This is a genomic window from Pseudomonas sp. B3G-3, assembly GCF_028640915.1.
Taxonomy (GTDB): Bacteria; Pseudomonadota; Gammaproteobacteria; order Pseudomonadales; family Pseudomonadaceae; genus Aquipseudomonas; species Aquipseudomonas chlororaphis_I.
Genome location: NZ_JAQZAB010000073.1, coordinates 1 through 43,376, shown reverse-complemented (window position 1 = coordinate 43,376; position 43,376 = coordinate 1). Strand labels below are relative to the sequence as shown.

Annotated in this window: 36 protein-coding genes and 1 pseudogene; 15 read left to right on the top strand and 22 right to left on the bottom strand. The window is 64.8% G+C overall.

What is annotated here, in order from left to right:
- Positions 1-6,612, bottom strand: a 6,612-nt coding sequence (locus PVZ80_RS08080; protein ID WP_273863643.1) for a non-ribosomal peptide synthetase, incomplete at its 3' end; no start/stop codon positions are given.
- A gap of 211 nt (positions 6,613-6,823) precedes the next feature.
- On the opposite strand from PVZ80_RS08080, the gene PVZ80_RS08075 reads away from it, so the two are divergent.
- Positions 6,824-7,792: a siderophore-interacting protein gene (locus PVZ80_RS08075; protein WP_016702404.1), complete on the top strand. Its 969-nt coding sequence runs from the start codon at positions 6,824-6,826 to the stop codon at positions 7,790-7,792.
- Positions 7,793-7,986: 194 nt separating this feature from the next.
- On the opposite strand, the gene PVZ80_RS08070 is transcribed toward PVZ80_RS08075, so the two are convergent.
- Both PVZ80_RS08070 and PVZ80_RS08065 read right to left on the bottom strand, forming a co-directional pair.
- Positions 7,987-8,730, bottom strand: coding sequence for a thioesterase II family protein (locus PVZ80_RS08070; RefSeq protein WP_041989695.1), 744 nt, complete (start codon positions 8,728-8,730; stop codon positions 7,987-7,989).
- A 389-nt stretch (positions 8,731-9,119) separates the two neighbouring features.
- Positions 9,120-10,313: an MFS transporter gene (locus PVZ80_RS08065; RefSeq protein WP_053269575.1), complete on the bottom strand. Its 1,194-nt coding sequence runs from the start codon at positions 10,311-10,313 to the stop codon at positions 9,120-9,122.
- A 132-nt stretch (positions 10,314-10,445) separates the two neighbouring features.
- Between PVZ80_RS08065 and PVZ80_RS08060 the strand changes: the two genes are divergently transcribed.
- The 3 genes from PVZ80_RS08060 (at position 10,446) to PVZ80_RS08050 (ending at position 12,951) form a co-directional block, all read left to right on the top strand.
- Positions 10,446-11,033, top strand: a complete 588-nt coding sequence (locus tag PVZ80_RS08060; protein WP_273863642.1) for a TetR/AcrR family transcriptional regulator — start codon at positions 10,446-10,448, stop codon at positions 11,031-11,033.
- A 408-nt stretch (positions 11,034-11,441) separates the two neighbouring features.
- Positions 11,442-11,912, top strand: coding sequence for a cysteine hydrolase family protein (locus tag PVZ80_RS08055; RefSeq protein WP_273863641.1), 471 nt, complete (start codon positions 11,442-11,444; stop codon positions 11,910-11,912).
- Between the two features lie 136 nt (positions 11,913-12,048).
- The gene (locus PVZ80_RS08050; RefSeq protein WP_009050004.1) at positions 12,049-12,951 is read left to right on the top strand and encodes an alpha/beta fold hydrolase; all 903 of its coding nucleotides are present in this window, start codon (positions 12,049-12,051) and stop codon (positions 12,949-12,951) included.
- On the opposite strand, the gene PVZ80_RS08045 is transcribed toward PVZ80_RS08050, so the two are convergent.
- A complete protein-coding gene (locus PVZ80_RS08045; RefSeq protein ID WP_016702410.1) occupies positions 12,937-13,929 on the bottom strand; it encodes a GlxA family transcriptional regulator in 993 nt (330 codons plus the stop codon). The genes PVZ80_RS08050 and PVZ80_RS08045 overlap by 15 nt on opposite strands.
- A gap of 114 nt (positions 13,930-14,043) precedes the next feature.
- On the opposite strand from PVZ80_RS08045, the gene inhA reads away from it, so the two are divergent.
- On the top strand, positions 14,044-14,730 hold the full coding sequence (gene inhA / locus PVZ80_RS08040) for an isonitrile hydratase (RefSeq protein WP_101282963.1): 687 nt from the start codon (positions 14,044-14,046) through the stop codon (positions 14,728-14,730).
- An 89-nt stretch (positions 14,731-14,819) separates the two neighbouring features.
- Here inhA and darC read toward each other — a convergent pair whose 3' ends face one another.
- The 3 genes from darC to darA form a co-directional block, all read right to left on the bottom strand.
- Entirely contained in the window at positions 14,820-15,077 is a 258-nt protein-coding gene (darC, locus tag PVZ80_RS08035) for a 2-hexyl-5-propylresorcinol biosynthesis acyl carrier protein DarC (protein ID WP_273863640.1), read from the bottom strand.
- Between the two features lie 80 nt (positions 15,078-15,157).
- Complete coding sequence (gene darB, locus PVZ80_RS08030; protein ID WP_038577434.1) at positions 15,158-16,309, bottom strand: beta-ketoacyl synthase DarB; 1,152 nt, start codon at positions 16,307-16,309, stop codon at positions 15,158-15,160.
- A gap of 7 nt (positions 16,310-16,316) precedes the next feature.
- Positions 16,317-17,258 carry a 2-hexyl, 5-propylresorcinol biosynthesis aromatase DarA gene (darA, locus tag PVZ80_RS08025; protein ID WP_009050009.1) on the bottom strand — a complete coding sequence of 314 codons (942 nt, stop codon included), beginning with the start codon at positions 17,256-17,258 and terminating at the stop codon, positions 16,317-16,319.
- 504 nt (positions 17,259-17,762) lie between these two features.
- Here darA and PVZ80_RS08020 point away from each other — a divergent pair.
- Positions 17,763-18,167, top strand: a complete 405-nt coding sequence (locus PVZ80_RS08020) for a GFA family protein (protein ID WP_038633952.1) — start codon at positions 17,763-17,765, stop codon at positions 18,165-18,167.
- Between the two features lie 221 nt (positions 18,168-18,388).
- On the opposite strand, the gene PVZ80_RS08015 is transcribed toward PVZ80_RS08020, so the two are convergent.
- The 3 genes from PVZ80_RS08015 to PVZ80_RS08005 are packed head-to-tail and all read right to left on the bottom strand — an operon-like array spanning position 18,389 to position 20,015.
- The gene (locus PVZ80_RS08015; protein WP_053269581.1) at positions 18,389-19,195 is read right to left on the bottom strand and encodes an aminoglycoside phosphotransferase family protein; all 807 of its coding nucleotides are present in this window, start codon (positions 19,193-19,195) and stop codon (positions 18,389-18,391) included.
- Positions 19,196-19,210: 15 nt separating this feature from the next.
- Positions 19,211-19,570 (bottom strand): ArsR/SmtB family transcription factor, encoded by a 360-nt coding sequence (locus PVZ80_RS08010; protein ID WP_081001266.1) that lies wholly within the window; start codon positions 19,568-19,570, stop codon positions 19,211-19,213.
- Complete coding sequence (locus tag PVZ80_RS08005) at positions 19,560-20,015, bottom strand: SRPBCC family protein (protein ID WP_273863639.1); 456 nt, start codon at positions 20,013-20,015, stop codon at positions 19,560-19,562. Before PVZ80_RS08005 ends, PVZ80_RS08010 begins: the two co-directional genes overlap by 11 nt.
- 209 nt (positions 20,016-20,224) lie before the next feature.
- On the opposite strand from PVZ80_RS08005, the gene PVZ80_RS08000 reads away from it, so the two are divergent.
- Positions 20,225-20,881, top strand: a complete 657-nt coding sequence (locus PVZ80_RS08000; RefSeq protein ID WP_273863638.1) for a hypothetical protein — start codon at positions 20,225-20,227, stop codon at positions 20,879-20,881.
- Positions 20,882-20,959: 78 nt separating this feature from the next.
- Positions 20,960-21,361: a lysozyme inhibitor LprI family protein gene (locus PVZ80_RS07995; protein ID WP_103331680.1), complete on the top strand. Its 402-nt coding sequence runs from the start codon at positions 20,960-20,962 to the stop codon at positions 21,359-21,361.
- Between the two features lie 132 nt (positions 21,362-21,493).
- Here PVZ80_RS07995 and peaD read toward each other — a convergent pair whose 3' ends face one another.
- The 4 genes from peaD to peaA form a co-directional block, all read right to left on the bottom strand.
- Positions 21,494-22,621, bottom strand: coding sequence for a quinohemoprotein amine dehydrogenase subunit beta (gene peaD, locus PVZ80_RS07990; protein WP_028683004.1), 1,128 nt, complete (start codon positions 22,619-22,621; stop codon positions 21,494-21,496).
- A gap of 23 nt (positions 22,622-22,644) precedes the next feature.
- Positions 22,645-22,968 (bottom strand): quinohemoprotein amine dehydrogenase subunit gamma, encoded by a 324-nt coding sequence (qhpC, locus tag PVZ80_RS07985; RefSeq protein WP_007921889.1) that lies wholly within the window; start codon positions 22,966-22,968, stop codon positions 22,645-22,647.
- A gap of 1 nt (position 22,969) precedes the next feature.
- Positions 22,970-24,403, bottom strand: a complete 1,434-nt coding sequence (peaB, locus tag PVZ80_RS07980; RefSeq protein ID WP_273863637.1) for a quinohemoprotein amine dehydrogenase maturation protein — start codon at positions 24,401-24,403, stop codon at positions 22,970-22,972.
- A 79-nt stretch (positions 24,404-24,482) separates the two neighbouring features.
- The gene (gene peaA, locus PVZ80_RS07975; protein ID WP_273863644.1) at positions 24,483-26,063 is read right to left on the bottom strand and encodes a quinohemoprotein amine dehydrogenase subunit alpha; all 1,581 of its coding nucleotides are present in this window, start codon (positions 26,061-26,063) and stop codon (positions 24,483-24,485) included.
- Positions 26,064-26,496: 433 nt separating this feature from the next.
- On the opposite strand from peaA, the gene PVZ80_RS07970 reads away from it, so the two are divergent.
- From PVZ80_RS07970 to PVZ80_RS33930, 4 genes and pseudogenes are all read left to right on the top strand, one after another.
- Entirely contained in the window at positions 26,497-27,162 is a 666-nt protein-coding gene (locus tag PVZ80_RS07970) for an HAD family hydrolase (RefSeq protein ID WP_009050019.1), read from the top strand.
- Between the two features lie 128 nt (positions 27,163-27,290).
- Positions 27,291-27,695 carry a DUF1090 family protein gene (locus PVZ80_RS07965; RefSeq protein ID WP_009050020.1) on the top strand — a complete coding sequence of 135 codons (405 nt, stop codon included), beginning with the start codon at positions 27,291-27,293 and terminating at the stop codon, positions 27,693-27,695.
- A 236-nt stretch (positions 27,696-27,931) separates the two neighbouring features.
- Positions 27,932-28,246, top strand: a pseudogene (locus tag PVZ80_RS33935) (PAS domain-containing protein); the annotation flags it as partial.
- Between the two features lie 255 nt (positions 28,247-28,501).
- Positions 28,502-29,497: a methyl-accepting chemotaxis protein gene (locus PVZ80_RS33930; RefSeq protein WP_414860578.1), complete on the top strand. Its 996-nt coding sequence runs from the start codon at positions 28,502-28,504 to the stop codon at positions 29,495-29,497.
- A 157-nt stretch (positions 29,498-29,654) separates the two neighbouring features.
- On the opposite strand, the gene PVZ80_RS07955 is transcribed toward PVZ80_RS33930, so the two are convergent.
- The gene (locus PVZ80_RS07955) at positions 29,655-30,044 is read right to left on the bottom strand and encodes an MliC family protein (protein WP_273863636.1); all 390 of its coding nucleotides are present in this window, start codon (positions 30,042-30,044) and stop codon (positions 29,655-29,657) included.
- Positions 30,045-30,277: 233 nt separating this feature from the next.
- Here PVZ80_RS07955 and PVZ80_RS07950 point away from each other — a divergent pair, with 233 nt between their 5' ends.
- Together PVZ80_RS07950 and PVZ80_RS07945 are read left to right on the top strand one after the other, a co-directional pair.
- Complete coding sequence (locus tag PVZ80_RS07950; protein ID WP_016702420.1) at positions 30,278-31,768, top strand: aldehyde dehydrogenase family protein; 1,491 nt, start codon at positions 30,278-30,280, stop codon at positions 31,766-31,768.
- A gap of 228 nt (positions 31,769-31,996) precedes the next feature.
- Positions 31,997-33,898: an amidohydrolase gene (locus tag PVZ80_RS07945; protein ID WP_273863635.1), complete on the top strand. Its 1,902-nt coding sequence runs from the start codon at positions 31,997-31,999 to the stop codon at positions 33,896-33,898.
- A 225-nt stretch (positions 33,899-34,123) separates the two neighbouring features.
- Here PVZ80_RS07945 and qhpG read toward each other — a convergent pair whose 3' ends face one another.
- From qhpG to PVZ80_RS07910, 7 genes are all read right to left on the bottom strand, one after another.
- Positions 34,124-35,431 carry a flavin-dependent monooxygenase QhpG gene (qhpG, locus tag PVZ80_RS07940; RefSeq protein ID WP_273863634.1) on the bottom strand — a complete coding sequence of 436 codons (1,308 nt, stop codon included), beginning with the start codon at positions 35,429-35,431 and terminating at the stop codon, positions 34,124-34,126.
- Positions 35,428-36,105 carry a subtilisin-like serine protease QhpE gene (qhpE, locus tag PVZ80_RS07935; protein ID WP_124301926.1) on the bottom strand — a complete coding sequence of 226 codons (678 nt, stop codon included), beginning with the start codon at positions 36,103-36,105 and terminating at the stop codon, positions 35,428-35,430. Before qhpE ends, qhpG begins: the two co-directional genes overlap by 4 nt.
- Complete coding sequence (locus PVZ80_RS07930) at positions 36,095-37,813, bottom strand: ABC transporter ATP-binding protein (protein ID WP_016702424.1); 1,719 nt, start codon at positions 37,811-37,813, stop codon at positions 36,095-36,097. Before PVZ80_RS07930 ends, qhpE begins: the two co-directional genes overlap by 11 nt.
- Positions 37,813-39,729, bottom strand: a complete 1,917-nt coding sequence (locus PVZ80_RS07925; protein ID WP_273863633.1) for a sigma-54-dependent Fis family transcriptional regulator — start codon at positions 39,727-39,729, stop codon at positions 37,813-37,815. The genes PVZ80_RS07930 and PVZ80_RS07925 overlap by 1 nt, the downstream gene beginning before the upstream one ends.
- Positions 39,730-40,177: 448 nt before the next feature.
- Positions 40,178-40,564 carry a hypothetical protein gene (locus PVZ80_RS07920; RefSeq protein ID WP_124311756.1) on the bottom strand — a complete coding sequence of 129 codons (387 nt, stop codon included), beginning with the start codon at positions 40,562-40,564 and terminating at the stop codon, positions 40,178-40,180.
- A 21-nt stretch (positions 40,565-40,585) separates the two neighbouring features.
- Entirely contained in the window at positions 40,586-40,972 is a 387-nt protein-coding gene (locus PVZ80_RS07915) for a hypothetical protein (protein ID WP_038577387.1), read from the bottom strand.
- On the bottom strand, positions 40,969-42,354 hold the full coding sequence (locus PVZ80_RS07910) for a hypothetical protein (RefSeq protein WP_273863632.1): 1,386 nt from the start codon (positions 42,352-42,354) through the stop codon (positions 40,969-40,971). Before PVZ80_RS07910 ends, PVZ80_RS07915 begins: the two co-directional genes overlap by 4 nt.
- A gap of 514 nt (positions 42,355-42,868) precedes the next feature.
- Here PVZ80_RS07910 and PVZ80_RS07905 point away from each other — a divergent pair.
- On the top strand, positions 42,869-43,147 hold the full coding sequence (locus PVZ80_RS07905) for a hypothetical protein (RefSeq protein ID WP_038633999.1): 279 nt from the start codon (positions 42,869-42,871) through the stop codon (positions 43,145-43,147).
- The last annotated feature ends 229 nt before the right edge of the window (positions 43,148-43,376 follow it).

Sequence of the window (43,376 nt, the reverse complement as noted above, 5' to 3'; positions counted from 1 at the left end):
CGGCTTGAGCAGCACCGACTGGTTCCAGTGCTGACGTTCCGGCACCGGGGTGTCGAAGAACCATTGCTGGATCGGCAGCAGCGCCATCTCGCCGCGCACCGGGCCCTGGTCGATCTGCAATCCGCCCTCGCCCTGCTCCGCCACCGTGGCCAGTCCCTGCACCGTCTGGTGCTGGAACAGGTCTTTCGGGGTAAAGCGGATACCGGCCTGACGGGCACGGCTGACCACCTGGATCGAGATGATCGAGTCGCCACCCAGTTCGAAGAAGTTGTCGGTCACGCCGACCTGTTCCAGCTTCAGCACATCGGCCCAGATGGCGGCGATCTGCTGTTCCAGTGGGTTCTGCGGCGCGACATAGGTCTGCTGCATCAGTTGCGCATCGACCTTGGGCAGCGACTTGCGGTCCAGCTTGCCGTTCGGCGTCAGCGGCAAAGCCTCCAGGAACAACAAATAGGTCGGCACCATGTAGTCCGGCAGGTTTTCCCGCAGGCGGGCCTTGATGCTTTCCCGCAGCTGCGCCTGGCGTTCGTTGCTCGAAGTAACGTCGGCATCCACCGGCACGATGTAGCCCACCAGTTGCTGGCCGCTCGGGCCTGGCTGGGCGATCACCGCCACTTCCAGCACCGAGTCTTGCTCCAGCAACCGCGCCTCGATTTCACCCAGCTCGATACGGAAGCCCCGCACCTTCACTTGATGGTCGACACGACCGACGTACTCCACCAGGCCGTCAGTGCGATAACGAGTCAGGTCGCCGCTGCGGTACAGCCGTGCACCGCTGGTGCTGTAAGGGTCGGGAATAAAACGCTCGGCCGTCAGCCCCGGCCGATCCAGGTAACACCGGGCCACGCCCAGGCCGCCCAGGTACAGCTCGCCCGCCACGCCCACCGGCAGCAGGTTGAGGTTGGCATCGGCGACGTAGGCGCTGCGATTGCCGACGATATTGCCGATCGGCGCATAAGCCGCGTCGCACGGATCGCCGGCCTTGGCCTTCCAGATCAGCGGGGTGACCACGGTTTCGGTCGGGCCGTAGCCGTTGAAAATGTACTTCGGCCGCAGCACCCGCCAGGCCAAGTCATAACTGGCCTGCGGCACCGCGTCACCGCCGAAGCAATAGACCCGCACCGCCGGCGGATTGCCGTCGCGTTCGGCGTGCACCGCCAGCTGTTGCAGGTACACCGGCGGGAACACACCGACGGTGACGCCGTAGCGGTGCATCTGCTCGTAGGTGTATTCCGGCGACCACAGGCTGTCATCGCGGATCAGCACGCTGGCACCGTAGATCAGCGGGTGCATCCAGCCTTCATGGGAGCCGTCGAAAGCGAAGGACATGAAATGCAGTTCGCAGTCCGCCGGGCTCATTTCATAACGCTCGCCGGTGGCCAGGCTGTGCATCGCCAGCGGGCCATGGGACACCGCCACACCCTTGGGCAGGCCGGTGGAGCCGGAGGTGTAGATCACGTAGGCGAGGTTTTCCTCGGCCAGGGTCACCTCCGGGCTGGTCATAGGGTAAGCCGCAAAGTCAGCCGCGCCTTCGACGCTGAGGGTCGGCAAACCATCGGGAATCGGCAGGCGATCCAGCAGATGGCTCTGGGTCAGCAGCAACCAGGCACCACTGTCCTGCATCATGTAGCGCAGGCGATCCTGGGGGTATTCAATGTCCAGCGGCACATAAACCCCGCCGGCCTTGAGCACGGCCAGGAAGGCCACCATGATCTCCGCGCAACGCGGCATGGCGATGGCCACCCGGACTTCCGGGCCGACCCCCAGCTCGATCAGCTTGTGCGCCAGCTGGTTGGCCTGGATGTCCAGCTCGCGATAGCTCAGGCGCTGCTCGGCGAAGAACACCGCCGGGGCCTCCGGCGCCCTGGCCGCCTGGTCGGCGAACAGTTGGTGGACAAAGCGGTTGGTGGGGTAAACCACCTGGGTGTGATCCCAGTCCTGGCGAATCCGCCCCTGCTCCTCCCGGCCCAGCATCGCCAGCTCGCCAATCGCCTGTTGCGGTTCGAGCATGCCTTGCAGCAGGTTGCGCCAGTGATCGGCGAAACCTTCGACGGTCGACACCTCGAACAACTCACCGGCATAGATGAACGATGCGTTGATCCCAGCGTCGGTTTCCAGGGTTTCCAGGGTCAGGTCGAATTGCGCGGTACCGCCCTGCAGGACCATTTCCTCGGCGTGCAGGCCCGGCAGGCTGGCGCCGTCAGCGCTTTCCCCGGCAATGCTCAGGTGGTTGTACATCACCTGGAACAGCGGGTTCTGGTCCAGCGCGCGCTGGGGCTTGAGCGCATCCACCAGGCGGTCGAACGGCAGGTCCTGATGGGCCTGGGCGGCCAGGGCCGTGGCCTTGACCTGACGCAGCAACTGCCCCACCGCCAGGCTCGGCGCCAGCTCGACGCGCATCACCAGGGTGTTGACGAAGAAGCCCATCACGCCTTCCATTTCCTGGTGGCGACGGTTGCTGACCGGCACGCCGATACGGATATCGGGCTGGTCGCAATAGCGGTGCAGCAACAGGGCGAACGAGCCGAGGAACAGCTGGAACAGGGTCATGTCGTGCTCGCGCGCCAGGCGCCGCAAGCCCTGCTCCAGGTCCACCGGCAGACGCAAACCCAGGCGCTCCTGGCGATGGCTCACCAGGGCCTGGCGCGGATGGTCCACCGGCAGTTCCAGCACCGGGTGCTCCAGCCCCAGTTGCTCGCGCCAGTAATCCAGTTGCCGCTGCTGCTCGCCCTGCTCGAGCCAGGCCCGGTGCCAGCTGGCGTAGTCGGCGTACTGCACGCTCAATTCATCGAACTGCGGGGCCTGCCCCTGGATGAACCCCCGGTAGAGGGCGACGAATTCCCGGGCCAGCACACTCATGGAGGCGCCATCGGAAATGATGTGGTGCAAGGTCACCACCAGCAGGCACTCCTGCTCGGCGATCTGCAGCACCCGGGCCCGGCACAGGGGGCCGTGCTCCAGGTCGAACAGCACCTGGGTTTCTTCCAGGGCCCTGGCCTCGACCGCCTCGCGGGACAGGCCCGGGGCCAGGCGCTCCCAGGCCAGGGGAATTTCACCCTGGGGGTGCACCACCTGGCACAGGCTGTCCTGGTGCTGGGTAAAGGTGGTGCGGAAAGCTTCATGGCGCAGCGCCAGGGCGTCGAAGCTGTGCTGCAACGCCTGCCGGTCCGGCACACCCTGGAGCCGGACCACGATCGGCGTGTGGTAGGCGGTGCTCTGCGGGTGCATCTGCCAGAACAGCCATTGCCGCTGCTGGGCATGGGAAGCCGGCAATGGCTCATCACGCCCTAGCGCCTCGATCAGCGACAGCGAACCGGCGCCGGCGCAGGCCTGCACCTGCTCGACGAACTCATCCAGGCGCGCGGTCTCGAACAGCACCCGCAGCGGCACCTCCGCCGCCAGCAACCGGCGGACCCGGGAAATGATCTGAGTGGCCAGCAGCGAATGCCCGCCCAGGGCGAAGAAGTTATCGCTCAGGCCCACCCGCTCGACCTTGAGCACGTCCTGCCAGATCGCCGCGATCTGCTGTTGCAACTCGCTGACCGGCGCGACGTATGCGGCCACCGGTGCCTGCGGTTGCACCGGCGGCAAGGCGCGCAGGTCGAGCTTGCCGTTGGCGGTCAACGGCATGCCTTCCAGGGCCACGAAATGCATCGGCAGCATGTAGTCGGGCAGCGCCACCGCCAGCTGCCGGCGAATCTCCTGCCAGGCCGCTTCCGGCTCCTGAGCGCAGGCCTTGGCCAGCACCCCATAAGCCGCCACTTGCGGCTCGTCGGCCACGCTGACCACCTGCGCCACGGCGTCCTCGACCTGCGGCAACTGCTTGAGCGCCGCGGTGATTTCCCCCAGTTCGATGCGGTAGCCGCGAATCTTCACCTGATGGTCGATGCGCCCCAGGTAATCGATGACCCCGCCCTCGAGGTAGCGCGCCAAGTCACCGGTGCGGTACAGCCGCTGCCCGTCGGCACTGAAAGGGTCGGGAACAAAACGCTCGGCGGTCAATGCCGGCCGGCGATGGTAACCCCGCGCCAGGCCGGCACCGCCCAGGTACAGCTCGGCCGGGGTGCCGGGCGCCACGGGTTGCAGCGAAGCATCCAGCACCCGAGCGCGGACGTTGGCCAGCGGCTGGCCCAGGGGCACCACCGCCAGGGCCTGGTCCACGTCAGCGGCAGCCATGGTCAGGGCGCCGACCGTGGTTTCCGTCGGGCCGTAGTGGTTGAACACCGCGCACTGCGGCGCCAGGGCCCGAACCTTGCTGACCAGCGTCGCCGGGCAGACTTCGCCGCCTAGCACCAGGCACTGCCTTGGCAGGGCGCGGGCCGGCTCCGCGCCGCTCATCAGCGCCTGCAAATGCGAAGGGACGATCTTCAGTACATCGATCTGCCGGGCGTCCAGGTAGGCCGAAAAGGCCTCGGCATCCAGGCCGGTATCCAGGTCGATCACATGCAGGCAACTGCCGGAGCACAGGGCGCCAAACAGCGTGGTATGCCCCAGGTCGGCGGCGATGGTCGAGACCACCGCCATGTTGCGCGCGGCCCCCAGCGGCAGGCGCGCCAGGATCGCCTGCACGTAGTTGGCCAGGGCCGCGTGGGTGATGGTGACGCCCTTGGCGGCCCCGGTGGAACCGGAGGTGTAGATCGAATAGGCCAGGTGCCCGGCCTCGACCCGTGGCAGCGACGCCTGCGAATCGCTGGCCGGCGCCCAGCTGTCCGGCTGGTCGAGCAACAGCACGCTGACCCCGGCCGCCAGCGGCAGCCGCGCCTGCACCGCGGTCTCGCTCAGCAGCAGGGCAACGCCGCTGTCGTGCAGCATGTAGCTCAAGCGCTGCTCGGGGTACTGGGCATCCAGGGGCACGTAGGCGCCGCCGGCCTTGAGCACCGCCAGCAGGCCCACCACCATCTCCAGCGAGCGCTCCACGACGATGCCCACCAGCACCTCGGGGCCCACGCCACGCTGTACCAGGGCTGCTGCCAGGCGCGCGGCGCGCTGATCCAGCTGGCGATAACTCAGGCACTGCTCGCCGAACACCAGGGCCGGCGCCTCGGGCCGCACGCGCACCTGCTCGGCGAACAGCTCGAGCACCGAAACGGCGGCGAATGCCTCAGGCGCACCAATCCCCTGGGCCAGGGTGGCCTGGCGTTGCTCGGCGTCGAGCAGTGGCAGTTCGGCGATCGCCGACTGTGGTTCACGCACCATCGCCCACAGCAGGTTCTGCCAATGGCCGGCCATGCGCTCGACGGTCTGTTCCTCGAACAGCTGGCAGTCATAGGTGAAGGCGGCCTGCAGCAGGCCGCCGCGTTCGAAGGTGTCCAGGGTCAGGTCGAACTGCACCGTGCGCTCGTTGCGCGCCAGGGCCTGCACTTCAAGCCCGGAACGGCTGCGCAGGGTGGTCAGCTCGGTGACCTGCGGCTGGTGGTTGTAGAGCACCTGGAACAGCGGGCTGTGGCTCAGGCTGCGCTCGAGTTGCAGGGCCTCCACCAAGCGTTCGAAAGGCAGCTCCTGATGGGCCTGCGCCCCCAGGGTGGTCTCGCGGATATCGGCCAGCAGTTGCTCCACCGTCAAATGCGGGCTCAACTCGCTGCGCAGCACCTGGGTGTTGACGAAGAAGCCGATCAGCCCTTCGGCTTCCTGGCGCGTGCGGTTGGCGATCGGCACGCCGACGCGGATATCCTGCTGGCCGCTGTAGCGTGCCAGCAGCAGCTTGAAACCTGCCAGCAGCACGGCGAACAGGGTCACCCCCTGCTGTCGCGCCAGGGCACCCAGTTGCTGGGCCAACGGTGGCGCCAGCTCGAAGTCCAGGCGCCGCCCCTGGCGGCTGGAACGGGCCTGGCGCGGATGATCGGTGGGCAGCCTGAGCACCGGGTGTTCGTCCCCGAGCTTGGCCCGCCAGTACGCCAGCTGCCGCTCCTGCTCCCCGGCTTCCAGCCAGCTGCGCTGCCACAGCGCGTAGTCGCGGTACTGGATCGGCAGGGCCGGCGCGCTCGGCGCCTCGCCCTCGAGCAGGGCGTCGTAGGCTTGCAGGAACTCCTCGATCAGCACGCCCATGGACCAGCCGTCGGCGACGATGTGGTGCAGGGTCAGTAGCATCACATGCTCCTGCTCCCCCAGCCCCAGCACGCAGACCCGCAACAGCGGCCCCTGCTGCAGATCGAAGGGCCGGCGCGCCTCGGCGTCGGCCCGCTGCCGTACGCTGGCTTCGCGCTGCGCGGGGTCGAGGTCGCTCAGGTCCTGGTAATCGATGCTCACCTGGGTCGCCAGGACGACCTGCCGCGGTTCGTCCTGCTCCAGGCAAAACACCGTGCGCAGGCTTTCATGGCGCTCCAGCAGCCAGTCGAAGGCCCGGGCCAGCACCGCCCGATCCAGCGGCCCGCTCAGGCGTACCGCGTTGGGCAGGTTGTAGGCCGCGCTCTGCGGGTCCAGCTGCCAGAGAAACCACATGCGCTGCTGCGCGTAGGACAGCGCCTGGCGCTCAGGCACAGCGACCCCCGCGGGAATCGGCAGCAGAGAGAAGTCGACGCCTTCCTTGTCCAGAGCCTTCAAGAACAGCCGGCGCTTTTCCAGCGGCAGTTCAATGAATCTACGGGCGAGCTTCAAGGAGTCTTCGGCATTCATCGGGGGGCATCCGTACTTGCTTGTGGGGTATCGAGCATTGGCTCGGTCATCCCTACGGAACGGATGAAGGCCCGGGAAAATTAACCCCGCGCGCCACGCCAGCCACCCTCCCCCGGCGCCGCCCAGGAGCCGCCGACCAGCGGCGCCGACGCTAAATCGGACCCGCCGCCTTTCGTTCCTTGCTTATCCCCCCTTGCACAGGTATCCGCCCATGTCCTCCGCTCAATCGCTGACCGACATCCTCACCCAAGGCTTGCGCAAACTGACGGGCATCGACCGGCCCAGACCCAAGGGCTACCGGGTGATCAACGTCGAGCTCAAGCAACGCATCGTCCTCAGCCCGTCCCTGGTGCGCCTGGTGTTCGCCGGCGAGGAGATCGCCCAGGCCCGCGCCCTGGCCCCGGACCAGCGCATCAAGCTGTTGTTCCCCGGGGCCGACGGCAGCGTCCCGCAACTGCCGGTGGAAGGCGACTGGCACGCCGCCCGGCGCAAGCTGCCGGCCGAGCAGCAGCCACCGATGCGCACCTACACCATCCGCGCCCTGCGCCTGCAACCGGCGGAACTGGATGTGGACTTCGTGCTGCACGGAATCAACGGCCCCGCGTCCAGCTGGGCCACCCACGCCCGGCCCGGCGACCGCCTGCAGATGGTGGTGCCGAACAAGGCCTACAGCGGCGACCCCGGCGGTTATGAATGGATGCCGCCGGCGGGGATCCGCAAAGTGCTGCTGATGGGCGATGAAACCGCCCTGCCGGCCATTGCCGGGATTCTCGAGGAGCTGCAGGCCTATCCGGATTACCCGGACGTGCAGGCGTTTATCGAAGTGCCCCACGAAAGCGACTGCATCGACCTGCGCTGCAACCCCCAGACCCGGCTCAACTGGCTGCCGCGGGACCTGTTGGGCGCCCAGCATGGCGAAACCCTGATCCATGCCGCCCGGGAGCTGGCCGAGCTGCCGCCGCCCAACACGGCACAGCGGCCGATCAAGCTGCGCGAGGGCGACGAGGAACAGCGTCCCTGGGAGACCGCCACGCCGGCCGACAACAGCTTCTATGCCTGGGTGGCCGGCGAGTCCGCCACGGTGATGAGCATTCGCCGCCACCTGATCAACGAGCGTGGCCAGGAACGCCGCAATCTGACCCTGATGGGTTACTGGCGCCTGGGCACGTCGTTGGGCTGATAGATCTGCCTGGGCCTTGAGAACGCCACGGCCGTGCCGGCCGATCGCAGCCTGCGGCAGCGGCTACACCCACTCCTGTAGCCGCGTCCGAGACCGCGAGGCTGCGATAAGGCCCGCAGGGCCTTGCTTGACGATCTTGTGATGGGCCACCGAGCGCCGCGGCCGTGCCGGCTATTCGCAGCCTGCGGCAGCGGCTACAGGGCGGTCGCGGCTTCGGGTTGCAGGTGACGCCGACGATGCACCTCAAGGTGGCCCTTGATCAGGCTCAGGACCTTGGTTTCGTGCTCGTGAATGAAGAAGTGCCCGCCCGCCAGCATGTCCACCGAGAAGCTGCCCTGGGTCTCCTTGCTCCAGCCGATCAACTGTTCGGTAGTGGCCCGGTCGGCCTTGCCCCCCAGGACATGCACCGGGCAGTTCAGCAACGGGCGCTGCAGCGGGCGAAAACGGCCACACAGGAGAAAGTCGGCGCGCAGGATCGGCAGGGTCAGGCTCATCAATTCCTGGTTGGCCAGCACCTCTTCACTGGTGCCGTTGAGGGTGCGCAACTGTTCGATCAGCTGTTCGTCGGTCTTCGGGTCGGCAAAACCCCGGTCGTAGTCGGTGCGCAGGGTCGGCGCCGCAGTCCCCGAAGCGAACAGCGCCACCGGCTCCGGACAACCCAGGGCCCGCAGGGCGTGGGCCAGCTCGCAGGCCAGCAGCGCCCCCAGGCTATGGCCGAACAAGGCATAGGGCATGCGCAGATTGGCGCGGATTTCCACCGCCAGTTGCCGCGCCAGCTCGCGCATGTCGGTGTGCAGCGGCTCGGCATAACGGGCGCCACGCCCGGGCAGCTCCACCGGCGCAAGGTGCAACCATTGCGGCAGCTTGCGCCGCCAGCGGCTGTAGACCATGGCGCTGGCTCCGGAATACGGCAGGCATAGCAGCGTCAGCTGGGTCACGGTGTTCCCCTTGAAAAAAATGATGGTAAAGACTGGACGTGCCACCTGAGCGGCAAATTAGTAGCCGCCACCGGCCTGACGCTGATCTGCAGGAGCAGCCGGTCGACGCTCGATTGCTCGCGATGAACCTGAGAGCGCCACGTTTATCCAGCCAATACATCGGTATCGTTAACGACCATCGCGAGCAAGCTTCGCTCCTACAGTAGATCCCCTTCGCTTGACCGATCGGCATTGGGTCATCCGCCCCCATAAATTTCCCGGCACAGCCTTCGTTCCAGTCGCAGATCAAACCAACCAACAAGAGAGACCGCCGTGGACGTGCAGAGCATTCTGTGTCCACCTCGCTGTCGGTGAATTTCTGGGTCAACTCCGGGCGCGGCGGGTAAGGCTCAGGCGACCGCCGGCTGGCCGCGGGTCAGTCGGCGGCAGCTCTGCACCGCCGCCCCCAGCACCACCACTGCCGCCGCCTGCGCCACCCAGAAGCCGCTGCGCGCGCCAAAGGCATCCACCAGCCAGCCGGAACTGGCGGCGCCGATGGCCACGCCGATGCTCACCCCGGTGACCAGCCAGGTCAGGCCCTCGGTGAGCTTGGCCGGTGGCACGATGTTCTCGACCAGGGCCATGGCGACGATCAGGGTCGGGGCGAAGAACAGGCCAGAGACGAACACCGCCAGGGACAGGCCGAGGATATTGCTCGCCAGCAGCAATGGCAGGGTGGTCACGGCGGTGGCGATGCCGCCGTACATGAACAGGCGCGGCAGCGGGGTATTCAGTTTCAGCGCGCCGAAGGCGATACCCGCCAGGCAGGAGCCGATGGCGTACACCGACAGCACGATGCTCGCCGCCGCGGGTTGCCCCTGCTGCTGGGCGAACGCCACGCTGACCACGTCCACCACGCCGACGATCATGCCCATGGCGATCATCAGCAACACCAGCAACTGCAACTCCAGCGACCGGATGATCGACGCGTCGTGCCCGGCCTCATGGGGATGCACCGGTGGCTCGGTCGCCCGTTGCGCCACCAGCGCGGTGACGCCGATCGCCAGCAGCAACAGCGCCGCCAGCGGCCCGGCCTCGGGGAAGGCCGCCACGCACAGCCCCACCGACAACGGCGGGCCGACGATAAAGCACACCTCATCGAGCACCGATTCCAGGGCATAGGCGGTCTGCAACTGTGGCTGGCCGCGGTACAGCTCGGTCCAGCGGGCGCGGATCATCGCCGGTATGCTCGGCATGCAGCCGGCCAGGGCGGCGAACAGGAACAGCGTCCAGTGCGGCGCCTGCAACCGGGTGCACAGCAGCAACGCCAACAGCGCCCCGCCGCCCAGGCCGGCGGCGATCGGCAGCACCCGGCCCTGGCCGAAACGGTCGACCAGGCGCGACACCTGGGGCGCGCAGAAGGCCGTGGCCAGGGCGAAGGTCGCCGCCACCGCACCGGCCAGCGCGTAACCGCCCTTGAGCTGGGCCAGCATGGTGATCAGGCCGATGCCGGTCATCGACATCGGCATCCGCGCAATCATCCCCGCCACCACGAAAGCGCGACTGCCGGGGGCCTTGAACAGTTCGCGGTAAGGGTTTGCCATCGTCATTACACCTTGTCTGAGGCTTGCCAGAAATGCACCGCAAGACAAAAATACATACGGCGCGTATGTGAGAAAGCATGAGAACATACGCGGCGTATGTCAATCCACCTGTCAGCTGTGTGAGTGCCCGCCATGAGCCCGCGTCAACGCGCCGAGATGATCGAAGAAACCCGCAGCAAACTCATCGCCAGTGCCCGCCAGGCCTTTGGCAGCCTGGGGTATGCCAACACCTCGATGGACGACCTGACGGCCGAGGCGGGCCTGACCCGGGGGGCCTTGTATCACCATTTTGGCGACAAGAAAGGCCTGCTGGCGGCGGTGGTGGAACAGCTCGATGCGGAGATGGACCAGCGCCTGGAGGCGATCTCGCGCGACACCGACGACCTCTGGGAAGCCTTCGTCCAGCGCTGCCGCACCTACCTGGAAATGGCCCAGGAAGCGGAGATCCAGCGCATCGTCCTGCAGGATGCGCGCGCGGTACTCGGGGACCTGGCCGAGGCCAGCGAAGAACAGTGCGTGGCGTCCTTGAGCACGCTGCTGGATGAGCTGATGCAGGCCGGCCTGGTGGTCAACGCCCCCAGCGAAGCCCTGGCGCGCCTGATCAACGGCAGCCTGCTCGACGCCTCGCTGTGGATCGCCCGCGACGAGCATCCGGGGCAACGCTTGCAGCAAGCGCTGGTCGGCCTGCAGGCACTGTTGCAGGGCTTGCGGGTGCGCTGAGCCCTGGCTCGGAAGATCTTCTGGCAGCCGTGACCGGCCTCCTCGCTCTCGTAGGAGCGAGGCTTGCCCGCGATAGAGGCAACGCGGAATGTCGGATACACCGTGTCATCCTTCATCGCGCGCAAGCTGCGCTCCTACGAAAGACGACCAGGGTGCCTGCCGCAATGCGCGGCCGCTGTAGCCGCTGCCGAGCGCAGCGAGGCTGCGATCGAGGCCGAAGGACTCGCCAGGTAGGCACCGCGTTTCCCCAGATCCTACGAGGTGTCAGGCTTAGCGGCCCTGCGGGCCGATCGCAGCCTCGCGGGCTCGGCAGCGGCTACAGAGGTGGCGTGTTTTACCCGCGCGAGCGGTTCGCGGCAATGGCGGTTTGCGGGCAGAATAGAGCGCCCGACCTTATCAAGGATTTCCATGCGCCAGGTGCTGCTGATCATCGATGTGCAACCCACGTTCAACCCGCCGGACTGGCTGGTGAACGGCATCAACGCCCTGCTCGGCCAGTTGCCCTCGGTGGCCACCGTCGAACGCCATGACGAAAGCCGCACGCCCTTCGTCCGCCAGCTCGGCTGGCAACCCGCCGCCGATGACCACAGCCTGGTCGCCGCCGACCGCGTCTTCATCAAGCACGGCTACGCCCCCACGCCAGAGACCATTGCCTACCTGCGCAGCCTGGGCCCCGAACGCGTGCTGGTCTGCGGCATCCAGACCGACACCTGCGTGCTCGCCGCCGGCTTCGCCCTGTTCGACGCCGGCCTGCAACCGACCCTGATCACCGACCTGACCCTGGGCTCGTCACTGGACCGCAGCGGGCAGTTGGGAGTGCGGTTGTGGCAGCACCATTTCAAGCACCTCACGACCAGCGCCGAGCTCACTTTCCTGTAGCCCCTGACTGAGGTGTGACGCCTTCGTCAGCGCTTTATGCCGTCAGGGCAAAACCCACGCACGGAGTCTCCACACGACACTGGCCAGACATGCAGATTGAGCTAAGGTTGCTGCTTTCCCTGTCGCCGGATCCGTCATGAACAGCTCGCCCTCTGTCCAGTACCTCCAGACACCTCGCCTGCACATCGCCTACGAACACCACGGCCCCGCCGACGGCGCGCCGGTGATTCTGCTGCATGGCTTTCCCTACGACCCGCGCGGCTACGACGAGATCGCCCCCGAGCTGGCGGCGCGTGGCTATCGGGTGCTGGTGCCGTACCTGCGCGGTTACGGGCCGACCCGCTTCGCCGGCCCGGACATCCTGCGTTCCGGGCAGCAGGCGGCGCTGGCCCAGGACCTGCTGGACCTGATGGATGCCCTGGAGATCCCCCAGGCCGCCCTCGCCGGTTTCGACTGGGGCGGTCGCGCCGCCTGCATCGTCGCGGCCCTGTGGCCGGAGCGGGTGCGCTGCCTGGTGAGCGCCGACGGCTACAACATCCAGGACATTGCCCGCTCGACCCAACCGCGGCCGCCCGAGACCGAGCACCGGCTCTGGTATCAGTACTATTTCCACACCCAACGCGGCGTGGACGGCCTGACCGCCAACCGCCGCGAACTGTGCGCACTGCTGTGGCAACTGTGGTCGCCGACCTGGGACCGTGGCCGCGAACTCTACGACCTGAGCGCGCCGTCGTTCGACAACCCGGACTTCGTCGAGGTGGTGATCCACTCCTACCGGCATCGCTTCATGTACGCCCCGGGTGACCCGAGCCTGGAACACATCGAGCAGGCCCTGGCGCAGCAACCGCCGATCCGCGTACCGACCATCTCGCTGTGCGGCGGCGCCGACGGGGTCGGCCCGGCCAGCGAAGAGGATGAAGACATCGGCCTGTTCACCGGCCCTTACCAACGCCGGATCTTGCCCGGGGTCGGCCACAACGTACCCCAGGAAGCGCCGCAGGCCACCTTGCAGGCGCTGCTGGAACTACTGGAAGCCTGACTCCCCCTCCGGCGAAAAGCGTTCCCGATAGGCCTGCGGTGTCACGCCGACGAGCCGCAGGAAACTGCGGCGCAGGGTTTCTTCGCTGCCGAAGCCGCACTGCACGGCAATGCGCTTGATCGGTACGCCGCTGTCGCCGAGCAGGCGCCGGGCGCTTTCCACGCGGATCTGTTCGATGGCCCGGGCCGGGGTCTGGCCGGTGTCGGCGCGGTAGTGGCGGACAAAGCTGCGCTCGCTCATGCCGGCCTGTTCGGCCAGGGTCGGGAGGTTCAGCTCGCGACCGAGGTTTTCGGCGATCCAGGCGTGCAGGTCGTCGAAGCGGCTGCCCTGCTTTTGCAGGGCCAGGGTCGCGCTGAACTGCGACTGGCCGCCCGGGCGCTTGAGGAACACCACCAGTTGCCGGGCCACGTCCAGCGCCAGGGCGTGCCCCAGGTCCGCCTCGACCAGCGCCAGGGCCAGGTCGATGCCGGCGGTGACGCCGGCCGAGGTCCAGACGGGCCCCTCGTTGATGAAGATCGGGTTGGCCTCCACCCGCAAGCGCGGGTATTGCCGCGCCAGTTGCTCGCAGCGGGTCCAGTGGGTGACCACCCGGCGCCCGTCGAGCCAGCCGCTGGCGGCCAGCAGGAAGGCCCCGGTGCACACCGACGCCACCCGCCGCGCCAGCGCCGCCTGCTGGCGGACCCAGGCCACCAGCGCCGGGTCTTCGGCCGCGGCGTACACGCCCCAGCCGCCGGCGATGATCAGGGTGTCGCAAGGCGTGCCCGGCGCCGGCAAGGGCTCGGCCAGCAGCGCCAGCCCGGCCGAGGTGGTCACCGGCCCGTCGCCCGCGGCGATCACGTTCACCGCGTAGGGCAGCGGCAAGCCTTTATGCCGCGCCAGGTCGTTGGCCGAAGCAAACACCTGCAGCGGGCCCGTGACGTCGAGCACCTGGGCGTTGGCGAAAGTCAGTACATGAACGGTTCTGGCGGTCTGGGGCATGGTTGGCGTAAATCGTGGGCAGGTTGGCGTATTCGCCAAAGCCTAGGGCGCTAGAGTCGAACCGTCCAGCCACATAAGGGTGGGCACCTTCGAACTTTTCCAGGGAGATACCCCATGACGCTGCAGATCGGTTTCCTGTTGTTCCCCAACGTCCAGCAACTCGACCTGACCGGCCCCTACGATGTGCTCGCGTCGCTGCCGGACGTGCAGGTGCATCTGGTCTGGAAGGCGCGCGGGCCGGTCACCGCCAGCACTGGTTTGGTGTTGCAGGCGACCACCGGCTTCGCCGACTGCCCGCCGCTGGACGTGATCTGCATCCCCGGTGGCGCCGGTGTCGGGCCGTTGATGGAAGACCCGCAGACCCTCGATTTCATCCGCCAGCAGGCGGCGCAGGCACGTTACGTCACCTCGGTGTGCACCGGCTCCCTGGTGCTCGGCGCGGCCGGGCTGTTGCGTGGCAAGCGCGCCACCACCCATTGGGCCTACCACCATTTGCTGGAGGCGCTGGGGGCGATCGCGGTGCAGGAACGCGTGGTGCGCGACGGCAACCTGTTGAGCGGTGGCGGGATTACCGCCGGGATCGATTTTGCCCTGACCCTGGCCGGCGAGCTGTTCGGCGAGGCAACGGCGCAGCGGGTGCAGTTGCAACTGGAGTACGCCCCGGCTCCGCCTTTCGCCGCCGGTAGCCCACGGACAGCGCCCAAAGCGGTGGTGGAAGAAGCCCGGCGGCTCGCGGCGAACTCCATCCAACAACGCGGCGAGATAGTCGACAGGGTCGTGGCGCAGTGGCAGCAGGCCTGAGACCTGCGCACACCGGGGGGAAGAAAGATGCGGACCAGGGCAACCTTATCGGCCAGCTGAGCCCTGGCCGCATCTTCGCTTGACCGACGTCAGGCCGGGACTGCTTGCTCACTGGCCTGTCGGAGGTAGTCGATCACCTGCTGCACGGTCTGCAGACTATCGGCTTGGTCGTCCGGGATGGTGAGTTCGAACTCGGTCTCCAGGGCCGTCACCAGTTCCACCCGGGCCAGCGAGTCCGCTCCCAGGTTCCCGACGAACGAATCCTGGTTGCCGATCTGCGCCAGATCGACGGCCAGTTCGCTCGCCACCACTCTTTTCACACGTTGCTCGAGGGTTTCCATAGTCATTCCCTTGCAGTTGGATGCGTACCACGAAACAGTGACCGGCCCGCGCCGGCCACCGGGTTGTTGCGCCATGGCGAGGCGCGTCAGACCACCGTCAGGTGCATGAAGCCACCGGAGAAGCGCCCGCTTTCCGGGACGAAACACAGCAGGCGCTGCCCCTTGTGCAGGCGCCCGGACTCCAGCAGCTCGTGGATCATGATGTAGATCGACGCCGAGCCGGTGTTGCCACGCTCGGACAGGTTGGTGAACCAGCGCTCCTGGGGAATCGCCAGTTCGGTGTTTTCCAGGCACTCGGCAATCGGCTGGCGAAAGTATTCCGACGACATGTGCGGCAGGAACCAGTCGATGGCCTCGGGCGACAGGTTGCGCTTGATCATCACCTCCTTGAGCGGCTTGCCGAGGGTGTACTTCACCACGTTCTCATTCAGCAGCCGCACGTCCTGCTTGATCGCGAAGATCGAGCGCGAGGCCCACTCCTCCGGGGTCAGCAGCTTCCAGCCGACCAGGCTGTCGTCCTCGGCCTTTTCCGCGCCGGCGTACATGCAGGTCGGCAATTCGTTGGCGTAGGAGAAGATGTCGATCCAGTCGATGCGCAGCGACAGGCCGCCGGCCCGTGGCTGGTTCTCGAGCAGAAAGGCCCCGGCGCCGTCGGACAGCATCCAGCGCAGGAAGTCTTTATCGAAGGCGATTTCCGGGCGGGCCGCCATCTGCGCCACCAGTGCCTCGTTTTCCGCATCGAAGTTGCGCGCATGCAGCACCGGCGAAGGCACCTCCGAGGCGGTGGCCACGGCATTGCGGCTGGCCCCCGACAGCACCGACAGGTAGGCGTATTTCAATGCGGTCAGGCCCGCCAGGCAGATGCCGGCGGTGGACACCACTTCGCAAGGTTTGTTGCCCAACTCGCCATGCACCATCACGCCATGGTTGGGCATCAGCTGGTCCGGCATGGTGGTGCCGGTGGACAGGCATTCCATGGAGTCCAGGGCAAAACCGTCGCCCACCAGGCCCTTGATCGCCTCGGCGGTTATTTGCGCGTTAGTGAAACGGGGAATACCGGTCTGCGGGTCCAGCACATAATAGCGCTGCTTGATACCGTTATTGCGCAGCACTACTTGTCGAGACCGTGAAGGTCGCCCGCCCACATACCCGAGAATGCTTTCCATCGTATCGTTATCCACTGCCTCTCCCGGCATATAAGTGGATGTTTTCGTAATATAGACAAACGATTCACTCATGATGATTTCACTCTTCAGTTTCAAGATTTAGTTGCGAGCCGGACGGTTGTTCGTAATAACGCTGCAACTCGTCCAGTCGCGTCCGGATAAAGGGATGAAGCAAACGGCGTAACACCAGTGAAATAGGCAGGACAGTCAAGATGACCAGCAATAGATAAACGATGAACACGCCCAGCAAGAGTCGCCGTAGCCATTGCCCATACTTGCCGAAACGGCAAATTATTCCCGACCAGAACTTGAAGCCTTTATAGGCCGCACGCTCGCTGAGTATCAGCCCGGGGTTGACGGGCGCCGCCCCCAGCCCGGCCAGCATCGGCCCTTTGGCTTTCTCTTTATTGGCATACAGGGCGGCCTTCAATGCCCGCCCGAAACGTGCGGCGCCCTGGACATCCTCGGCGCTGATCCCGGCCTTGGGCAGGCCGAGGAATGACTCGCGGCTGCCGGTGAACATCCAGCGCGGCGTGGTAATCAGGGTGGCGAAGGTATTGGCCCGGTCGGTCAGCACGACGTTGTCGCGCAGCCGCGCGCCGGCCTCGTCCAGCAGGCGCTTGACCACCTCCTGGGCCATCAGCCACATGTTGCGGCAGGCGATCACCGTGACCACCGGGCGCCCGGCCAGCAGGCGCTTGCCTTCCGCGCTCTGGAGAAACGCGGTGATCAGCGGCGACGGCGACAGGTACCAGACCTGATACGCCAGGATCACCAGGTCGAAAGGCCATGGATGATCGGTATGCACCGGTTCGATGGCCGGCGGGCTGAGCTGCACGGTCTCGGGAAACACGTCGAAAAACCTGCCCACCGGCCAGGGAAACGGATAGGCAACCCGGGGCTTGAGCACGACTTCATGCACCTTGACCTCCTGCGTCGAACGCAGGGGCGAGATCAGGCTTTCGACCACTTCGCTCAACTGACCGCTTTGCGAATAACGAACCACAAGTACATGTTTCATAAGTGCGGGGACCTTTTGCTTTTCAACCACACAGGCACGCCAGAGATCACTTGAAATGAACCTCGGCATGAAAGGCAGTTTTATAAGTTGGGCACGACAAACAAGGTGCGCGCTGTATTCGTGGCAGGTCGAACTTAAAAACAAAACATAATGAACGACAAAACAGCAGCACCCGGAACAGCGGCCTGGTGATGAACTGAAAGCGGAAATCGCCCACCGCGCATTCCAAACACTATCTGCCTGTTTTTGACAGAATGTATTGGTAGTGAGACAGAACCCGTCTTCTTGGCTGAAACTCTATCTGCAATCGGATACTTGTAAACCTACCAACTCTGGTAGGTCCTTCGCGCTACCCAGCGGACGAACTTACATGCTCTTATCTGAACTTTTTTCATCTAGGCAAGACATGTTCAATACTGGCTACTGGCCTTAATTGAAAAGTTTTCCCGCGCGTGTTCAGGCAGCCTCTACACTCTGGCCCAGCCTTCCCTCAGGAGCCTTGCCATGCACAAGACTTACACCGGCAGTTGTCATTGCGGTGCCGTGCGCTATGAAGTCGAGATCGACTTGAGCCTGGGCACCCACAAGTGCAATTGCTCGATCTGCAGCAAGACCCGCAACTGGAACGCGATCATCGCCCCCAAGGCCTTTCGCCTGCTCAGTGGCGAACAGGCGCTGAGCGACTATCGGTTCAACCGTGGCAATACCCATCATCTGTTCTGCAAGCATTGCGGCGTGCGCACCTTCGGGCGCGGGCATGTGCAGGAAATCGGCGGCGACTATGTCGCGGTGCAGGTGATGACCCTGGATGACGTCGACCTGCAGGAGCTGCTTGCGGCCCCGGTGCATTACGCCGACGGTCGCCATGACAACTGGGGGCATGTGCCGGAGGAGATCCGTCACCTCTAGCTTTTCCACAGGCGAAAAAAAACCCGCCGAAGCGGGTTTTTTTCAAGACCATTACGACATCCTGTCGCTGCATCCTTGCACATGGTCGGTCATCCATGACCCTGAGCGCGTCCTGCGCTGCAGTTGGTGAATGAAGATTAAGCCTGTCGCCCAATCGGCAACAGGCGAAATAGCAGCCAGGGCATGTAAGCCTTTCGCCATAAAACCACTGACCAAAACCCCTAGGCCGCGCCTTCCAGGGCCTGGATGGCCAACTCCGCCACCTGCAGTTCGTGTTCCATGCTGGTGATGTCGCCGTCCTCCAGGAACCACGCGGCGGACAGCCCGGTATAGGCCAGCACCCATTGCAGCAGGCGCTTGCGCTCCAGCCCCGCGGCCTGGGCGATGACCTCGACCTGGCGGGTGAAGCGCTGCGGATCGCCGCTGGTCGGCAGGTCCGGGTTGCAGATCAGGTTGGCGAAATCGAAGCCGCGCTCGCCCATGACCCGCTTGGGATCGATCACCAGCCAGCCGCGCTCCTCGAAATCCAGCACGTTGTCGTGATGGATATCGCCGTGCAGCACCACCTGTTCCCGAGGGGATGCCAGCAACTCGTCGGCCGTGGCCAGGCAGCGCAGGAACATCCCGCCCTCACGCCGGGCGGCCAGACGCAGGGCCTTGAACCATTCCGGCAGGGTCAACAGCGGCGGCAAGGGTGTCGAGCGTGGCGCGTGCAGGCGTGCCAGGCTGGCGCAGACGATCCGGCTGACCTCGTCGTCTTCGCCGGCCAGGGCCATCTGCATCAGCGAGCGCCGGCCCATGGCCCGCTCCATCAACAAGGCATCGCCGTGGTGCGCGTAGACCCGGGCGGCGCCCTCCCCGGCCCACCAGGCCATCAGCCGGTTGCCGTATTTTTCCTCGTCGTCGAGGGCGATCTTCAGCATCGCCGGCGCGTCGTCCAGGCGCACTGGCAACAGGTGGCTGCCAGGGGTGACGATGGGCGCGCCATCGACCTGCAGGTTCCAGCGTTTCAGGTAAAACTCGAACATCCGTGATGATTTCCGTTATGACTCGACAAAGGCCTGCAATTGACCCAGGGCCTGATCCCACTGCTGGCCGATCACCTCCAGCGAGCGCCGGGCTTCGGCCAGCCGGCCCGGCTCGAACGCCCACAGGCGCTCGCGCCCCAGCTTGGCGTCGCGCACCAGCCCGGCCTGCGCCAGCACCTGCAGGTGCTTGGTCACCGCCTGGCGGCTGATATCGGTGCCGAGGGTCAGTTGGGTGATCGACATGGCGCCGCCACCACACAGGATGGCGACGAGCCGCAAGCGGGTCTCGTCACCCAGTGCCGCGAAGATCATGGCCGAGCCGTCCAGCGATGCCGCCACCGGCAACAGGGATGGGGAAGAAGTATCAGGGGCCAAGGTAGGTCTCGATATTGTTCATCTGCTCGTCCCAGCCGCGGCTGTTCATGCGAAACGCCTTGAGCCGCCGCTCGGGTGGAATGCCGTCGACCCCCGACTCGACCACCCGCAGCAAGGTACCGCCGTCCAGGTCTTCGAGTTCGAATTGCACCAGGGTGCTGGGCTCGACGGAATAGTCGACTCCAGACTCCACCGCGTAAGGGTGCCAGCTGAAGGCGAACAGGTGTTCGGGCTCCAGCCGCTCCACCAGCACATCCCAGACCAGGTGTTCATACCCGGGGTAGGTAATCTGCCCCCGGGTGCGTTGCCCGACGACAAAACGCTGGCCCACGAGCGCTACGCCGAACCAGCTGCCGAACGCCTCGGCATCGGCCAGCGCGGCCCAGACACGGGAACGGGTTGCCTTGAGCAGGATCTTTCTTTCGATGCGATCTGATGAGTTCATGGGTCACCTCCAGTGATGAAACCCTAGACGCTCTCGCGAAAAACGCAACCTGATAGTTGCGTATTTTTTTACCGCCCGACCAGGCACAGGTTGAAATCCCTCGCCCCGCCGCCGAAAAACAGGGCTAAGCTCGCCACTCGCCAATGGCTGCCTCGCCGCTGCCCAACGCGGTAGTGAGCGCAGCGGACAACAGAAATGGAATGCCTCCGATGACCCAGACATCCCCCGCAATCACCCTGGAAAAACTGCGCCGGGCGATCAGGCTGATCGACGAGCCGCTGATCGAACTGACGCCTCAGTCGCTGACCTACCTGCGCTCCTACCCCGCCCTGCTGGCCGCCTCCAGGACCCTGGCCAGCACCCACGACAGTGGCGACCTGCTGTTGCAGTTATCGGCGATGTGCTACGGCTGGATGCCCAGGGTGGCCCGGGTGAATGCCAGACATGTCGATAGAGCCTCGGCCGCCCTCGCCTGCGCACTGCAATCGGACGTCCTGATCGACACGGCGCAGATGCAGGATCTGGCCAACAGCCTGCACTCGGTAGTGGGCACCTCCAAGCTCCTGCACTTTCTGCGCCCGCAGCTCTACCCGATCTGGGATTCGAAGGTCGCTCTGTTCTGGGCAATGCCCTTCAAAAAATCCTTGCAGGCTCACATGAGCAACGTTGGAAACTACCACCGCTACATTAAAGACATTGAGGCACTGATCGCGTCTCCCGATTTCTCCGCGTTTTATAACGACTTCGACCAGGCGTACAGCAGACGCCTCGACAGGCTGAAGATCGCGCCCTATAGCCTGTCACCGGTCCGCGCGGTCGAGGCCGCGGCCTTCGAGCTGTCCGGCGGCGATTATGACGACGATTGACCGGCGGCCCTTGCCGCGCGACGCCAACATCGGGCGATGCCCCTTGTCGGTGTGTCCCCCTTCACTGTGAGAATCCCCATGAACCCACGCATTTTCCTGGCCCTGGCGCCGCTGCTGCTCACCCCGCTGGCACAGGCCGCCGACTGTGCCAACGCCACCACCCAGGCCGCCATGAACCAGTGCGCCGCCGAGCAGCACCAGGCCGCGGACAAGGAACTGAACACGCTCTACCAGCGCATCACCCAGCGCCTGAAGGACAACCCGGACGGCAAGAAGCTGCTGGTCAGCGCCCAGCGCGCCTGGGTGGCCTTCCGGGATGCGGAATGCGGGTTCGCCGCGTCGGGCGTTGCCGGTGGCAGCGTCTATCCGTTGATCTACAGCAACTGCACCACCGACCTGACCAAGGCCCGGGTCGAGGCGTTCAAGACCTACCTCAAGTGCCAGGAAGGCGACCTGAGCTGCCCGGTGCCGGGCAATTGATCGGCGGCGATCTTTAGATTTTTCGCGAGCAAGCTCGCTCCTACAAGGGACCGCATGCATTTGGAGTGCGGTGTCGGGAGATGACACATTCCCCTGTAGGAGCGAGCTTGCTCGCGATGGCGGTATCGACGCCTAACGCTCGAACACCTGGGCCGTGGTGATCGCCATGTCCCCGCCCGGCAGCTTGATGCTGCCGATCTGCTTCAGGCTGTCGGCATCGAAGATCGCCACGTCGTTGAAGGTCCCGGCCAGGTAGATCTTGCTGCCTGCCTTGTTGAAGGAAATGCAGTAGTAGGAATGGTCCAGGGTGGCGGCCTGGAGCAGTTTTTTCTGCTTGATGTCGTACTTGGCCAGGCGGTTGAGCACACCGAACATCAGGTTCGGGTCCTTCGGCGAACGCATGCCGCTGAAGTAGATCTCCGTCAGCGGACCGAAGTCGGTGGTTTCGCTCTTGCCGGTCTTCAAGTCGATGCTGAACAGGCCGTACAGGTACTCGGCGCTGGCCGGGTCCTGTTTCTTGTCCTTGAACTTGGCGGCGGTGTAGAGCAGCGAGAAGTCATGGCGCCAGGTCTGCTGGTTCCACACGTAGAGCACGTCCGGCGCGCTGTAGTTCGGGCGCTTCCAGTGGCGGCTGGGGATCAGCACGTCGAACTTGCCGGTCTTGACATCGACCTTGTACACATCCGCCCCGGCCACATACAGCGAGCCGTCGTCGCCACTCTGCATGATGGTCAGCTGCCGTGGCGCCGGGAAGCTGCGCACCGGCTTGGCCTTGAGCCCGGCGTCGGTGGCGTAGACGTCCAGCCGCGGCTGCTTGACCTCATAGCGGTCGTTGAGCATCTGGGTCGGGTTGGCCACGGTGTACAGCTCCTTGCCGTCGTGGCTGACGGTGAAGGCGAACATCGAGCGGGCCTTTTCCCCCGGCTGCTGGGTGATGCTGGCGTGGAACACCTGCTTGCAGCTGTCCAGCTCGACCCCGTAGACATCGGCGTAGTGGTTGTTCAGCACGTAGGCGACCTTGCGGTCCGGCGCCAGTTGCACGGTGCCGGGGCCGAAGGCGTCGGGCATCTTGCAGGTCTTGTACAGCGTGTCGCTGGCCAGGTCGATCACGTGCAGGTTGTTCGGGTAGTTGGTGGTGACCATGTATTCATGGCCGGCGTTGAGGGCCTTGTTGTCAGTGTTGTCGTCGGCCAGGACGCCGAGGGAACAGGCGCCCAGGATCACGGAAGCGGCCAGGCCGCAGGCATTTTTGCGAAGCATGCTGGAATCCTTCTACTGACCGATTACTTGTCTTTGGGGAACACGGTGCCGAGATTGCGCCAGTTCTCGTTGGAAGCCTGGGCGTCCTTGTTCCAGTCGGGGTAGGTACTCATCATGTCCGGCACCTGGGCCGGCCACCAGCACGGGTCGGAGCAACCGTAGAGGTCGGCCTCCATCGGCTGGCACAAGGACGACACGCCACCGAAGGCATCGATTTCCCAGCCCGGGTCGGTGGTCGAGGCACAACCGGCCACCGAACTCATGGCAACCACCTCTTCGATACGGTTCTCGTCGGCGGCCTGTTCCAGTTTCTGGGCTTTGTTATTGATCGGCTTGAGATGTTTCATGTCAGTGAGCCTTGCGCGGAGTGATGTAGCTGCTGATGAACGCAGGGTTGTTGGCCATGATCCGGCTGTAGACCTCGATGCCGAAGTCCACCCAGTCACGCATCAGTTCGCAATAGTGATAGGTCGGGTGCGCCGGGTCGCCGTAGCGGGCGTAGCTCTCGTGGTAGCAGCCGCCGGAACACAGGTTGCGGATGCGGCAGCTGTCGCAGCCGGTGTTGCTGCGGTCCAGGCGCTGGGACAGGAAGTCGTTGAGCTCCATCTGCTTGACCCCGCCGTCGCGCACATTGCCGAAGGTCGGCAGCGATGAGCCGGTAAAGCGGTGGCACAGGTTCAGCTCGCCCTTGTGGTCCACCGCCAGCATCTTCAGCCCGGCGCCACAGGGCAGCGCCTTCTTGTGGCCTTCGTGGATATCGGTGATCAGCTGGTGCAGGTTGGAAAAACCGATATTGCGATGCTCCAGGGCCGCCTCCAGGTAACGCCGGCCCAGGCGCTTCATGCTGGCGAAGACTTCGATCAGTTCTTCGCCGGTGAGGTTGAAGCTGCTGATATCGCCCGAGGTCACCGGGGCAAACCCGACCTCGGCGAAACCCAGTTCGTTGAACAGGTGGTCCCAGATGGTTTCCACATCGGTGACGCCAGTGGTCAAGGTCACCCGCGCACCGACCGGGCGGCTGTCGTAGCGCGCCAGCAGCATCTTCGCCTTGCGCCGCACCACGTCATAGGTGCCCTGCCCGCCCACGGTGATGCGGTTGCGGTCGTGCACGGTCTTCGGCCCGTCGATGCTCACCGACAAGCCAAAGCGGTGGGCATTGAGGTAGTCCACTGTCTCCTCGGTGAGCAGCGTGGCATTGGTGGTCATGACGAACTCGACGAACTTGCCCGCCTCGCGAAAACGCTTCTCGCAGTAGTCGACCATGTATTCGATCAGCTTGCGGTTGCTCAGCGGCTCGCCACCAAAGAACACCACGGTGAAACGCTGTTCATCGGGGGATTCCCTGAGCAGCATTTCCACCGAGGCGATAGCCGTCTCGACGTCCATCTTCTTGCCCGCCGAGGGCTTGTCCAGGTCCTCCTTGTAGCAGTAGGTGCAACTCAGGTTGCAGCCGGTGTTGACGTTGAGCACCACGGTGTTGATCGCCGTGCGCTCGACCCGTTTGACGGCGATCTCCGGGGTCAGCGGCGAGCCGTCGCTGACCAGTTCCAGGGCGATCAGCTCGCGCAGGGTTTCGTTGATTTCCTCGCCGTTGAACCGTGCGCCGAGGCGCTGGACCAGGTCCTCCGGGGTGCAGCCGGGGCCGCGCAAGGTGTCGATGATGGTGCCGGTCAACTCATCGCTGGCGAACAGCGAACTGCTGGGGATATGGAACAGCATGCGGTCGGCATCGACCTGCACTTCGTGCAGGTTGCGTTCGACCAGATTCAAGATAGCGCCCATTGCAAACCTCCTGTGCCGGCCCCCTTTCGCGGGGGCCTGCGGTCATTCCGAAAGGGTGTCTCAAGTCACGGACCGCGCCTCAAGGGATGGGTGGATTGTTCCAGCGTTGCACGGTGACGATCAGGTGGCCTGCGCCGGTCAGGGATTTCCCTGCGTCGTCGACGGCGGCGATCACCTTGAGGTTGCCGGCGTTGTTGGTGGACATCTTGCGCTGCGGGTTGGGCCCGGCATCGCCTGGAATGAACACGCCGCTGTCGGCCTGCATGGTGCCGGCAAACTTGACGTCCTCGTCTTCCTTGGCGCGCTCGTCGAAGGCTTCGACCTTCCACTGCGCCGGGAACACGCCGATGCGGTACGGCTTGCCATCGGCGCCCTTGCCCCAGGCTTCGGCATCGAAGCGGCCCTGGACCTTGGGCGTCGAGCCACCGCCCTCGCCGATACGCGCCACCGAGAACTCAGGCACGACTTTGACTTCGGCGATCGTGCTGTAGACCGACAGCGTCGGGCCTTTCAGCGTGCCGACGGTGACGTTGCGCAGGCCCGGCTGGGCATCGGCAGCCGCCTTGAGTTTGAGCCTGATCCGCTGCGGGCTCTGCTCGATGACTTCGAGCACTTCCACGCCCTTGCCAAAACTCGGCTTGCCGGTGAGGCCACTGCCGATCAGGGTGACTTCGGTTTCACCGCCAGCCTTCAGGTAACCCGGTTGCACCGCCAGCAAACGACTGCTGCCCTGCTTGGCGGCGACGAAGTCCAGGCCGCGTTCGTCGTGCTCGGCCTCGAACATCCGGCCCTGCAATTCATTGCCTTTGGCAGCGAACACCTGGCGCATGCTCACGCCGTCGATGCTGACATTGCCGCGCCATTCGTAGCCGCTGTAGAGGATCGCGCTGCCCTCGCCGTTGAACGGACTGCCGTCGGCGTACTGGCCCTTGACGCTGACCTTGAAGGTGTCATTGCCATCGGCGCTGACGCTCATCACCCCGGCCAGTTCGCCCTTGCCCGGCAGGTGGCCGCTGAAGCTCCAGTCGCCTGCCAGGGTCTCGGCCTTGGGTGCGCTGCCCAGCCATTTTGTCCAGGCCGGGTTGTCCAGCGGATACCGCTTGGCCAGCAGCGGCACCATCTCCTTGCGCGCCAGGTCGAACCAGTCGCGGTCGCGGGACAGCGCCTGGTACTCCAGGGACGGCCATTGGCCGAGGTGGAAGTTCACCAGGCGTTCCCACTCCTGGGCCGGACGCCGTTGCAGGGCGACCCGTGCACCGGAGTGGCAGCGGCCGCACATCTGGCTGGTTTGTTCGTCGAACTTCTCCACTGTGTTCAGGCGCCGCTCCAGGGCGTAACGCACGCCGTCGGTTTCGCTCGGCGCCAGGCCCTGGGTGTCGGCCAGGTATTTGACCAGGGTGCGGCGGTCGTCGTCGCTGATCTGCAGGCCATGCATGATCTGCATGCGGGCGATGCTCATCAGCCAGCCTTCCGGGGTCTTGCGCTGGTGGCTGATGCGGCTCAGGCCGCCCCCCGTTTCCGGGGTATGGCAGCCCTGGCAGGTCTCCTTGAGGATGGCCTGGGCATCGCGCGCCGCGAGGCTGGGAGGGGAATGCAAGGCGGCGCAGACCGCCAGCGCCAGCAGGCCGCTGGACATGCCTGCTCGGAGTGTTCTCTTGATCAAGGTCGGACCTCCACGGAGCTTTTTATTAGGAGCTTTATTATTGTTGTGCGTCGTTTTTATGGTTTCTGCCATGCCCGTCGCGCCGGGCATGGAGGCAAGAGAAACGGCTGAGGTGAGCAATACACGGAGCGTGCCAGCTTACAAATGATGTGTTTTATCAAGGGCTTGCTGGAGTTCCAGGACACACCTCCCAGGCAATCGCCGGCCGTCCGCGTTTAATTTCGCGACAACTGTTCCACTCTGAGACGAGACCCGCCCGTGCCTGCAAGAGCAGAGGGATCTTGAGAGCTAAGCATAGGAAGGGAGAGGTCGCTGGCAGCGGAGCTGCATTCTGAATCTCCCCCGAGAAATGGCTGTGGCACCCTCTTTGGCAGCTGCTACGATGCCTGGCTTAACCGCTTCAGCCCCCGGCCCTGACAGGAATCGCGCCATGCTCAATGCCCTGCTTTTCGATCTCGACGGCACCCTGACCGACACCGACCAATTGCACCTGCTGGCGTTGCAGCAGTTGTTGCTGGAGGAAGATGGCCGGGTGTTCACCCATCAAGAGTTCGAGGCCCATGTCAGTGGCCAGGCCAACGCCAATATGTGCCGCTACCTGTTCCCGCAGCGCTCGGTGGCCGAGCACGAGGCCTTTGCCGACCGCAAGGAGGCGCGCTTTCGCCAGTTGTCGCCGCAGCTGACGCCGATGCCGGGCCTGTTGCGCCTGCTGGATTTCGCCCGGGAACGCGGCATCGGCATGTGCGTGGTGACCAATGCGCCACGGGCCAACGCCGAGCACATGCTGGCCGTGCTGGGGCTGGGCGATCGCTTCGACACCGTGCTGGTGGCCGAGGAATTGCCGCGGGCCAAGCCCGACCCGCTGCCCTACCTCACCGGCCTGGAGTGCCTGGGTGCCAGCGCCGAGGCCGGGATGGCCTTCGAGGACTCGATCCCTGGCCTGACCGCCGCGGTCGGGGCCGGGATCTTCACCGTCGGCCTGGCCACCAGCCAGAGCCCCGAGGCCCTGCTGGCCGCCGGTGCGCATCTGGTGGTCGAGGACTTCAACGACCCGCAATTGTGGGCGGTGATCGAGCGGATGCTCGGCTCGCGCTGAAGCTGCGCCCAACGGTCTGATGGGAAAACTCAGAAATAACCCAAGGCTTTTTCAGTTGTGTCTGATGGTCCGACGTGCATTGGCTCTTGAAGATAGCGCCCCGCACGCCTGTCGTATCAAGGACCTTCATGAACGCCCTCACCTCCCTCACCCTGCTGGCCCTGCTTGGCCTTGCAGCCAGCACGGGCCACGCCCAGGAAGACCCCGAACCGGCCCCGCCGGAAGCCACCAGCAGTTGCCTGACCCGCGGCGAGGCCATCAAGAGCAGCCTGGAAAAACTCCTGCCCGACCCCGCGTACCGCCAACTGGCCGGCCTGCAACGGGCGCTGGATCCCCTCAGCCGCTATTGCGACGGCCTGCACTTCGAGCACAACCCGCCCCTGCGCCAGGCCGAGTACCAGGTGATATTGCGCCAGATGGAACTCGACGCCGCGCAGCGTTATGGCGACCCGAGCATCATCGACAAGCGCAAGGCGCGGCTCACCCACGCCCTGCAAGTCCTGCAATACGCCCTCGGCGCCCACGACAGCTGAAGCGGGCTTCCTGCCCGTTGCGCTTCGTCAGCGGCTCGCTCCGGCGAGCCCGGGCTGCTTTGGTGCCAGATTTTTCCCAACGGATTCAACGACCTGCAAAACCCGCTCGGGAGTATTCAGAATTCCTCGCAGATGGGAATGCAACTAATTGTTATGCAAGGAATTTTCTAAAATTTCTCTAAGATTGTTCTGAATTGTGCCGATGGATTTTGTAGGACAAAAGGAGCAATCTGGAAATGAGAAACAATCAGCCCGTTACACAACGCGAAGTGGCTCTGGGGTCGAACCAGAAACTCATCTCCACCACCGATGCCCATGGCGTCATCAGCTACTGCAACGATGCCTTCGTGGACATCAGCGGTTTCGACCGCGATGACCTGATCGGCGCTCCACAGAACATCGTCCGTCACCCCGATGTCCCCCCCGCGGTATTTGCCCATATGTGGGCAGCGCTGAAACAGGGCCAGCCGTGGATGGGCATCGTCAAGAACCGCTCGAAGAACGGCGACCATTACTGGGTCAACGCCTACGTCACGCCAATTTTCGAGGGCAGCCGGATCGTCGGCTACGAGTCGGTCCGGGTCAAACCCAGCGCCGAACAGATCCGTCGCGCGCAAGACCTCTACCAGCGCCTCAACCGCCAGCAGCCGGCCATCCCCCGCCGACATCGCTGGCAACCGGCCCTGCTCGGCTGGGCGCCCTTCCTGGCCACGGGCCTGGCCGGTGGCCTGAGCGGTCTCTGGCTGGCGCCGCCTTTGGCGCTGGCGGTGGCCGCCGGGGTCTCCGTGCCCCTGGCGCTGCTGGCGATGCAGCGCCAGAACCATGCCGCCCGGCGCCTGCTGCAACTGGCCGACTCGTCCACCTGCGACCCGTTGATCGCGCAGATGTACAGCGACGCCCACGGCCCCCAGGCGTGCCTGGAAACCGCCTTCGTCAGCCAGGACGCGCGGCTGAAAACCTGCCTCACCCGCCTGCAGGACAGCGCCGAGCAGCTCAATGCCCTGGCCAGCCGCTCTGACACCCTGGCCAGCGACAGCTCCCGCGGCCTGGACCGCCAGCGACTGGAAACCGAGCAGGTGTCCGCCGCCGTCAACCAGATGGCCGCCACCACCCAGGAAGTGGCCAGCCATGTGCAGCGCACCGCCGACGCCACCCAGGCCGCCAACCAGTTGACCGGGCGTGGGCGCGAAGTGGCCCGCGATACCCGCGAAGCCATCGAACGCCTGTCGCAGGTGGTCGGCGAGACCGGGCAGAACGTCGCGCAACTGGCCAGGGACAGCGACGAGATCGGCACCGTGGTCGATGTGATCAAGGGCATCGCCGACCAGACCAACCTGCTGGCACTCAACGCCGCCATCGAAGCGGCCCGCGCCGGTGACATGGGCCGCGGTTTCGCCGTGGTGGCCGACGAGGTGCGCCAGCTGGCCCAGCGCACCGCGCAATCGACCCAGCAGATCCATGAGCTGATCACCCAGTTGCAGAACTCTTCGCAAAACGCCGTGCAGAGCATGGAAAGCGGCCAGCGCCAGGCCGAGGAAGGCGTGGCCCGGGTGCTGGAGGCCGACCAGGCGCTGCTGGGCATCAGCGAGGCAGTGGCCAACATCACCGACATGACCACCCAGATCGCCGCCGCCACCGAGGAGCAGAGCGCCGTCGCCGAGGAAATCAGCCGCAATATCAGCACCATTGCGCAACTGGCCGACCAGACCTCGGAACAGGCCCATCACTCGGCCGAACTGAGCAAGGAACTGACCCAGACCGCCACCACCCAGTACTCGCTGGTGGAGCGTTTCAACCGCTAGGTCAGCGGCGCTTGTGCCGATCTATCGCGAGCAAGCTCGCTCCTACGGAGAATGCGCAACCCCTGTAGGAGCGAGCTTGCTCGCGATGACGGATGGAGGAACAACGCAACAGCCTGGGCCTTCGCCGGCCGGACAAGCGAGACTGCGACTGAGGGCGTTATTGCTCCTCGGCCTTCTGCTCCTTGCAGTCCTTCAACAGCTGCTGCTCCTTGGCGGTGTGGTCGGCTTCCAGGAAGCTCAACAGGCCGCTGTCGCCCTTGGTGTGCCAGCGGTAGCTGTTCTGCTCGTCGTCGGCGACATACAGCGCGCCGGAGCCGGAACGGGCGATATGCATCGGGATCAGCTGGCCCTTGTAATACAGGGTGGCGAACGAAGCACCGTTTTCGATATTCAGGTAGGCCGCCTGCACCTCCACCCCACCCTCGCAGCGGTAGCTGGCCAGGCTGCTCTGGTACGCCGGCAGTTCCGGCTCGGCCGGGGTCGTCGCGGCCTGGGCAAAGAATGGAGCCAGCAACACGGCGGTTCCCAGGATCGTTGAAATCTTCACTGCACATCTCCTTGTTCAATGCTCCTTTTATAACGAGCCCCTTTACGACGAATTCGCGGCGGGTAAGTTCAGGCCGGACTTGTCTCAAGGCATTCGCAAATTGCGACAGCCTGTATCCGGCGCCCTTCCGCCTCCGCAAATAAACCCGATTCAAATCATCGACTTAAGCGCCAGCCAAAACTGGCACAGGGGTTGCGAAAGCCCTCGCCTCACGCATAACAAGAGGTTCTGTCATGGCTATTGCAACCCTGCTCCCCGCCACCACCGCGTTTATCCAGCGCGCGCCGCGCATGCTGATCGGCGCCGAATGGGTCGAGGCCGCCGACGGCCAGACCATGCCCCTGCGCAACCCGGCCACCGGCGAGCAACTGTGCGTGGTGCCGCGGGCCACGGTGGACGATGTCGACCGCGCGGTGCTGGCTGCGCGCCAGGCCTTCGACGATTCGCCCTGGAGCCGCACCCGCCCGCGGGAACGGCAGAACCTGCTGTGGAAACTCGCCGACCTGATGCAGCGCGACGCCGAGCTGCTGGCGCAACTGGAATGCCTGAACAACGGCAAGAGCGCCGCGGTGGCCCAGGTCATGGACGTGCAACTGGCCATCGACTTCCTGCGCTACATGGCCGGCTGGGCGACCAAGATCGAAGGCAGCAGCGTCGAGGTCTCAGTGCCGTTGATGCCTGACCAGCAGTTCCACAGTTTCATCCGCCGCGAGGCGGTGGGCGTGGTCGGCGCCATCGTCGCCTGGAACTTCCCGCTGCTGCTGGCCTGCTGGAAGCTCGGCCCGGCCCTGGCCACCGGCTGCACGGTGGTGCTCAAGCCGGCCGACGAAACCCCGCTGACCGCGCTGAAACTCGCCGAGCTGGTGCAGGAAGCCGGCTACCCCGACGGCGTGTTCAACGTGGTCACCGGCACCGGCATCACCGCAGGCGCCGCCCTGACCCATAACCCACGGGTGGACAAGCTGACCTTCACTGGCTCCACCGCGGTGGGCAAGGAAATCGGCAAGATCGCCATGGACTCCATGACCCGGGTCACCCTGGAACTGGGCGGCAAGTCGCCGACCATCGTCATGGCCGACGCCGACCTGGGCAGCGCCGTGGCCGGCGCCGCCAGCGCGATCTTCTTCAACCAGGGCCAGGTCTGCTGCGCCGGCTCCAGGCTGTATGTGCAGCGCAAGCACTTCGACAAGGTGGTGGCCGATATCGCCGGCATCGCCAATGCCATGAAGCTCGGCAGCGGCCTGGACGCCAGCGTCGACATGGGCCCGCTGATCTCCGCCCGGCAGCAGGAACGGGTCTGGCGCTACATCGAAATGGGCCGGGAAAGCGGCGCCACCATCGCCTGTGGCGGCGAGCAGTTCGGCCCCGGTTATTTCGTCAAGCCGACGGTGATCGTCGACGTCGACCAGCAGCATTCGCTGGTGCAGGAAGAGATCTTCGGCCCGGTGCTGGTGGCCATTCCCTTCGACGACGAAGCCGATGCCCTGCGCATGGCCAACGACAGCCCCTACGGCCTGGGCGCGAGCATCTGGTCCAACGACCTGGCGGCGGTGCACCGGATGATCCCGCGGATCAAGTCCGGCTCGGTCTGGGTCAACTGCCACAGCGCCCTCGACCCGGCGCTGCCGTTCGGTGGCTACAAGATGTCCGGCGTGGGCCGGGAAATGGGTTACGCGGCGATCGAGCATTACACCGAGCTGAAATCGGTGTTGATCAAGCTCTGACCCGCGCTAGCCCTAGCGCCCCGCACTCGCGCAGGCGCTCCTCAACCGCGGCGCCGGGGTCTGCCCGGCGCCTCCCGACGACTGGTCCAAGGTCACCGACCCGCTGCCCGGTCCGCGCCCCGAACGGCTGCTACGCTCAGCCCGAGCCGGCTCGATAGCTGCCCTGCGAGCCTGGCTCACCCCCTTCAACCCACACCTCATCACCACCGAAAACCCGAGGAAAGCATCATGGGATCAAATGGAAATGATCACGACTGGGTCCAATGCGGATGCCACAACCCCATCTGGAACGCCCTGAAGGACAGCCTCGACCCGGCCAGCCATAGCGCCAACCAACCACAGGACGCCAATGAACTGGCCAAGGAGCCGGCCGGCGAGTCCATCATCTTTACCAACGGCACCATCTACCCCTTGCGCGACGGCAACATGGACGAACGGGTCGAGGCCCTGGGCATCCACGCCGGCGACGTGGTCGCCTCCGGCACCCTGGCCGCCGTCGAAGCCCGCATGAACGCCCTGGGCATCACCTACAAGAAGCAGTCCCTGAACGGCAAGACCCTGTTGCCCGGCCTGATCGAACCCCACGCCCATATCGTGCAGAGCTGCGCCATGGAAGGCTGGCTGAACCTGGGGGCCATCGATAGCGACAACCCGGATGAGCACAAGAACCAGCGGCTGCGGCCCACCTATGACTGGAACTGGTTGAAAAGCACCATCCAGGGCAACCTGCCCAAGGACAACTCGACCTGGATCCTCGGCCATCAGGTCGATCCGGCGCTGATGCCCTTCCAGGTCGTCCCCCACGGCCTGAACAGACTCATCACCTTTCACTGTGGCTCCGGCGACGACATCGGCAACCTGGACACCATCGACAAGCAGCACCCGATGCTGCTGATCAGCGCGTCCATGCACACCGCCTACCTGAACACCGCGGCGAGCGACGCGGTGTTCAAGAAGACCGGTGTAAGGGCCGACAACGGAGTCCTGCAGGAAGCCGAGGTGCTGGCCGCCATCAAGAGCATTCCCCTCCGGCAGCAGCTGGAAATACTGAATATCTTCAAACACCTCGAGGACTACTTCGACAAGGCTTCGCGCCGCGGCATCACCCTGCTCTACGACGCGATGATGGACTCCCAGTCGAAGCTGGTACTGGGCGCCTACTTCCTGACCCGCCCCCGCAAGCTGCGGATCGGCTACGCCGCCGCCTGCGATGGCACGCCCGAGGCCATCGGCAAGCTGCCGCGCTACCAGCCGGTCAGCCGGGAACAGGCCAAGCGCTTCTATCAGGGCGCGGTCAAGCTGGTGTCGGACGGTTCCAACCAGGGGCTGACGGGCTACCAGGCCACGCGCTACTGCTGCGAGGCGACACGGCCGGTGGGCAACTTCAATTTCTGCGACCAGGACCACACCCCGGTCACCACACCCGATACCTACAAGACCGTGGTGCGCAATGCCGTCGAAACCGGCTGGCCGCTGATGATCCACGCCAACGGCGACCGGGCCATCGACTTCACCCTGCAAGCCTATGAGGCGGCCCTGCAAGGCAACAGCGCCCTGGAAAAACGCCACCGCATCGAGCACTGCTCGCTGCTGACCGCCGACACCCTGCAGACCATGCAGCGCCTGGGCCTGTCACCGAGCTTCCTGATCGGTCATGTCGGCTACTGGGGTTACGCCTTCAAACAGGCGATCTTCGAAGGCAAGGCCGAACAGATGCTCGACCTGTGCCAGTCGGCCCTGGACCACAACCTGAAAGTGACCCTGCACAGCGACTGCTCGGTAACGCCGCTGGGGCCGCTGCGTTCCATGGAACAGGCGGTGACCCGCAAGATGGAAGGCATTCGCGATGCCCAGGGACGGTTCGTCCATGACCCAAGGCTGCAACCGATCCTCAATGAAGCCGAGTGCCTGACGCGCAAGCAGGCCTTGAAAGCCATCACCTATGACGCCGCCTGGCAGTGCCACGTCGAGGGCTGGACCGGGTCGTTGCAGGACGGCCATTTCGCGGACCTGGTGATTCTCGAGCAAGACCCGCTCGACGAAAAAGTGCCGGCCACCCACATCAGGGACATCAAGGTCTGCGAAACCTGGAAAGGCGGCCACCGGGTGTACGTCAATCCCGATAGCTGATCGTTAGCTGTCGCAAGCCGGGCAGCGGGCTTTGGATGGCCGCTGCGCGGTTCGCGGGCAAGCCTCGCTCCTACAGGGTTGCCTCATCTTCTGTAGGAGCGAGGCTTGCCCGCGATCAATCGCCCAGGCACCACATATCCGCTGATCGATCGCCCGAGCCTTTTACGCCGGCTGCGCCGCCGATCGCAGCCTGCGGCAGCGGCTACAAAAGCCGCCCCCTTCGCCTCAAGGCTTGTAGCCCTGCCCCAGCAACCAGCCACGCACAGCCCTGTCCTGCTCCGCGCTCAACCCCGCCAGCAGCTGTTGCACCGGTTCGTTGGGCAAGCGGCGCAACAGCGGCGCCAGCTCCACCCCCTGCACATGCCAGATGCCCAGCGGCTGGTCCGGGGTGATCACCACCTCGGCTTCGTCCACCAGCCCCTCGCGCAATACTGGGGCGCGCTCGATGCGCAGGGCGGAAAAGTCCGCCTCGCGGTGCGCCGGTTCACGGTCCGGCCATTGCCGGCGGGCCTGCCAGAACAGCCGTTCGGCCCAGCGCTGCTCGTCGGCGTAGAAATCGCGGCCGATGCGGGCGAAGCGCAGGAACAGTTGCTCCACCCGCCGGGCATGGAAGCGCTGCGCCAGGGCCGCGCGTTCGGGCCGTTGCAGCAGCGTGTTGATCACCGCCGGCGCCTGCAACGCCGAGGACAGCGACTGGAAGATACCGTTGCCCGACAGCGGGTCCACGGCCATGGCCGCATCGCCCACGCGAATCCAGTTGGCGCCACACACCTGCGGGCAGAGAATCGCCGTGCTGCTGCGCGCGTGCAGTTGCAAATCAAGCTCCGGCCCATCAGCGAAAAACTCCCGCACCAGGGCCGAACCCCGGCGCCGCTGACGGCAGTAATCCAGCAGTTGCGCCTTGCCCGGTAACTCGGCGCTGGCCACGTCCACTGTCAGTTGCCAGTAACACTGGCCATCGGCCTGGCGCGCCATCCAGGCCCAGCCGTCCTCAAGGCTGTGCACGGCGCTGGCGGTGGCGCCCGGCGCGCCCTGCCAACGATTGAGCAGGCTGAGCGTTTCCGGGCCCCGCAGGCCTTTGCCCAGCGCTTTACTCAATGCCGGCGCCTGGCGCCCGCGGGCCTCCACCAAAAAATCCGTTAGCCGCTCGGGCTGCCCCTCGATCCGTACCCGATGCCCGCTCGCCGTCGACTGCACCTCCAGCACCCGACCTTCGATCAACTCGACCCCGGCCTCGCGCAGATCCTCGCGCAAACCGCGATCGAAGCGCGGGCGATCCAGCAGGTATTCGACGTTCTGCCCATGGCTCTGGCCGTTCCATGCCACCTGGCGCTGGGACGCCTGCAACCCAGCCTCCAGCGCCCGCCCCAGGCCGGCGCCACGCAGGGCTTCGAGCACCCGCAGCGACACCCCTTCCAGCGCCGGGAAACGCCGCCACTCGCTGACCAGCGCCACCGCGTAGCCCAGCCGTCGCAAGCCCAGGGCCACCGCGGCGCCAGCCGGACCAGCGCCGAGAATCAGCAGCGGCCTCATGGCCAGCCGCGCCGTTCGGGGCCGTGATAGCGGGCATGGGTCTGCAGCCACTGGACCACCTGCGGGTTGTCGGCGTCGTGGTGTTCGCCGAGGTAACCGGCGATATGCCCGCTCAAGGCCGCGCAGCCCAAGCTCGCGCCGGACTGGCCGGGGTGGCTGCCCTGCACGCAGGCGGCGAAATCCGCCTGCTGGCTGTCGAGCCACGACCATTCGCCGGGGGTGCAACGGGCATCGCCGGTCACCCGCAGCACGCCCGGGTAGCGGGCCGGAAATACGCCTTCGCCCTGGGCCGGGCTCGATGCGCACAACAGCACGCCGCGGGCCAGGGCGGCGGCGCAGGCTTCGCGCAACAGGCTGCGGTCCTGGCGCAGCCCCAGGCTGAGGTTGATCAGCCGCACCCGCTGGCTCACCAGCCAGTCCAGGGCGCTGGCGATCTGCAGGGCGCTGGTCACCCCGCGCTGGTCGAACACCTGGGCCACACAGAAACGCGCCTTGGGCGCCCGCTCGCGGATCGCCTCGATGATCGCGCTGCCGTGGCCGAGGGGGTCCTCGCGCAAGTCCCCCTCGCCGACCCCGTCCTCCACCAGGTAGAAGCGCCGCCCGGCCACCACCTGCGGGCGTTGCGCGGCCGTATGCCCGCTGTCGACCACGCCGATCCGCAGCTCAGGCTTCATGGGGCACCTTCACCGATTGCAAGACGCCGTCCACCAGCTCGAAGCGCAGGTCGGCGTCGGCCAGGGTCGAGGGCCGGTGGCTGATCAGGATCCGCGTGCGCCCGGCGAACAGCCGGTCGATGGCCTCGATCACTTCGCGCTCGGTGCTTTCGTCCACCGCCGAGGTGGCTTCGTCCAGCACCAGGATCAGCGGGTCCTGAAGCAGCGCGCGGGCAATCGCGATCCGTTGTTTCTGCCCGCCGGACAGCTGCTGACCGCGCTCGCCCAACGGGCTGTCGAGGCCTTCGGGCAGCGACTCGATCAGGCTGTCCAGTTGCGCCAGCCGCGCCACCTCGGCCACCGCCGCGCGCGGTGCGTCGGGCACGCTGTAGGCCAGGTTGTCGGCCAGGCTCCCGCGGAACAGCACGATGTCCTGGCTGACCACGGCGATGCGCCGGCGCAGCTCGAACAGGTCGAGCTGGCGCAGGTCGACGCCGTCCAGCAGCACCTGCCCGGACTGCGGGTCGTGGTGGCGTTGCAGCAGGTCGATCAGGGTCGACTTGCCGACCCCGGAGCCGCCGCCCAGGGCCACTTTCAGACCATAGGGAATGCGTGCCTCGATGCCGCGCAGGGTGCTGGGGCGCCCCGGGTGGCTGAAATGCACGTCGCGGAAATACAGCTCGCCGCCGCTGGGCATCGGCAGCGGTTGCGCCGGCGTGGTCACGCTCGGTTGTTCGCCGCGCAATTCCATGACCCGGCCCAGGCTGACGGTCATGCGCTGGATCGCCACGTACAGCCCCAGCAGGCTCTGCACCGGCCCCACGGCCATGCCCAGGTAAGTGGAAAAGGCGATCAGCGCGCCCAGTTGCCAGGTGCCCTGCACCACCCAATAACCACCGATCAAAAACGCACAGGCCCGCGACAGCGAGGTCAGGGTGCCGGGCACCGCCTGGGTGAAGAACTCGCTGACCTGCAGGCGCAGCAACTGGCTCATGTAGCCCTGGCCCAGGCGCTCCAGGCGCCGGGCTTCGCGCTGCTGCTGGCCGGCGCTCTGGATGAACTTCATCACCGGCAGGGTCTCGACCATGAACGACGACATGTCCGCCGAACGCTCGCGCAATTGCCGCACATCGCGCTCGACCTTGCGCCGCATCCAGCGCAGCCAGAGCAGGTCCAGGGGGATCAGCAGCAGCGCCAGCAACGACAGCTGCCAGGACAGGGTCACCAGCATCGCCAGCGCCACCAGCAGGCCGATCACGCTGGACACCGCGGAGAACAGCGAATCGACGGCAAACCGCTGGATCTCCGCCACGTCGCCATCGAGCCGCGACATCAGGTCGCCGATCCGCCGCTGGCCATAGAAGCCCGGCGACAGGCGCTGCAAATGGCGGTACAGGTCGTCGCGCAGGGCGAACAGAATCCGCCCCGACAGCCGCGTGTGCAGGTAGCGGTTGATGCCCGACAGCGCGGTGCCCAGCAGCCCGGCGAGGATCATCAGCCCGGCGATCCACACCAGCATCGGGAAATTGCGCGCCAGCAGGCCGTCGTCGATCAGCAGCTTGGTCAGCCACGGCTGCACCAGCACCAGCAGCGAGGCGCACACCGACAGCGCCAGCAGCCCGGCGATGGCCAGGCGCTGCGGGCGGACAAACCCATACAGCCAGCGCAAGGCGGCTTGCAGGGCCGCGGGGTCGGGGCTGTCCACCAGCCGGCTGAGCAGGCGCGACATCAGCTGCGCAACTGCTTGAGCTTGCGGTACAGGGTGGCGCGACTGATGCCCAGGGCATCGGCGGCGGCGGAAACATTGCCCTGGTGACTGTCCAGCGCCTGGCGGATCAGCTCCAGCTGGTTCTCGCGGATGCTGCCGGTGGCCGGCCGCTCGCTGGCGTTGAGATCGTCGAGCATGCTGTCGGGCAGATGCTCCAGGCCCAGGGCCGCTTCGCCCTCCTCGCGCATCGCCAGGGCGGTGCGCAGGACCATCTCCAGCTGGCGGATATTGCCCGGCCAGTGATAGCCGGCCAGCAGCTGGCGCAGGTCTTCGGCCAGGGCCACCCCGGGGCTGCCAAGCTTGGCCAGCAGGACCTCCAGCAGCGCGTCGAAGTCCTCGCGTTCGCGCAGTGCCGGGAGCATCACGCTGATGCCGTTGACCCGGTAGAACAGGTCCTCGCGGAACTGCTTGTCGGCCACCTGCTGCTTGAGGTCGCGGTGGGTGGCGCAGATCAGCGCGATGTCGATGTCCTGCTCTTCGCCGGCGCCCAGCGGCGCCACCTTGCGGTCCTGCAACACCCGCAGCAGGCGCGCCTGCAAGGCCAGCGGCATATCGCCGATTTCATCGAGGAACAGGGTGCCGCCGTGGGCCTGTTGCAGGCGGCCGATCATGCCGCCACGGCGCGAACCGGTGAAGGCGCCCTCGCGATAACCGAACAGCTCCGACTCGATCAGGCCCTCGGGGATCGCCGCGCAGTTCACTGCGATAAAAGGTTTGTCGGCGCGGCTGCCGGCCAGGTGCAAGGCGCGGGCAACGACCTCCTTGCCAGTGCCGGTTTCCCCCAGCAGCAACACCGGCAAGGCATTGGCCAGGCCCTGGCGGGCCATGCGCAGGGCGCGGGCATAACGGCTGTTGCTGCCGGCCAGATTGTCGAGTTGTGGGTCGAGTTGCGGATGGCTCGGGGCATTCTTCGGCGCACTGCGCGGCACGCTGCTGACAGTGATCGAGCGTTGCGGTGCGCGCAGGGTCTTGTAGAAAAACTCGCCCTTGGCGGTCTGCAGGCTGCCGATGCCGCCCTGTTGCAGGCGCGCCAGCAAGTGCAGGCCGTCGACGCCGAGAAACTCCTCGCAGCGCCGGCCGACCAGCGCTGCGCGCGAGGCATTGAGCAACTGGCAGGCCTGGGTGCTGACCGCGAGGATCTGCCCGCCCAGGCTCAGGGCCAGCAGGCCTTGCCAGGGGGATTCCAGGTACTGCCGGCGGCTGTGGAAGGCCAGGACGATCTGCTCCGGATAAGAAGCGTTGAACACCCGGCTCTCGATCTGGCTGACCGCCATGGCCAGCAGCGCCGAGCTATCCTGGAAGCGCCCCAGCGGACCTTCGCGGGTCAGGTCGAGCACGCCGAGGATCTCGCCCTGGGGGCAATGGATGGGCACCGAGGTGCAGGAAAAATGGCTCAGGCGATCCAGGTAATGTTCGCCGCAATCGATCAGGGTCGTGCGGGCTTCCACCAGCGCCGTGCCCAGGGCATTGGTGCCGCGGGTGGCTTCGCTCCAGCAGGCGCCGAGGGTGATGTCTTGCACGCCGCTGCCCTTGAGCCGGTCGGCGCGGCCTTCGATCGACAGAATAGTGGCGTCGGCATTGGCCAGGATGATCAGGCCATCCTGGCCCTGGCGCTCGGCCAGGTAGTCGATGGCGGGGATCGCCGCGTCGAGCAGCAGGCGATTGCTCGCCAGCAGCACCTCGAGGCTGGCGCCGGATTCCAGGGTCAGTTCCGGCTGGCCATTGAAGTGCACGCCATGGCTGAGGCTGCGCCGCCATGAAGCATCGATTTCCGCACGCAATACGCCGTCGGGGACTTCGCCTTCCAGATGGAGTTTTTTCCGGGCCAGTCCGGCCTTGTGCTGCAGCTCGCCCGTTGTTGTTCTTATAAGAGTCATCAAGCGCTCCGAATCGGTCCGCCCGGCCCTCCCCGGTCCATTCCCTTGGATTGCGAGGAGCACGCAAGCCAAGGCCAATGTCTACACCCGGTTCAGATGGCAGTAAAGGGAAGTTTGGCCCGTGGCCAGCCTTGCCTTTAAGAAGCAAAACCTGCGCCACGGAACAAACCGCGCCAGGGCATCTTGACGTTAACGTAAAGCGGATGGCAAGTGCCGTATGGCGCAAAGGAGACACCTGCATCATCGCCCATCGCGGGCCATCGAGCGTCGCCCGGCCGCTCCTACAGATGCCTGTGTCTCTGTAGGAGCGAGGCTTGCCCGCGAAGCGATTTCACAACCACAGCAATCAGAACCTCCAGGCTGAGGCTACGGATGCATTCGCCGAGACAGGTGCACCTGTACAGGTCACTGCCACTTTGCTTTGCAGGCAGGCAGAAATACGCACGATTTATTTGTGCCAACCTACAACTTTGCCAATGACCCATAGGAGAAAAGCAAAGCCCAGAAGCCCGATTACGCTCCACTGCAGCCATGCCAACTTCCGTTTAAATGGCAGGGGAAAATGGTTTAAATCCTCAGCACTCAACTCCCCCCTTTTGAGATAAAAACCGGGAAACGTCACGATCCCGGAGATCCCCCCAATCAGTAAAAGTTTCCCCCAGGGACCACCGTGCCTTAACGGAGCGCGCACCATGATGGCTGAACAGTTTTTCAGATGGTCCAAGAGTTCATCCAGCTTGGTATAAGCCATGTGCAACGCGACACCGATCCAGACAAATGCACCGAGAATCACGACTCCGCCCAGGTAGCCGAAAACGATCTCAGGGGTATTCATTGGCAGCTCTCGTAAATGACCTCAAACAACACCCAGCTTGACCACCGCCGCAAGGCCCGTCATGACCAATAGCAGCCCTAATCCACTCCACTGCAGCACGACCAACTTGCGCTTAAGCGCCGCAGGAAACCCAAGCAAATCCTCGGCACTGACCCAACCACGCTTAAGGTGAAAATTGGGGAAAGTCACAAAACTGGCAATGCTCCCGACCAGAATCAGTTTCCCCCATGGACCACCGTGCCTGAGCGTGGTCAATGTGCTGAGCACAGCACTGTTCTTCAGATGATCCAACATCAAGTCCATCTTGGTGTAGGCCATGTGCAAGTAGATACCGAGCGAAATAAATATCCCTGCAAAATCGACGAGGCCGACCACCAGAAATATTTTGTCTGCCGTATTCAGGCTCATTTGACTGCCTCATAAATTTTCTCAGCCATTGCTTCTCCGGCAGTTTCACCAAGGGCACCAGCAGCAAAAGAAGCGCCCCCTACCACCACCACACCACAAGCCAAAGAAGCTAAGCCACCTGTTGGAATACCCAATCCAACGCACAATGCTCCGACTGTGTTGCCTGTTAACACCGCACCTGAGAACGCACCACCTGCGACCCCACCAGCAAAGCCCCCCATCTTCGTGAACTTGACCCGCTCACAAGCCTCGGTGTTGCCTGCCGTACAGACGTCCTGAACCTTCATATAAGAAGCTCCACCGCCAAGAGCCGTGCCGATCCAGCCGCCATACTTGACGACTTTAGCCGCCTTGGCCACTCCCTCGATGTGCGTGGCATAACCGGGAATCTGCTCCGCGGCCCCGGCCTTGGTCCAGCGGTGAACCAGACTGCGGCTGGAGATCCCCAGGGCACTTTTCAGGTTCGGATGATCGGGGAAGCCAATGCCTTTTCGGGTCATGGAGGTGAGTCGGGTATTGAGTTGCGCCAGCAGCTTTTTACGTTCGGCAAAGAACTCCGGCGACCGCAGGTGGCCCTCTTTCTGGAACGTGCGTTGATGCAACGCTTCAATATCGCGCAGCGTGGTTTTGACGTCTTCCAGGTTCTTGGCAAACATCGCTTCACCGATGCCGATAGCTGTCGAACCCTGGGCCAGAAAGTTTTCGATTTCGTCTCGGTGCCTGGCCATGAAGTTCGCTTCTTCCGCGCTGAGCGGTTTGAGTGCGTCATTGGTCTTGGCCGCGGCCTCCATCAGCAACCCTTCTTCGCGGGTACATTGCAGGTTATTGGGATCGCTGAGCAGGATCATCGAGCCCGCTTTGACGTCGCTCAAGTCGGGATTCAGCGACTCAAACTTGCTCATCACGGCTGGGTTGCGAGCAGTGAACAGCACGGACTCAAGCTGTTCACGGCTCATGCTTTCAGGCACGACGTAAAAGCCCGGCTCTTGCGGTTGAGGTTTTACGACAGATTCGGCATCCGGCAACGCAGGCTTGGTTTTTTCTCGCACGCGATGATCCAGGGAGCCCGCCGCCCAGCCCTTTCCAGTGATGTGTGAATACTTGCCGAACGTGTCGCCGCTCAAAGGGCTGAAAGGGTCATTCGAGACCAGCAGCCAATCGCCCTTTTCTACGCTTGCCAGGATTTCACGCAGATCATCGTTCGATAGATGGCCGCGCGAACTGCCGTGGGCATAAAGCAAATCATCCAGCCCATCGATTCTGTTGCCGTAATGTCCGAGGGCCTGCTGAACCTCGAACCGGGCAAAAAATGGCAACTCGATTTTGTTGAAACCAATTCCTTCACGCTCGCGATCTTGCCGACGAATAAGGCGCAACCCCATACACCCTCCTCCCTGATAAACGATGCGTCCAAACAAGCCGTTGAACGCAGCGGATCTATTGATAAGGCGGGGGGATGGTGCTGGCCGTCATCTGTCGGCTCAAGGGAACAGAGCACTTGAACAGGGTAAAACCGTGTATTTCAGGAGAGTCCTACAAGCGTGCCTGTACTTGTCTGACGCTGGAGCCGGATCAAGGTCTGAGATGGCGTATTGGTCGCCTACTCTGTTGTTACGTTCAGTCATTGAGTCGGGGCTTGCGCTCATGAAGGCGCGTCATTACTCTGCGCCGGTCGCTGCCAAATCAGCGACCGGGTGTAGGAGCCCGAGAGTCGCACCGTGCACAAGCACCCAGCTTTTTCTGGGTGTTTTTTGCTGCCCTGTGTTTATGGCGGCTGTGCGCGGGCACGCTTCGGCGTGGCCGGGTCGTGCGACCGGTCTCCTACCCCGCGTACAGCTGCCACCCCGCTTGTAGGAGGGTTGGGTGGTCGCCCACTTAACGCATGGAGCTACATCAATGAACGGATATATCCCGCTTCACAGCACTGCCACCGAGCATCCTGTCCTGCTGATCGATTCCAACGCCTCGCTGGTGGACTTACTGGCCTGCGCCGACCGGCGCGTTCGCGCCATTCACAAACTGATGAACAGCCTGTCTTGCATGACCGCGCGTACCGCGGATGAAAGTGATTTGTTCCAGATCGCCGATATCGCCTCGCTGCTGCTGAGCGATGGTGTGGCGTTGCTGGATGTTGCCCAGGGCAAGGCGATGCAAGGGCCGTCTCTAAGCGCTTAAGCTTCCCCTCCCGACGTCCTCTGCGACAGCCTGTTGCAGGCACTAAAAAAGCCCCTGGATCTTTTGATTCAGGGGCTTTGGTATGAGTGGTGTGCATCGGCGACGCGTTATCGTTGGCGTTTATTGTGGGCGAGGCCGATCCCGCCCCGCCCGGGATGGATAAAACGTCCCCCCCTGTCGACCTAGAACGCCCAGCGCATACCCAGCACGACCTCGCTGGAGACCAGGT

Coding starts and splice junctions, on each gene's coding strand:
- darA (WP_009050009.1), bottom strand. CDS start 17,258: ATGAAACATGTACTTGTGGTTCGTTATTCGCAAAGCGGTCAGTTGAGC.
- PVZ80_RS08005 (WP_273863639.1), bottom strand. CDS start 20,015: ATGAACTCATCAGATCGCATCGAAAGAAAGATCCTGCTCAAGGCAACC.
- darB (WP_038577434.1), bottom strand. CDS start 16,309: ATGAGTGAATCGTTTGTCTATATTACGAAAACATCCACTTATATGCCG.
- PVZ80_RS07995 (WP_103331680.1), top strand. CDS start 20,960: ATGAACCCACGCATTTTCCTGGCCCTGGCGCCGCTGCTGCTCACCCCG.
- PVZ80_RS07925 (WP_273863633.1), bottom strand. CDS start 39,729: ATGACTCTTATAAGAACAACAACGGGCGAGCTGCAGCACAAGGCCGGA.
- PVZ80_RS07905 (WP_038633999.1), top strand. CDS start 42,869: ATGAACGGATATATCCCGCTTCACAGCACTGCCACCGAGCATCCTGTC.
- PVZ80_RS08060 (WP_273863642.1), top strand. CDS start 10,446: ATGAGCCCGCGTCAACGCGCCGAGATGATCGAAGAAACCCGCAGCAAA.
- PVZ80_RS07945 (WP_273863635.1), top strand. CDS start 31,997: ATGGGATCAAATGGAAATGATCACGACTGGGTCCAATGCGGATGCCAC.
- darC (WP_273863640.1), bottom strand. CDS start 15,077: ATGACTATGGAAACCCTCGAGCAACGTGTGAAAAGAGTGGTGGCGAGC.
- peaD (WP_028683004.1), bottom strand. CDS start 22,621: ATGCTTCGCAAAAATGCCTGCGGCCTGGCCGCTTCCGTGATCCTGGGC.
- PVZ80_RS08055 (WP_273863641.1), top strand. CDS start 11,442: ATGCGCCAGGTGCTGCTGATCATCGATGTGCAACCCACGTTCAACCCG.
- PVZ80_RS08050 (WP_009050004.1), top strand. CDS start 12,049: ATGAACAGCTCGCCCTCTGTCCAGTACCTCCAGACACCTCGCCTGCAC.
- qhpC (WP_007921889.1), bottom strand. CDS start 22,968: ATGAAACATCTCAAGCCGATCAATAACAAAGCCCAGAAACTGGAACAG.
- PVZ80_RS08015 (WP_053269581.1), bottom strand. CDS start 19,195: ATGTTCGAGTTTTACCTGAAACGCTGGAACCTGCAGGTCGATGGCGCG.
- PVZ80_RS07970 (WP_009050019.1), top strand. CDS start 26,497: ATGCTCAATGCCCTGCTTTTCGATCTCGACGGCACCCTGACCGACACC.
- PVZ80_RS07915 (WP_038577387.1), bottom strand. CDS start 40,972: ATGAGCCTGAATACGGCAGACAAAATATTTCTGGTGGTCGGCCTCGTC.
- PVZ80_RS33930 (WP_414860578.1), top strand. CDS start 28,502: ATGCAGCGCCAGAACCATGCCGCCCGGCGCCTGCTGCAACTGGCCGAC.
- PVZ80_RS07930 (WP_016702424.1), bottom strand. CDS start 37,813: ATGTCGCGCCTGCTCAGCCGGCTGGTGGACAGCCCCGACCCCGCGGCC.
- PVZ80_RS07965 (WP_009050020.1), top strand. CDS start 27,291: ATGAACGCCCTCACCTCCCTCACCCTGCTGGCCCTGCTTGGCCTTGCA.
- PVZ80_RS08020 (WP_038633952.1), top strand. CDS start 17,763: ATGCACAAGACTTACACCGGCAGTTGTCATTGCGGTGCCGTGCGCTAT.
- PVZ80_RS07910 (WP_273863632.1), bottom strand. CDS start 42,354: ATGGGGTTGCGCCTTATTCGTCGGCAAGATCGCGAGCGTGAAGGAATT.
- qhpE (WP_124301926.1), bottom strand. CDS start 36,105: ATGAAGCCTGAGCTGCGGATCGGCGTGGTCGACAGCGGGCATACGGCC.
- peaB (WP_273863637.1), bottom strand. CDS start 24,403: ATGGGCGCTATCTTGAATCTGGTCGAACGCAACCTGCACGAAGTGCAG.
- inhA (WP_101282963.1), top strand. CDS start 14,044: ATGACGCTGCAGATCGGTTTCCTGTTGTTCCCCAACGTCCAGCAACTC.
- PVZ80_RS08000 (WP_273863638.1), top strand. CDS start 20,225: ATGACCCAGACATCCCCCGCAATCACCCTGGAAAAACTGCGCCGGGCG.
- qhpG (WP_273863634.1), bottom strand. CDS start 35,431: ATGAGGCCGCTGCTGATTCTCGGCGCTGGTCCGGCTGGCGCCGCGGTG.
- PVZ80_RS08045 (WP_016702410.1), bottom strand. CDS start 13,929: ATGCCCCAGACCGCCAGAACCGTTCATGTACTGACTTTCGCCAACGCC.
- PVZ80_RS08065 (WP_053269575.1), bottom strand. CDS start 10,313: ATGGCAAACCCTTACCGCGAACTGTTCAAGGCCCCCGGCAGTCGCGCT.
- PVZ80_RS07920 (WP_124311756.1), bottom strand. CDS start 40,564: ATGAATACCCCTGAGATCGTTTTCGGCTACCTGGGCGGAGTCGTGATT.
- PVZ80_RS07950 (WP_016702420.1), top strand. CDS start 30,278: ATGGCTATTGCAACCCTGCTCCCCGCCACCACCGCGTTTATCCAGCGC.
- PVZ80_RS08075 (WP_016702404.1), top strand. CDS start 6,824: ATGTCCTCCGCTCAATCGCTGACCGACATCCTCACCCAAGGCTTGCGC.